Below are 57,671 nucleotides of genomic sequence, written 5' to 3'. Positions count from 1 at the left end.
TCCATCACCCGTTTATGGACATGGGGCATTTGGACAAGCCGGACTATTTCAAGCAGCGATTACTGTCTGAAATCTGGAACAAGAAGGTGGCCGGACCGGTCGAGGTCACGTTCTTTCACCGTTCGCTGCAGGACATCGTGAATGTCACGGCATCGCATTTTATCATTGAGCAGATCATCGAGCCGCAGCCCGTTGCGGCATTCAAGCAGCTTCCAGAGGCGGCCGAATGGTTCTCGAAGTTTTACGAACGTCTATCGACGAATCCGCATTTTCTTATCGCAGATGTGCGAAAAGCCTAAGCGCGATCCTGCCGAATCGTCGACGAGCATGAAAAAGGCTGTCGAGACAACGGCTCGACAGCCCTGGTACGTACCTATGCGTTCTTGTTTCCATGTGACGCTAACATTGCGCTCGACACGTTGTCGCTCACGACACTTGCGACGGTCACTTGTTACGATTACCTGTTACGCTTTCGTGTGAATCAGGTTGTGCCCGGTACACTATATTCGCGGAAATCCGAACAATTCTCGGAGATCCGACCAATTCGGGTAATCTACTGTATCCAGTACACTACATTCGCTGAAAACCAGCTAATTCGAGTCATGTACTGTACCCAGTACACTACATTAGCAGAAATCCGACCCATTCGAGCAATGTACTGCACCCAGTACACTACATTCACGGAAATCCAGCTAATTCGAGTCATGTACTGCACCCAGTACATTACATCCACGGATACTCAAGCACCCTCGCTTCGTACGCTCACCCGTCTCGATACTAAACCAGTTCTTCCAGTGCCCGCAGGAAAATCTCGTTCTCCTCGCGCGTCCCCACCGAAATACGGAAATGGTTCGGGAAGCCCCAGCTCTTGGCGTAGCGGACAATAATGCCGCGTTCCAGCAGCTGCTGGTAAATGCGCTCGGCCTTCTCGCCGATCTCGACCAGCACGAAGTTGGACATGCTCTCCGTATAAGACATGGACAGTTTGCGGAAGCCTTGGTACAACTGCTCGCGGCCCTCTTCGTTCATCCGGCGCGATGCATCAATATGCGCATGATCATGCAGTGCCGCCGTTGCCGCCGCTTCTGCGAGCGCGTTGACGTTGAACGGCTCCTTCACTTTCAGGAGCGTGTTGACGACTGCCAACGGAGCGACGCCGAAGCCGACGCGGATGCCGGCAAGCCCGTATATCTTGGAAAACGTGTGCAGCGCGATGACCGGATACCCTTCCCGAATGAATTCGAGGCCGTCGCAATAGTCTTCAGCCGTCACGTAATGCCTGTACGCCACATCGATTACGACAAGCACGCGCTCGGGCAGACGGTCGAGGAACTTTCGCAGCTCGGCTTCCGGTAAATACGTGCCGGTCGGGTTGTTCGGCGAGCACAGGTAAACGATCTTCGTCTTCTCCGTTACGGCAGCCAGCAGATCGTCGGCCGCGTATTGGAAGCCTTCCGCCAGCGGCACTTTCACGATTGTACTCGCCATCAGGTTCGCGCCGAACGCGTACTCGCTGAACGTCGGATCAGGCACGATGATCTCATCTCCCTGCTCCAGGAAAGCTTGCGAGATCAGTACGATCAGCTCGTCCCCGCCATTCGTGACGAGAAAATTCTCGCTTGCAAGACCGAACTCCTCAGCGAGCGCATGCGTAAGCTTCGCCGACAAGCCGTCCGGATAGCGATGCAGCTCCCCCAGCCGCTCTTGAATCGCTTGCAGCGCCTTCGGCGACGGGCCGAGCGAATTCTCGTTCGATGCCAGCTTGACGACGCGGTCCAAGCCGTATTCCTGTTGAACCTCCCAGATCGGTTTTCCGGGCGTGTACGGTTTGATGTTGTCCAGCGCTTGTCTAGCTTTGACTTGCAAGGTTGTGTTTTCCCCAATTTGCGTCATGCTTGTTCCTCTCCATCCATCTTGAAATCTTGAATGCTCTTCCCCGGTGAAGCTTGTCCTGTTTCCGCATGGCCGGCAAGCTAGGAAATGCTTCCCTGCGACATGCCATTCTCCATGTTATAGCGCAAAATGCATGCCGATAGCAAGAGGGCAGGCAAAAAGGCCGACCCGCAAGCAATAGGAATTGCTTTGCAAGTACAGCCTCTATACCTTCGCGGTTCAGCCTCATTCACGCCGCAGCTTCATCCCATGCACTTAAACCAGCTTCATCACGACTTCCGTCAGTTTGTCCAAATTTTGTTCGTTTCCCGGAGCGGCATAGCCTTTGACTTGTTCGAAGACGGCAGCCTCCTCGAATTGTTGTCGGAAGATGATGCCCGTCTTGCCGTCCAACTCCTCGAACAGCGCTGTAAGGGTGAAAACTGGAGCAACAATGTGTTTGATGACGATCCTTTCAGGGCTGACAATCTCAACGAACACATTGCTGTTCGGGTAATCGGTGCCATCCGGGCCATGCATGACGAATGTCCATGCGCCTCCAGGCCTCGGATCGAACTCGTTGAACGTATTCGTGAATCCCCGCGGTCCCCACCATTGCGCCAGCAGCTCCGGATTCGTCCAAGCCCCGAACACCAGCTCTCTCTTCGCATCGATCACGCGAGCGGCTACCAATTCGTTCACTCCAGCCTCCATGTAACTCAGTTGTTGACGTGTCACATTCATCCCTGCTTTCAATCGCTAATTATCAAGCCGCGCATAAATGTTCATAATTTGTGCTAACTCTTATGTAGCCCGTTATTCCGAAAACAATTTCCCAAGCATATCCAGCATGATGCCGGTGCCATGCTCGCGCATCGCCGGCGTGTCATGTCCGTCAAGGAACGCGCCCGACTCCGTAAAAACAAGCTTCGTCCCCTCGTCCGTCGGCTGGAATTCAATCGTCGCAACGGAGACCGATACCCGGTTGCCATTCATGTCGAGCGAGTACGAGTATACGATACGTTCATCGGCTACGATTTCTTGGTAATGCGCTTCGAAGCTGACCGTCGTGCCGTCCGGAAACGTATCCCGGTTGACTTCCCGTCCCCCAGTGCGAAATTCGAATACTTCGGACTTCGCGAACCATTTGGCCTTCGTCTCCGCATTCGACCAAGCGGCGAATACTCGCTCGGGGTTCGCGCCATTATATACGCGTTCGACTGTAAATACGGCATGTTCGACTTTACGCTGCATCGTCATCATTTGTTCCTCCTCTATGTTTTGCATCCTTCATCCTATTCTTCCTGCTCGTCCGAGAGAAACTCGCCGAGCCTGTCGAGACTGCTCTCCCAGCTCTTCTTGCGCTCGAAAAAGAACTTCTCATGGCTTCGCTTCATCGTTTGCAGCAACCCCGTAAAATCATCGACGGACAAGCTTTCCTTCGCCTGCATCAGGCTCGAGACATGCTCCAGTTCGCCAAGCAGTTTCTGCTGCACGCGAATCGTTTCCTTCACCCGCGCCATCTGCTGCGCAACGATATCCGCGGGACTGTATTCGCCGCCTGAGAGCACCGCGCGCACCTCGTCGAGCGACAAATTCAATTCTTTCAACGCCAGAATTTGATGCAACCGGGCAATGTCCCTTTCATCGTACAGCCGGTGCCCCGAATCCGAGAATGCCGACGGCGAGAACAATCCGATATTATCGTAGAAGCGCAGCGTCCGTACCGTAAGTCCGGTCAGCTTCGCAAGCTCGCCTACTTTCCAAGTCCGCTTCATAACCATCTCCTTTCGATTGCGCTCGTATTTACCGGTACCTTTACTATAAAACATGACGTTACGTCAGGATCAAGCATAAATCCCGTTTTGCGCGAAAATTTTTTCGCGCGCAGCCGCGCCAGCTAAAATGCCTCCGGTTGTGCTTCGACATAGCACGCACGGGGGCATTCGCAAGGCAGGCTAATCAACCATTTACAATACCGATCATGAACCCGTCGTATCCTTTGCTCCCGACGGTTTGGATCGCGGTCGCCGAGATGCGTGGCTCCGCGGCGAGCATGTCGTAGAATGTCCGGATGCCTTGAACCCGGGGATCCGTGCTGTGGCGATTGATAATCTCTCCATCGCGAACGACATTGTCACCGACGATGACCGTGCCGGGATGCGAGAAGCGCAGTGCCCATTGCAGGTAGGCGGGATTGCTCGGCTTATCCGCGTCGATGAAGATCAAGTCGAACGGTTCGGTCCCCTCTTCCTCCAGCTTTGCCAATTGCTCGAGCGCCACCCCTACCCGGATCTCGACCAGGCGACTCAATCCGGCAAGCGCAATATTGGCCTGAGCGACCTGCGCATGCTTCGGGTCCAGCTCCAAGGTGACTAGCTTTCCGTCTGCAGGCAGCGCCTTTCCCATCCAGATCGTGCTGTAGCCGCCGAGCGTTCCGATTTCCAGAATCCGCTTAGCGTTCGTCATCCGGGCGAGCAGCTGAAGCAGTTTCCCTTGGCTTGCCGAAACATCGATCGGAGGCAGCTCCTCCCGTTGGTTCGCAGCCATTACCTGCTCCAGAACGTCGTCCCGCGGAATGAGACGCTCCGTCATATAATTGTCGACAAGGCTCCAAGTCGTGTTTGCATGCATGTTTGCCCATCTCCTCGAATTGAATTTGGTCTGGCTTACAATTCAATTGTAGAAGAATTAGAATGATAAATATAATATATCTTTCAGATAAACTCATATACTGAATGTATGATAAGAATGATAAATCATCCTATAAGGAGCACAGCCCCATGAACTTGCATGCCCTCCGTCTCTTTCACGAAATCGCATCCACCGGCAGCGTAACCCGCGCATCCGAGCTGCTGAACATCAGCCAGCCGGCCATCACCGCTCAAATCAAGAAGTTCGAGAAGGAGCTGTCCTTCCCGCTGCTGCAGCCAAGCGGCAGAGGAATCGCGCTGACGGATGCCGGCATTCAACTGGCAGCGCTGGCCAAGCGATTATTCGCGGTGGAACAGCAGATCGAGCAGTTCTGCACGGAATATCGCAGCGGTACGAATGGCCATATCCGCATTGCCGCCACCTATTTGCCAGCGCAGTTTCTCATCCCGGCCTGGATCGCCAAGTTCAAGCAGCGCTTCGAGCTTGTGGAAATGACGATCACGACGACCAACTCGACCGATGCGGTCAAACTGCTGCTCGGCATGGAAGCAGATATCGCCGTATATGGCGGACTATCGGAAGAATATCCGGATACGATTCAATCCGAACAGCTGTTTCAGGACGAGCTATGGTTCGTCGTCGCGCCGAGCCATCCCTTCGCGGGCAAGCAGGTTTCACTGCGCGACATGATGAACGAGCCGTTCGTCATGCGCGAAGAAGGCAGCTCGACGCGCGAGCGGCTGCTCGCATTGTGCCGGACCTATAACGCGCCAATGCCGCGGATCGCCCTGCAATTCAATGGCCTGCACGAAGCGATAACGGCCGTCATCGCGGGATACGGCGCCAATTTCGTCTCGTCGCTGGTCGTACGCGAGCACGTCGAGCGCGGCGAACTGTGCCGCGTGTTCGTGGAAGGGATTCGGCTGCAGAACACGATTGCCATCTGCACCCGCAGGAACGAACCGCTGTCCGCCGCGGCCGCGAACCTCGTCGCGCTCATTCGCCAGGAGCATGAATAGTCATGCTGCGTCTGCGTCATTTTATAGAGACCGTACCAAAAAAGGCTGCCCCACCGCCGACTTCGGCTTTTGGGACAACCCGCTCCATAAAAATATGCGACATTATTATACAAGTGCAGCAGCCTGGATGCGCTGAAGTTCCTGCTCCCGCTCCGCCGGCGACATGCGCGGGCAGGTAAAGCATTTCGTTCCGCCCTCGCGGCGATCGTATTGGCAGCAGCCGGACTTCATGGGCCACTGTTCGCCAGCCTGATACGGATTATCGACGTATCGGGGTTTCCATTGGAACGGATTCCGTTTCCGGTTAAACGCTTCCGCCTCGATCGCCTCGGACAGGAGCTGGAAATGATGATCGAATCGAGCTTTAAATTCGGCCGGAAGCTCCATCTTCCGTACGAAATCCTTAACATACCCCGCATTGCCGCCGAACTGCGCCCAAATGATCTCCGGCTTCATATCCGCCGCCTCGGCGATCGCTTCCACGGCTGGCGTTACATCCTCCACCATGAACCGTTCCCAGTCCGCCTTGACGAATGCGTCGCCCGACTCGGCAGGAATATCCCGTGTCAGCACCTCATTGATTCGATAGCCGAAATGCGGATGACCGTGTCCTTCCTCGTAATCAATCTGGAAGGATAGATTGGTAAGCGGCAGATCGAGCACTTTGCCGTACATGGCCATGAAGATCAGCTTCGTTACGCATAGGTTGCACAGCGACGTCCCGATGAAGGAACCCGCCAGCAGCCTGTCAGTCGCCTGCACGATCGCGCCTGCTTTATCCATCATTTCTTGCAATCTCTCAATCCGATAGAAGTCGACCGCCGGCATTTCGTCCAGCACATGTTCAACGCCTTCCGGCGAAATATGTAAATAGGTTTTCACCAAAGAAAAATCATACGCTGTCGTCACCCGTTATCGCCCCACCCCTATGATAATGATTATCATTTCCGTTTATTCTATCATATGGGGACCGGGTGCACAATTAATCCTTCAAATATTCCGCATATAATTGCTCGAAGGTATCGAACCTTTCTACCTTTCTGCCAACCCTGGCATATTCAGCCGCATATTCGTCCATCATGCCAAGAAACCGGGCTTTGAATACTTGTAAATCGTTCGCTTCAAAGTACTGCATCAAATCAAACTTCTTCGTTCCCTTGTCCGCAGTCATCTCATCAAGGAAGCTTTGAGCACCCATCGCCGCAAAGAAAGTATACGACTTGTCGTTCATCTCTACGCTGTTCAAGACTTTATTCCGACAGTTGCACCATAATTCTTCGTAGGTTCCCCTCAGATTATCATAGGATGGAACGGGTTTCGTAATGAAGCGCTCGCACATGCTGCCGTGCAATTGCGAGACGCTTTTTAATAGCTGCAGCGATGCATTTCGGATGTCTTCCACAGTCTGCGCATGGATGACGGACATATATAAGGATTCCATCTGCTCCGGAACATACTCACATTGGAGGATTTGTTCCAGATATCTCTTGATTCCCCGCTTGATGCACGTGTTATTCATGCTGACCAAGGCATTGATCAGATGATACAGAACGCCGGCAGAAGCATTGCGCACCGAACCGATATCGTCGGCCAGCATTGTGTTGGCGTAATCTTGCTTTGCGAGGTCAATCCATTTTCGAGCGCGATTCAGGCAATCCGCGCCGATGGGCTGCGCAAGCGCATCAAGCGCTTGTTGTCTGTAGGCATTGAACTTCTCCAAATACGCCGGCTTCGCGCAATAGAGAATCTCGAGCTCGGTTAGACTCGATACGCCGGGGCTTTCCAAGCTTGCCTGCGCCTGTATTCGGGTATCCCACGGCGTGCAATACAGGTCATAACCTACGTCATCCAAAATAAAACAATAGGAGATCTCCCACCCCCGGTCGGTATTATTAATGATGATCAGATCGAGATCGCTCTTCTCATGAAAGTCCCCGGTGCGGAAAGAACCCGTAAGCCCTATGATTGCGATATCGTCAGGAAAATCTCGCTTCGCGCGTTCAATCACCATTTGGATCAGACGTTCGTTCTTATCCATCAGCTTGCTCTTCATCTCTGCGTTCATAAGCTGCACCCTTTCGTTGTACCGTTCTAAACACGCCTATGCATCTATCTCTAGTTATAGACGGAAAAGCATCTCGGCTGCTAGGTAAACGTCGATTTAGCTCATCTTATACACAAAAATCCGCTAAACCGTCATTTGACACCGTTTAGCGGATCGGATTAGTCCTTTTTATAAACGATTTTCTTAATGCTTTCATAGGACAAGAAGTATCGCGCGGACAATTCACTCATGCCGGCTCCATTTCGGTACGACGCTTTGATTTCAGCGTTTCGGGCAGCGACTCTGCTTTTGCTGTCCGTGTTTTCGCCCCATTTTCGGTGAACCTCTTTGGGCCTTGGTATATAAACCAATTCGCCTTGCACGTATTGTTGAATGATCTGCAGCAATTCCTCCGGGAAAATATGCTCCGCTTTTGTATATTTCACTTGCTTCACCCCTTATTTAATCGTTCAATAAGGTGCAAAGCCAGGTTGAAGAAAATGATCCATGAATGGCAACGAGTGTCGAGTTACTCCTAGCCTCTATGCAAAGCATCTGCCATTTCTTCCACTGGCTTTGCATAGAGCTGAGCATGTAAGAATCCTACTCCGATTGTTTTCACGAGTCTCACCTCCGATAACCGCATTTTTATAATGACGACTGACGATAGACTAGCCTATATACTACAAGCCATCAGTATATTCCCATCAGGATCTTGAAAGTTTATCGTTTCATCATCTTTGTCCACGATTTCAATGGCGTTCTCTGCAAAAAACCGCTCAGCCTGGTTAAGATCAGGTGTCGGCAGGCTGCATAATACATGACGCGAAGGAGTTACTTCATCGCTTCGAACAAGGAAGATATTCGCGCCATTTTCAAGTTGGAAAATATGAATATCAGATCTCTCGGTTTGCGGTGCAGGTATGCCGAGCAACTTACTATACCATGCAATCGAACGACTTAAGTCCTTCACATGAACGAATACGGCCGGAACGCCGCCGACTACAGGACTTTTGGTTACGGATTGTTGTTCAGACACTGCCAACACTCCCCATCTAATGGAATTTACTTCCTAATCCTTAGGGTACCCGGGCTTGTTTAAAAAGACTAGTATTATTTATCTACGAAGTCCTTATTCCAGACCAAATCCTTCACTGGGCCTGTTTACATAGGGATTATGCGATTCTTCCGTTACAACGTCCCAGAAATCGGAATGTTTGATGACTTCTGGATAGACTTTCTCCATCGTCATGATTTCTTCTCGGTCTTTAAAAGCCACATCCATGATCTTTTGTTCGCTCGCTTGCAATTCCGGATCATGGCCGATTATCGGTTCTTCGTCCGTACGTTCTGCCAGGAAGTAATGGATATATCCGATTTGACCCCGTTCGTTTTTGCTTTCTTCCACCCAAACTAATTTCTTTATCGTAATGTCCAGCCCGGTTTCTTCTTTCACTTCCCGAATGGCGGCATCTCGGCTAAATTCACCTTCTTCGATCCTGCCGCCAGGGACGATCCAGTAGAATCCATCGGATTTCGTATGTCGGGTCTGAATGAGCAATACACGATCCTGTTTATCCATTACAATTACGCGGACAACTGGCATGACGGTCACCTGCCTCTTTGTTTTTAGGGTCCTTGCTTAGGCAGCGTTTCTATTAGCTTTTTGATATACGCATAATCGATTTGCTGTCCTTTCGCGCGATAGAAAAAGCCTTTATATCGAACCGTGTTCGCAGCGTTAATGATTAACTTTTTAATGGCCTTCCCTTTGTTGTTATAGATCGTCGTTTTGTAGCTATAGCCCGTATAGGTAAACGCCCATTTCCCTTTCTGGAAAGTAATCTCGTTCAGATTATGAACGATATGTTGGATCGCTTCTTTATCTGCAATTTCAGTCTGATAACCCGTGTTGCCGTCAAAAACAGTAATTCGGGAGACTTGCCCCGGCTTGATCGTGACGATTTTACGGGGTACATATGTCATTCCATAGATCAAGATGAACACGACAATAATTCCAATACCGATTACGTATGCTTTAGGTCGCTTCATCTCATCCCCCTATTGCGAAAACCAGATTTCCCGCCGCGAACGGTTTACTTCAAATAGTTCTCAATAAATTCAAACGCATGATCCGGCTGTTCGGAGGTGCTGCCAATCCCCGCAATAAATTCGTTGCCGACGACGGGAAGCTGCTTAAGCAGCGGACTTCCAGAGATGTCGACCCCGTAGACATGCTCCTCGAGCCCGTCTTCCGTCTTCGCCTTCAGCTTCAGCTCCGGTTTGAGACCCGGACCTAGTTTAGCGGCATCTGCGCCTTCGAGCGGAATCAAGGCATAGTACCCCGCCATCCTGATGAAGCTCGCTTTATCCATGATATAAACGTCAGACTTGCTCTTTAGCATAACCCCCAAGGTATTCTCAAGATATAGTTCTTCCAAGCCAGTCTTTATTTTCGCAGGCATGTATAAGAAGTTAGCCTTCACGTTCGTCCATTGCGGGAAACTTGACCTGATATCGGCTTCCAGCGGCTTCATGTCGCTGACACTGGGCACCTTTAATGTGAGGATATTGTTCTCGATCGCTTGAACTTTGAATTCGATGTTCGTATAAGTACCTTCTCTGCTCGTATACTCGCCGAAGATGGCCACGCTTAAATCGACAGGCGGCAGCTTCGCGAGCTCGGCCATGTCGTGACGGCGGTCAAAGTAGTTTTTAGTTCCGAAAATAAGGATGCAAATAATGACGATGACGGAAAAGATTGCGCTGATAACAGGAAGTTTATTATTCCGGTTCAATTTGCGGTAAACGGCGGAGCTAAACCTCTTCAACCAATGCTGCCCGTAATACTCCAAAAGCGTGTTGTACGCCGGAGTAATCTCTTCCAAACTAAAGGGCTCCTCGTCTGTGTGCCCCGATTCCTTGCGCTGCCGACTGGCGCGCTCCCGCCGGGTTAATATGTAATACCGATTCTCGACTTCTTTCCTCGATGCGCCTTCCGCCAGGCCGAGTACCTCGTAAGCCTTCTTCAGTTCATCATCCATATCGGATCAACCTTCTTCTTCAGTAGGTTTGATACTATTATTAGCTTTTGAACCTAGTCACCATATCGCTTGGATCTTTGCCAGGACTTGGCTGCCCACCTTATGGGTGCTACTTATAATATCGTCCTTCCCCATACGCGCTGAATTGTTTCCCCATCAGAGATAAATCAAATCTGACCTGTAAAGGAACATTGTTTCTCCATGCTCCGATATGCAAATGCGGATGCCTAGAAAACCCGTTATTGCCTACTTTCGCGACAACTTGTCCGGCTTTCACTTGTTCGCCCTTTTCAACGCATACATCCATAATATGAGCATATAGCACATGCGTTTCATCGCAATTATGGGTAAAATGAATAGCGCTTGCTCTACTTTGTTCGAAATGGCCAGGCTTATTGGTGGTTGGATTGACGTAAATGTCCGCTACAATGCCGTCAAAAGGAGCTAGTACGTCTGCCCCCCATCCGTACCAATCTTCATTCTGGGTGCCATCTCCCTTATAGGCTCTCATCCAGCCATCAACGAATTTATGGATCACGCAATCAACCCCAACAGCATCGCCTAAGGAAGTTAATTGTCCTTCAGGATGTTCGAAGCAATAATACGCATGATCGTATACGGGATGGATGACGATTTCTTTTACCATGATCGGCATCCCTCGCTCATCGGGTCCACGCATACTTAATATCATCCAGCTGCTCTTCGTTCTCATTGCCTCTGGCCACGATCCGGAATCCGTTTCGCTCATAGAATCGCTGCGCTTTCTTGTTCACCTCAAACGTGTACAAAAACAGTTTGCCGTCCGATTGCTGTTTCGCGAGGTCCAGCAGCTTCTTTCCTATTCCCTTCCCTTGATGCTGCGTATGAATGTATAGCTGATTCACCCAATTCTCGTTGCAAGCGAGTATGCCCGCGACTTGCTTCCCTGAACGTTCAATAGCGAGATACACCTTATTGCTGTTGGTCAAAATGTGATTCAGAAAATAAACATGGTCTTCAACAGAATGGATCGCTGGCTGCCCAATCGCTTGTTCCTTGCTCGCTCTCCACATCGTAACCGTTTGCAACGCATAAGATGGGTCGTAGTCGATAATGGCATAGTCCATCTGAACTCAACTCCCTTATAGGTTCGTTATTGAAGTCACCAGCTCCTCGACCAGCCGTTCCTTAGGATGAAGTCCGTCAAGGATTAACTCCGATGTTTCCTTGAGCTTCTCTTGCAGCCATTTAATGGCCATTCCTTCTCCGTCGTGAAAGCCTTTTACATAGTTCAATACATAATCCAGCCTTGATTCGGCGGGTTCAATCCTATAATCGTAGGTAAGATTACGAATCACTCTTCGACAGAGAGCGATTTCAAGCGGAAGATCAATGCAAACAACAGTATGGATTAGTTCATCCATGCCCTCCCTCAATCGGCCGAAAGGCTCTTCAACAAGAATATATTTGGCCGGTTGCAATTTACGGTTCCAAGGATCGATTATTTCATGACCTTGCCGCAGAGCCTTAAGGTCGGCAACGAATTTATCATTCTTAATCTCTTTCCTGACTACATCCATCGGATCAGCGATTTCTCCGGTAACAATCCTTTGGTACACGTCTGCAGGATCGGGAGAAATTAACGTGGATTGATAGGCATCGAAATAAAAACTAACGGAATCGTCGAGCACTTCAACCGTGCGTTCCATTAATGAACTTTTCCCCGCCCCGGAAGGCCCGCAAATACAGATGATCTTGGATAAAGGATTCATGTTGTTCTCATATCTTAACGGACTGCTCAAACTCTTCTTTGAAACCATCCTTCGGATCCCAAATGGACCACGCTGCTTCTAATAAATTCCCCTCATTATCTCGGAAGTAGAAATACTTCGCTTCTCCTGCACCAAGCGTTTGAATATCTTCTACCTCAAGGCCTTTATCTTTCAGTGATCGGTGCGTGCCCTCAATATCGGGACAATTCATAGCCATGATAGGAAAAGGCTTACCGTTTCTTGTGATTTCTAAAGGATGATTATCACTTGTTTCAATGAGCAGTAATGAGATCGCGTTCAGGTGCGGATGTTGCAATACAGCAATGTAAGAACCGCGGTCTTGGAACTTATTGATTAATTTGAACGCCAGGTTATCTGTATACCAAGCTATTGATGCACCCAGCTGCGTTGTAGGAACATACACATAGCCAATGCGTGTAAATGCAAAATCCGGACTCATTGCAAACACTCCTTCGTTTATAATTGCGCTCCGCTCTTGCTTATAGCTTTTGATTTGTAAATTCTTGTGCAGGTCCCTTATTATCTTTTCTTCTTGATTCTATGAAGCTATCATTCGTGTAGCCTTGGATAACTTTTCTCCAGAAGAGCTGTGCAGGTACATTCCAATCGAATTCACTGACTCTCCATTTTCCTTCATACAGGTTGAACGCCATCGTCGCTGCTTCCTTGCCAATACGCTTCCCTCTGAATTTCCGTAAAACAAAAAAATGATTTAAATAATACATGTTCTCGTCATTTAAATATCTAATTACAATACACCCTGCCAATAGCCCTTCAACCCTAATGAAAAACAATCTATAATCCGGGTTTTCATACCAGCTTTTACAATCTAGATCTTGTAGATATTGTCCTCCCTCGCCGATGTTCGCTCCGCTCCATTCAGATAGATCATACGCAGCAAGCTCGAAGAGATTCTTCAACGTATTCAATCCGCCTTCAGTAACTTTCTCTAATGCTACAGCCAAATTTTTCACTTCCTTAAAGTCATCTTGCTCTTAATATAAGCCCCACCCGCTAAATTCTTCAGAGAACCCGATAATAACTTCTAGTTCATCGGGTATATATTCGCGATCTAAATAATAAGCCGTCAACCTCGCATGACCTTCCAATACGACAACTCGCGAATTCTCGTTCATCGATACAAGTATGAGTCTTGGAAATATTTTACCATTCTTGTGCGCAAAGTTGATATCTATAAATCCCTGATTGCTCACCCCGAAGACTTCCATGCCGTTCATGATATTCTCCGCCGCCGCCAGAGGAAGTCTAGTACCGCCTGAAAGTTCGTTCCAATAGCTATAATCGATGTACATGACCTCGTCTAGATCCTGCTTCTCGAAGACCGCTTTGTACCACTTAACTTCTGCAGGAAAATTCTCGAACAAATCTGTATTGCGACCGAACCCTCTTGTCTGGCCCAGCAGATTTCGTCTCTTACGGTTCTCGGCCTGATCATTTAAATTAGGTTTATGCAGCAAAGTGATATCGTGGTCGCCAAGCGCATGCAATATGCCAGCCTTATATCTTTGCGAATCGCATTCTGCGAATAAGAACTCTGCAATGACTTCATCTTCTTGAACTTGGTTACCTATTTTCACTGTTCCATCCCCCCTTATCCATACAATAACACCGAAACCAAAGTTATCCAGGCCTCATTTCATCAAAAGGTTCGTTCCAGGCCCTGAACCTCTCTCCCGCACGTTTCTAAATACAAAAAAAAGAGCGCGTATGCCTATTTCAGCTATACACGCTCTCTGTTGTTCAACCCTTCAACAAGCCTGCAAGGCAGCTTGCTGCTCCATTACTCCGTAATCTCGAAACCCATGCGGATCGCCGGAATCGCCGAGCCCGGATGGTCTGCTCCGTACGTAAGCTGAGGGGCTACGTATACGTCCGGATTCGCTTGCTTGCCCCGATAGAGACCTGGATACAAATCGATGATATGGTAGCCTGGCTGCCCGGAAGCGATGACGGTAAACGTGACTGTTCCTTGGCTATTGAAGCCGCACATATAACCCATATAGGCGTTATCGTAGTCCAGATAGTACGCATTGTCATATTCCGTCCAGCCGACGCCTTTGATCTGAATCGTGATTTCCGTGCCCGCAGGACCCGAAGACGGCGTCATCTTGACAATCGAAGGCGTGATTGCCAATTGCGCTTCCGCGTAGGTTTCGCCGCCGACTTTGATCTCGATCAGATGCGGTACGCCGCCGAGGTCATCGGGAACCGGGAAGTCGTAGCTCAAGCTGCCGTTCTTGTCCGTTTGAGCCGTTCCGAGCGGTTTGATCTTCTCGGCGAAGCCGTTGCCGGATACGCGGCTTCCTTCCATCGTATGCCAGACCAGATCGACCTTCTTGCTTGCAGGCATGCCGCTCGCCTTCAGCGTAACGAGTTCCCCGACTTGGCCCGATGTACGGCTGAGCGATGCAGTTACACCAGTCTTATGCTTAAGGGCCGGCAAAACCACGCCGCCTCCCGCCGCTTTCGGCTGTGCCTCCACTTCGTTCTGCTTCAACGGCGCTTCGTCCGTAACTTTAAACGTAAAGCTCGGAACGGGCAGATACGCCGTCGGCGCTTCCGTGTAGTTCATATACGGCATGCCCAGGTAGCCATGGAAGATCGTAATGGTATGCGTTCCGGCCGGGCCTGCGGCGCGAAGCTTGGCTGTTGCTGTGCCGTTCGTCGACACGGCCGATAGCAGCCCGGTCATCTTGTTGTCATACGTCAACTGCCAGTTGCTCTCCATCGTCGCATAGCTGATGCCTTCGGCTTGAACGGTAATTTCCGTTCCGACCGGGCCGGATTCGGGAGAGAGATGGAACGTTGGCGCAATGAACAAGCTGTTCTGCGCGACGACTTGGTTATTCTGCCTCACGTACACGGTGTGGTCGCCGCCGAAGCCTTTCGGAACCGCGAAGCTTCCGATCCAGTTCCCGGATTGATCGGCCGTGCCGGTCGCCAGTACAGGAATCTCGCGTTTATACTCAGGACCGATGAACGTGTAGACGCCTTCGATCTTGTAACTGCCTTTATACGTTTCCCAGAGCAGCTTCGCGGGAGCGCCGGGTTTCAAACCTTCGACCGTAAAATGAATGGTCGCGCCTATGGTGCCCTGACTCTCCACGAAGTTGATGGATGGCGGCTTTGGAGCCGAAACCTTCTCTTCGGCGGAGGCAGCCGTCAGCATGAAGGAAGATATAAACAGGATGCATAAGCTAAGCAAAATGGCTGGTTTGCGCAAGAAAATATGTTTCGGCTTCAATGTGGATGCCTCTTTCCCCTATGACGGATTGGATTTATTTTGCCGGAGCTGCTTCCGAGGCCGGAGCGCTGTCTGCCGGTTCTGTAGCAGCAGGCGCATTGCTTTCAGGCGCTACGATCGTTACCAACGAAGGCATAACGTTGAATGGCTGGTATTGGCCTTTCATCGTAGCCGTCGACGCCGTGACATAATAATTCAACGTGCCTTTAGGCGTTTTGTCGGTAACCGTGTACTTCGCGGTCCAGAACTGTTCCGCATTCGGTGCGCCTGGCGGATGCGTGCCAAGCGTCATGTCCAGCACATCGCCCGTGGACAGATGCAATTGGAGCTTCGCGTCCGCGGCAATTTGCCCCGTAATCGGATTGATCGCTTTCATCCGGAATACGATCGCATCGCCTACGGTAAAGCGGTTTTGCAGTACGCAGCCCGCGTTGGACGATACCGTATCGCCGTACACGAGAAGCTTGGAAGCGAAATTCACTTGGGCCGTATGCGTCTTGCCGTCCCATGTCAGGCTGTTTGCGCCGGAAACGCTAACCAGATCCTTGATGTACGCGGCCGGAACGCCGCCGGTAACGACGACTTTGATGTCTTTGCCGTTCACAGTCGCCTTTTGTGTTTTACTATCGTAGGTGTAGGAAATGCCCGTCGCTGTGCTAAAGCTCTTGAGGTCGACGTAAATTTTGCCCCCGTTGTAATGTACGGCTGTCGCGGACAATGCCGCGCCGTTCACTTTCACCGTTACGTCCGCACTGTTAGCCGATACGACGGCCGGTACGGAGACGATGACTGCCGCAGCCAATAATAATGAAGCTGCGCTTTTTTTAAATCCTTTTCTCAATGTAATACCCTCCCGATTTATAGTAATAAGTACCCGGAACCTAAGCCCATGGAACCAGGCCCCATTTCAAAATAATGGTATCACAAGGTTTTTTTACTATCCATACATATTTTGGAGATTTTTAAAGAAATAATTTAAGCCGCAAAGGTCTTCTCCCCTCCAGGCGAATAACACTTCCCGCCCCTAGGTGAATATCTTGAATCAGTTCATGAAACTGGAGGCTCGAACATGATTCCTGGATATCCGTACTACAGTCAAGAAACGAAGTGCAAACAGGTGCCGGTCACCTTTCCGCCGCAGCATCAAGACAGGCAGCCCGGCCTGGAATATCTCATGGTTCCCGTACCGATCTCGGATAATCCGGCCTATAAGGGAAGCGGCAAACTATCCGGCAAAATCGCGGTCATAACAGGCGGCGACAGCGGAATCGGCCGCGCCGTCTCGATCGCATTCGCCAAAGAAGGCGCGGATGTCGCCATCGTCTACCTGTACGAGCGCGAGGATGCGACTGCGACCAAGCACATGGTCGAGAAGTATGGACGCCGATGCCTCTTGATCGAGGGCGACCTGCGGCAGCCGGCATTTTCCGCCGAAATCGTCCAGCGAACGGTGGATTTCTACGGCAAGCTCGATACGCTGGTGCTGAATCAAGGCGTTCAATTCCCGCAGAAGAGCATCCTGGACATTACCGATGAACAGCTGGAGGATACGTACCGCACGAACATTTTCCCTCATTTCTATCTGACGAAAGCCGCACTGCCCCATCTGAAGCCGGGGAGCACGATTATTAGCACCGCTTCCGTTACCGCCTACGCGGGAGCCCCGCTGCTCGTCGACTATTCATCCACGAAAGGCGCCATCGTTTCCTTCACCCGCTCCTTGTCGCTGCAATTGGTTGACTGCGGCATTCGCGTGAACGCCGTGGCGCCCGGTCCGACCTGGACCCCGCTCATCGTATCCAGCTATTCGGCCGAGTACGTGAAAACGTTCGGGCTGGAAACGCCCATGAAGCGGGCGGGCCAGCCGTTCGAGCTGGCTCCTACCTATGTCTACTTGGCTTCCGACGATTCGTCGTTCGTGACGGGCCAAGTGCTGCACGTCAACGGCGGTGTCATGACGGAAACTTGATCTCAACAGCGCTGGAAACGGAGCAGCTCCCTGATCGGCGTTCGATTCAGGGAGCTGCTGTTGTTTACTGGATTAAAGGCCGATTCATCAAGCGGCATGCTTGGCTATTCGTTCAAATAAGTATCGATCCGGTTAGCCGCAGCCTTGGCGACCGCTTCCGACGACTTGCTGCCAGCGAAGTAAGCGGCAGCTTCTTCCTTGATCATGCCGATTACCTTATCGTCCTTGCGCTGATATTTGCCTACAGTTGGAAGGAGCTGCAGCACGGAGTCAATCTGTTCCGGCGTAATCGTCAGCGAACGCTCGGGGCCGTTCTTGTCCTTGATCATCATTTTCACTTTGCCGCTCTTCTGCATCTCGACGAATTGCTCCAATTTCTCCTTTGCCGCAGCCTGATTCACAGGGAACGCCATCATGGACGGCGCAGCCTGAATCTCCTTGGAAAGCAGGAATTTTACGAACTCCCATGCAGCGGGCTTTACTTTGGAACGGGCATTCAAGGCGAAGGCGAGGTCGGAGGTAAACGGAAGCCCTTCGTCTTCCCCGGTTCCCGGCGGATTCAGAACGACAGCTTCGCCGTTCTCCTGCGCGGACGGCAGCGAGGCCAGCTCCATCGGCTGCGACATGCTCATCTTCGAGAAGACCTGCTGCATTCTCCCGAGATCATCGGCCGATACGGCCCCGCTGTCGTACAGCTTCTTCACCTGCTCCAAATAGACGCGGAATGCTTCTTCGTCGAACGACGATTGATTGCCATCCTTCGAGACAAGCTTGCCGTAGACGGTCTCCGTCAAAAAGCCCATCAAGTCTTCTGGCTTCTGCCCTCCCAATACGAGCGGACTCTCGCCGTTCGCGCTGGCCTGCTTCGAGATTTTCTCGCAGAGCGCGATGAATTGCTCCCAGTTCCACGTTTTATCGTCAACGCCGCCTGCATCTTGAATGGCGGACTTATTCCCCATTAATACTTCGAGCGTATACCCCACCGGAATCGCGTACCAGCCCGTGCTCCCCGTCATGCCCTTCAGAACCTTTTCGTAGTAATCCGCGCTGTTAAAGCTCTTGTCCTTGCCCGCCAGCTCGCTCCAATCCGCAAACATCCCTTTATCCAAGTAGCGGTCCACAGGAAGGTAGCCGACCGAGATCAGATCCGAGCCTTTCCCGGACATCAGCGCGGCACCGACGGCGTTGACGTATTTATCGACGTCGCCTGCAGGCGGGCCGTCGTCGCCCGGACCGGCTCTTCGTATCATTTGTTTCCCGCTCGTATCCGTTGGTACTGTCTCTTGAACTTCGATGTCGATATTCGGGTGAGACTGCTCGAACCGGGATACCGCATCCTCCAGGAAGCGGTCTTCGGTGAATACCGATACCGTGACGGTTTGCTTGGCGTCCGCGTCTTGCTGCGCAGAATTCGACGTATCCGATGGATTGGCCGTATTCGCCGTATCCGTAGCTGTATTCGTATTGTTGTCGCCCGAGCTGCAGGCAGTCAACAGGGAACCGAGCAGCAGCGCGGAAGCTGCCGCCGACTGCCATCGAACCGATTTGTTTTCCATTCTAATCATGCCTCCCATAGTCTACTTATTCTAATCGGACACGGTCGCCGTCACTGAGCGGCTCGCTCGTATCCGTAACGATCCGTTCTTCGGGCATGAGCCCACTTTGGATGACGACGGTATCGTCGCTTGCATCCCCCGTCTCCACATACGTCTTCTTCACAAAATAAGACGAGCCGAGCGGGCCTTCCTTAACGGTCACCGTAAACACGTATGCCCCGCTGTCGTCGGCTTTCAACGCGGTTACCGGTATTTTGAAACCTGGCTTGCCGCTCTCTTGCTCGATATAGACCGTTGCCTTCAAACCGGGCGACAATCCGGTACCGACGATGTCGATCGTAATCGTCTTGGCATCCGAGCCGGCCTCATCCCCCGAAGCTGCCCCCTGCTCCGACGCGCTCTCGATACCCGAGATCTTCCCCGTCAGCGGATCGAATCCTTCGCCGTCGATGACCACTTCGGCTTCACGGCCAATTTGCAAGGCGGATGCAGCATCGCCCGATGCCGGAATCTCCACCTGGTAACCCGAAGTATCGCTGGCTAATACGCACACCTGCTGACCAGGGGACACCGTGATGCCTGCTTCGGCGGATAGTGTCGTAACCACGCCATCGAACGGCGCGCGAAGCACCCGTCCATCGTGAATTTGCTTCTCCAGATCATTGATTTGCCGGCTGGCGATTTCCATTTCCAGCTGTTGCGCTTCGATGTCCTTCTTCTGTTTCCCGATCGTATCCGAGTCGGCACCTTCACGGAGCAGCGGCTTCAGGCCGATGAGCAGCTGTGACAACTTGATCTGCTGCTGCTTGTAACGGGTCTTGTCGTCCTCCAGCGTCCGTTCTGTTTCGGCCGGATCGAAAGTAAGAAGCGGATCGCCTTTCTTGACGCGCTCTCCTTTCTTCACATGGACATCGGTTACTTTCCAATTGCCGAGCGGCGTCAGCGGCGCTGAATACGCGGGCTCCAAGTAAGCCTCCTCGGTGATGCTCAGGTCCAGACTGCCCATCGACGGCTCCTCCACCGCTACTTTCGGGAGTGCCATCGTTTGAATTGTCGTGGACAAATAGGTCAACAGCAGCAAGGCTAGGACAAAAAGGCCGATTGCCCAGCGAAGCATTCTTTTGCGCCGTTCCATCTCGTTCTTCCTCCTCTCCGCTGCGAATGTCGATGTTGCAGCTAATCTAGCCTTTGACCCCGGAACGCTGAATGCCGGCGACCAGCTGATCTTCGCCGTATAGAAACAGCAGTACCATCGGAGCCATGTACAGCGCCGATGACGCGAACGCCACACCGCGCTCGCCTTCGGCGATCCGGGCCAAATAAACGGATAACGGTTGACGGAACGGCTCGGACAGGAAGAGCAGCGGCTGCTCGACCATGTTCCAGTTGTCGGCGAAGACGAGCAGTATCAGCGCGGTCATGCCCGGCTTGACGATGGGCAGCACGATATGGATAAAAGCGCGGAAATGTCCAGCACCGTCGATACGCGCCGCTTCCAAGTACGCATCTGGTATGCCTGTCGTAAATTGACGCATTAAGAATACGCCGAATGCGGCGAACACCCCGGGCCAGATGATGGCTCCGTATGAATTCAGCAGCCCCAGCTTGTCAGCCACGAGATAATTAGGCACCAGCGTCACTTGAAACGGCATGAGCATCGTTAACAAATAGAAGAAGAACAGCTTGTCCCTGCCCGGAAAGACCAGCTTCGCAAATGCATAGCCCGCCAACGTTCCGACCGCCGTCTGGCCGAGAAGGATGGGAACCGTCAACTTAACGGAATTCCAGAACAGCATCAGAAACTTCGAGCTGAAAATCAGCACGTTGGCGAACGGCTTCAGCGTTACCTGTTCCGGTATCCAGCGAATCGTCACGTGAATCGTCGGCATCGCCGCGGCATCCTCTCCCGTCTCCTTATCGTCCAGAACGCCATAATGATGCGTGATTTCCCTCTCTGACATAAATGCATTGGACAGGGTCAACGCGATCGGAAACAGGACCAATGCGGCGAACATGAACAGGAGCAGCAGCTTGACGGAAACGGCAGCGTTATTCGCAGCAGCCTTATTCGTTCCTGCGCTCATCCCTGCACCTCCCCGAATCGGCGCTCGGCCCGGAACAGCCCATATACGACAGTGCCGATGACGAATGCCAGCAATACGGCGGCAGAAGTCAGTTTCGGATAGTCCAGACTTTGAAATTGGTTGTTCATGAAATGCTGCAGCGTATAAATCGCATCATTCGGATAGGCGCCGGCAACCAGGTACGTCTCCCGGAACACTTTGAAGGAACTGACGACCGACATGACAACGACGAAGAACGATACGGGCACCAGGCCCGGCCAGACGATCGACCGAAACTGCCGCCAGCGCCCGGCGCCGTCAATCGATGCCGCTTCCCGCAGCTCTGCCGGAATATTGGCGAGTCCGGCCAAGAATAGAACCAGGTTGTAACCGATGTTCTTCCATACATATACGACTAGCATCACGTCGAACGACCAACGGCTGTTCATCCAATCGACGGGCTGCATTCCCCATCTGGCCGCAAGTCCGTTGATTGCCCCGTCCCAGTGAAACATCGCTTGCCAGACGAGCGCGATCGACGCGACGGGTACGACGAGCGGCAGAAGAAACAACGTACGAAAGGTCCGTCGCAACGGCACCGCTCCGTTCAACAGCAAGCCGAGTGCGAGCGACGCCGCGAATAAGAGCGGAACGCTGACGCTTGCGAAGACGAGCGAATTGCCGAATGCTTTGCGAAACGATGCGCTTGCCCATAGCTGCCGGTAATTGTCCAATCCGACGAAATGGCCTTGCACCGGCGTGTCGACGAGCGAGTAATACGCTGCCGCCCCGAACGGGATGACGTAGAACAGCATGAAGCCCGCGAAGCTTGGCCCCAGGAAAGCCAGCACGGCAACCGCCTCCCGAAAGCACGAGCGAAGCCTGGGCATGGTAAAAACCTCCTTTCGGTTAGCGAACGCCACTCATCATAGCCCGTCAATGTGACAACCGTGTGACAGTCCGCTGCGTGACAAGAAGCCGATTGTCCCGCTACAATGAAACTTATGAAGACATGGATTTCGGAAGGAAGATGAACGTGAATAAAACGGTGCTGATCGTCGAGGACGAGAAGAAACTGCGGGAGTTGATCGCCGATTATTTGGAAGCCGAGGGGCTGGCATGGCGGGAGGCCGGCAACGGAGACGAGGCGGTCGCCTTATTCCGCGAATGCTCGCCGGATCTCGTCATCCTCGATATTCTGATGCCTGGCCTGGACGGCTATGATGTATGCGAGGAAATCCGCAAGCAATCGGATGTGCCGGTGCTGTTTCTGACCGCCAAGAGTGAAGAAGAAGACAAGCTGCTCGGTTACGATCTCGGCGCCGACGATTATATGACCAAGCCATTCAGCCCGAAAGTACTTGCGGCGAAAGTAAAAGCGCTGCTGCGGCGGACGGAGATTACCAAATCCGGGCGATCAGCAGCCGAGGCGGAGGGTAACCTTGTCGATATGAGCGGCATGCATATCGATATCTCCGGAAGGGATGTTTCGCTTGATGGCGTTCAGCTCGCAATGACGCCCAAAGAATTTGATTTACTCCTTTATTTCACCAGCCACCGTAACATCGTGCTCAGCCGGGATCAGATTTTGCAGCATGTGTGGGGCTACGATTACGAGGGCGATGTGCGGACGGTCGATACGCACGTCAAGCGGCTGCGGCAGAAGCTTGGCACTCGCGCGGATTGGATCGCAACGCTGCGCGGCAACGGTTACCGGTTCAAGGTGACGCCATGATCCGCATTCGCATGCGCAATTCCATCGCATTCCGGCTGTTCGCTGTCACCTTCGTCGTCATTATGCTATTCGTCGGCCTCTTGCTGACGCTGCTCGCGGCCGGCTTCTCCTCGTTCTACGAACAGCGGCAGAAGAGCGATCTTAAGAACGAGTTGCGGCAGATCGGCAGGGAATACGCCATGACCCGGCAGCAAGAAGGCCATCCGGGGATGCCGCCATATATCGCGCAATTCGAAAGCGATTATTTTGCCAAAGCTGCCGTGCTGACGGTGAGAGATAGCGCCGTTACGACCGTGCTCATGGGAGGAAGCCAGCCGCGACAGCAGATCATCCTGCGCAGCGGCAACGGAAACGTAAGGATCCCGAGCGATTCAGAGATGATCCTCGTCCCTAATCCCCCTCAGCAATCGGAGCTCGAGGGCATGATGCTCGCTGCGCAGGAATGGGTCAAGAACGGGGCCGCGCTCAGCGAAGTCATGGCGGAAGACAAGACGATCGTTTACAGATCGTTGCCTGATTCCCTATCGGCGCAGGACGCCGCCGTCCACCAATTGATTGCTGTCACGCGCGTCTCCGGCAGCGACGAGCGCAATGGCGTCGTGCTGTTCGCCGTCTCTTCGCTGCAGCCCGTCTCCCACGCAGCCAGCGTGTTCAAGGTCCTCTCCATTTACGTGCTCGGCGGGGCGCTCGTCCTCGTGCTGCTGCTCGCCTTCGGTTACGCGCGCATGGTGACGAAGCCGTTGATCCGTCTCAACGCGCTTGCCGGCAGGTTGGCGAATCCGGCCATCCAAGAACGCGCCGGATGGAAACGGAATGACGAGATCGGAGAGCTTGCGCGCACGCTTGATTTTCTGGCTGACAACTGGCACGGGACGTTGTTGGAGCTGGAAACCGCGAACGAGAAGCTGCGGAAAGATATCGAGCGAGAGAAGAAGCTGGAACAGATGAGGCGCCAGTTTATTGCCGGCGTTTCCCATGAGCTGAAGACGCCTTTGAGTCTGATCGGGGGCTATGCCGAAGGATTAAGGGACAATATCGGAAGCGGAGCCAAGCGCGAAATGTATGCCGAGGTCATCTTGGAAGAAGCTCGGCGGATGGCGGCCATCGTGGGCGACATGCTGGATTTGTCTCACTTGGAATCGGGGCAGTACTCGCTTAAGCTGGAATCGTTCCATGTTCCGGAGCTGTTGAACGAAGCGGCGGAACGGGCGGCGGCGCTCGGCGCAGCAAAATCCATCGACGTGGTCGTGAATCTGACTTTCGACGAGGAGGAGCGGATGGCGGCTGTCGCCGACCGGTTTCGCATCGACCAAGTGCTGACGAATTTGCTGACGAACGCAGTCCGGCATACCCCGGAAGGCGCTAAGATCGCCTTGACGGCGGCGGCGGAAGGCGATGACTGGCATATCGCCGTTTATAATGATGGTGAGCCGATTCCGGAAGAGGAGCTGTCTCGCATTTGGGGGCAGTTTTATCGCGTCGACAAGGGTCGAAGCCGAGAGAGCGGCGGCACGGGGATCGGCCTTGCGATCGTGCGTCAGATTCTCGAGCTGCACGGCAGCCGTTACGACGCGCGCAACGAACGCAAAGGCGTTGCGTTCGCGTTTACGCTCCGCAGGGCGTAGCGCTTTGCTGCCGGCTACATAGACTTTGGCCGCATCCCAAGCGGCCGGTCGGTTGCATCGGCATATGGAGCAAAGAACGATTTATCCACACGTTTTGCCTAACCCAAACTTCGACCTTATGGCCAAGTGGGTCTATCGGGAGCGCTGCCAACTGGAGGCGAGGTGCCTTTTTCAACGATTGATGGTAAAATGCTTGATTAGAACTAGTAAAATCAACACATGGAGGTGCGTCAGACAATGGCGACGACAATAGCCTTTATCGGCTCTTACGCGGATGCGGACGGACCCGGCGTTTATGCCTGCGCTTATGACGAACATACGGGCGTTTTGACGCAGATCGGCCAAACGAACGGCTTGCAAAATCCGACATTCCTCGTACCCGACGGGGAGAACCGCATGCTCTATACCATCATGGAGAGCAAAGACGCCGAAGGGCGCAAATACGGCGCGGCTGCCGCGTACCGTTTCGATCCCGCGAACGGAAGCCTGCTGCGTTTGAACGAAGAAATGACGCTTCCTGCGACGACATGCCACATTTCGCTCGACCGGACGCGTAAATTCGCGATGACCGCGAGCTATCATGGCGGGATGGTCAGCCTCTCGCCGATTCTAAGCGACGGCCGCATCGGTCCGACAGCCGACATTCACCGGCATGAAGGATCCAGCGTTCATCCTGCCCAAACGCAGGCGCGGGCGCATTCGGTCATCGCCGATCGCGCGGGCCGTTATGCCGTCGTGTCCGACCTCGGGCTCGACAAACTGTTCGTGTATGAGCTGGAGCTGGAGCCGCAGCAGCCGCGCATGACGCTGCGCAGCGAGACAAGCATCGCTCCAGGATCGGGCCCCCGTCATTTCGTCTTCCATCCAGAGCTTCCTTACGGATATGGCATTAATGAATTGAACAGTACGGTTACGGTTTATGCGTACGATGCGGAGGCAGGGCAGCTCGAAGTCCTTCAAACGATTTCCACGCTGCCGGAATCGTTCGAAGGAGAGAATGGCTGCGCGGACATTCACCTGTCGCCGGACGGCAAATTCCTGTACGGCTCCAACCGCGGGCATGACAGCTTGGTCGTCTATCGCGTCGACCCGGCGAGCGGCCGCATCGAAACGGTCGAATATGCGCCAACGCTGGGCGGTCACCCGCGCAATTTCGCGCTGTCGCCGGACGGACGCTTCGCGCTTGTCGCCAACCGCGACGGCAACAACATCGTGACGTTCAGCCGCGACGCCGAGACCGGCAAGCTGCAGCCGACGGGAAGCGAGCTTCGCGTGTCCAAGCCTGTCTGCATTCGTTTTGCCGAAATCGACGGTTAACGGAAGAACGCCATAATAAAGGCCGCCTCTGCGCACCAAGCGCCGGGGCGGCCTTTACTTATGCAGGCGAAGAAGCCGCCGAGCGCGATGCTCGGCGGCTTGCAGAAGAACTGCTTGCGTGTTACGTCAATCGAACCGAATCGCGATTATGCGCGCAAATCCAAATGGCCGCCCAGATGGGGCTGTACGCTTTGCGCCATCATTTGCGTCAGCTGCTGCGCCTGCTGAGTCGACTGATCCGCGGCCATTTTGAGTACGCTGATTCCAACCGCTTGCATCAGACTGCTCTGCGACATGGAAACGGAAGCTGCCGATATGTCCATGAGTATCCTCCTTCGCATGCGAATCGTGTCCTACGAAGTTTTTATCGGATGCTCGCCGCACAATCGTTAATGCTTCCTTCAACTGCCGATTCGCAATACGATCCGTCCTCTTCCATGCCCGCAGCTGACTGCTCCTCCCGAAACTGCCGGCAAATCGTACGAAAAAGCCGCTTGCGAACGACCCCGGGGTCGCGCAAGCGGCTTATTCGTTCATGTATGTCTCCAGTCCCGCCGGTTGGACTCGTCAAGCCACGCGTTTCCCCCACGAGCGGAACAGACTCTCCAGCTCATCGCTTTGAAACCGATACGCCCTGTCTCCTCCCGACCTCGGGTGCAGCTCGATGCCGCCGGAAGGACCCCACAACAACAACTCATCCGTCGTTCCGTCGGCATAGACGATGGTTGCTTCTCCACCCGCCCCATACATCGCGTCGAGCTTGAAGCTTTCCATCGGCGCATGCGCCATCAGATCGACGGCATGCGCTACTTCGTCCTCGGTTAGTACCGAAGGCGCAGCGGCCGACATGCCCATCTTGATATCTTGCACTTCGCCGGCGATCAGCCGTTTCTGAAAAACATCCGCATATCCAGAACTGCTTCCGCCGCCAACCGAGCAGCTCGAGAACATAATGATAAGTCCGACAAGGGCTGCAATTACGCCAACCGCCCGGTTCATAAAGAGCGCCGCTTCGGTCGGCTCCGCGTCCTTGATTCGCCAGCCGATCGACATGTACCATGCCGGATACGGGAATGCGGCATTGAATATCCCCAGCAGCATAAGCAGAAAACCGCCCATCATGGACGCCTCCTCTCGTTAATGCTAGGTTATACGCGGCGTTGCCAATTACGGCAAAAAACCGATCCGCAAGGCAAAAGCCCCTGCAGATCGGCACGCCGAGCAGCCCGATCACTACGGTTCTCTACTGTCCACTACTATCCTCTACTGTCCTCCACTGTCCTCTACTGTCCTCTACTGTTCCATGGCGACGACGATTTTCCCTCTGACATGGCGTTCCGACAACCGCGTCAGCTCCCGCGGTACTTCCGCAAGCGGGATGCGCTTGCTAATCATCGGATCGATTTCCCCCGTCGCCAACCTAGCCATGAATTCATCCGCCATCAGGGCTAAATCGCGCTCCGCTCTTGGATCCCCGGACAAATACGCGCCTGACAGCATCATTTTGTGCACCGTGAACGTTCTATGGGACGGTTGAAAATCCGCCACCGTCTCCGGTGCGCCCGCGATGCACGCCAGTTGGCCGCCGAACGACAGCATCGACAGGTCCGCTTGCGCCGTCTGGCGATTGACCGTATTCAATATATAATCGGCGCCAAGCCCGTCTGTCAGCTCCAGCACGCGCTCGCGGACATTCTCGGCATTATAATCGATAACCGCGTCGGCCCCGAGCGACTTCACGTAATCGAAATTGGCCGCGGACGCCGTCGCTAGAATCGGAGACAAACCGCACGCTTTCGCGAGCTGCACGGCATAGCCGCCAACGCCGCCCGCACCGGCATGAATCAGGATGGAATGACCGGCTTGAACGTTCATTTTCCGGTTCAACGCTTGATAGGCCGTTAAGCCCGCGCAAGGGAATGCTGCCGCTGCTTCGAACGACAAACCTTCCGGAATACGGGCTGCCGCCGCCGCTTGCGCGATGGCATATTCCGCGAACGAGCCAGGTTTCGTGAAATTGCCATGGTAGGCGACGCGATCTCCGATCGCCCACGCCGTGACGCCTACGCCGACCTTATCTACGACGCCGGCTCCATCCAAGCCAGGGACGAACGGATAGGACCACGCGGGATTCCCGTTCTTGGTCATTTTATAATCTGCGGGATTCAAGCTTGCCGCCATGATGCGCACTCGGATTTCGCCGGCTCCCGGCTCGGGAATCGGCAGCTCCTGCAAGTCGAATGTATGCGGCTCGCCAGGCGCATGAAGTACAATTGCTTTCATTTCGTCATCTCCTTCTATCATCGGTTTCTTCCAGCATAGCATAGATGACGGCTATAGCTCCATCCAAGCTTCCATCGACGCGTCGAGCCGCGCCTGCAGCGCTTCGCGCCGGAGCCATCCTTCTTCGAGCAACGCCGAGTCAACGATTCCGTGCAGCGCCGCGTCCTCGCGGGCAAGCTCCGTTTCAAGTGCGGCGATCTCCAGCTCCAGCTGATCCCTCCTGCGCGCGTTCGATCTCGCATCTATGCCCCGCTCGCCCGCTCTCGTACCCGTGCCTTGCCCTGTCCCCGGCATCGGCTTCGATTCTATCTGTTTCGTTTCCGCCTTCTTATCCGCGAATGCCGAATCCAATCGCTCTCCGGCAAACGCTGACCGTTGTTCCCCCGCCTTTGCCTTGTAATCGTCGTAGTTGCCGAGGTAGGCCGCAACCTTGCCGTCTCCGAGCGCCCACACCCGCATCGCCAGGCGATTGATGAAGTAGCGGTCATGCGAAATCGCGAGCACCGTCCCCGGATAGTCCTCCAGCGCCTCTTCCAATGCTTCGCGAGAAGCCGCATCGAGATGGTTCGTCGGCTCGTCAAGCAGGAGCAGATTCGGCTTGCGCCTTACGAGCAACGCCAGCCGCAGCCGCGTCCATTCGCCCCCCGAGAGCTGCCCCAGGGGCTTGAACACGTCGGCCCCGTAGAACAAATAATGCGCCAGCGCGTTTCGCGCCGCTCCTTCTTCCAGCGCGCCCACCGTGCGGAAATAGTCCAGCACCGTCAGCTTCGCATCCCGGATCGGCTCCTGCTGCGCCAAATAACCGACATCCACCCGGGCGCCGAGCTCGATCTTCCCGCCATCCGCTTCGCATTCGCCGAGCAGCAGCTTGAACAGCGTCGTTTTGCCCGAGCCGTTGTCCCCGAGCAGCACGACCTTCTCGCCATACAGAAGGCTTCCGTCCGCGCCGTTCAAGATCGCACGCGCGCCGAACTGTTTCTTCACGCCTTCGAAGACGACGACTTTGCGTCCGGAACGATCAAGCGGGGACAGCGCGAACTCCGCCGTTTTCTGTTCCAGCACCGGCCGCTTGACCTTCTCCATCCGCTCCAGCGCTTTGCGGATCGAAGCGGCGCGTTTGAAGAACTTCTCGTTGCCGGCAATCCGTCCCCATTCTTCCAGCTGGCGGATCGTGTCTTTCATCTTCTTGATCGCCTTCTGCTGTTCCTGGTATAGCGCGAACTGCTGCAGGAGACGGGCTTCCTTCTCTTTCACGTATCCGCTGTAATCGGTCAGGTAAGTCTGGGCTTCTCCGTCTTCGAGCTCGATCATTTTGGTGCCGACGGCATCGAGGAAATACCGGTCATGCGAAACGATCACGCAGGCGCCCTCGTAGCGCTGAATAAAGCCCTCGAGCCACTCGATCCCCTGAAGGTCGAGGTGGTTCGTCGGCTCGTCGAGCAGCAGCAAGCCAGGCCGGACGACCAGCTGCGACGCCAGCGCAATCCGCGTCTTCTCGCCGCCGGACAAGCTGCCGAACCTCCGCTCGTCGCGGGAACGATCGATCCGCAGCCCGCTTGCCGCCTGGTCGATCGCCGTATCCATCTCGTAGCCGCCGCCGCTCTCGAACCGCTCTTGCAGCTTGGCATAGGTCTGAAGCAGCCCTTCCATCATCACAGGGTCAGCGGCGGCTTCGGGACTGGACATCCGCTCCTCCAGCAGCGACATCTCCCGCTTCGCGGCCCGCAGCTCCCGAAACCCGTAGGCCAGCGCTTCATAGACGGTCAAATCCTCGAACTCGGCGGGGATCTGCGGCAAATAGCCGACCTGCAGCTCCTTCTTGACCGTAAGCATGCCTTCGTCCACCTGCTCATGGCCCGACAGCAGCCGCAGCAGCGTGGATTTGCCGCTTCCGTTGCGGCCGATCAGGCCGATCTTCTCCCCTTCCTGAAGCTGAAAGGTCACCCCGTCCAAAACAAGGTTCGCCGCGTGGTATTTCTTTATCTCTTGTACATTTACAATAATCATCGTAAGAGCCTCCTGTTGGATGAAGACCCTGGAACCCTAACCGCACATATAAACAAAAAGAGCCGCGGCAACAAGCCCGCGACCCTTAGGATTTCGTAAAGCGATCCGTAGTGGTTAAGGTAGGCGTCTTCTCGCGAATGGTTGAAACGTATGATCGGAATTGGACAGACGGATCCCGTTCGCGGAAAATGCATGCATGATGCCAGCCATAGCAATCGGCAGCTGGCTAATACGGTTGTTAACCCATTCGTGATTCACCTACCTCACCCCCTTCGCATTAGATGACCTCAGCTTACCATAGTTTATCAAGATCTTGCAATGCGCAGACGCCCTGAAGGTACCGTTAATATTTGAACATCTCTACGGAGTCATTCAATTTCTCTGCCAATGCGGATAATTCCTGCGAGGCTGCAGCCGTCTGTTCGGCAGCTGCCGCCGCTTGCTCGCTGATCGAAGCAACGGATTCGATCTCGCCCATCATCCCGTAGGCCTTCGACGTTTGATCCTCGCTCGATCTCGTGATCTCTCCGACCATCTCGTACGTATCGTTGACTTTCATCAAGATGCCATCGAACGATTGGCGGGTATGCGCGATTTGCGAAACGCCCTCGACGACAGCCTGTACGCTTCTCACCGCATTATCCTGCATGCCTTTAATAATCGTGCCGATTTGCTTGGTCGCTTCGCCGCTTCGTTCGGCAAGCTTGCGCACCTCGTCGGCTACGACCGCAAAGCCCCGTCCTTGATCCCCGGCGCGCGCCGCTTCGATCGCGGCATTCAGTGCCAACAGATTCGTCTGCTCCGCGATTTCGTTAATGACTTCGATAATATCGCCGATTTTCTTGGAGTCCCGCTCCAGCAGTTCCATTTGGGAATTCGCCTGTTCCATCTTCTCGATGGAGACATTGATGAACGAATTGCCTTCATTGGCGATATCGACCGCCTCTTGCGAGAGCCCCTTCGCATGGGTCGCGTTCGAAGCAACCTGGTCCATCGATGACTCCAGGCTGTCGAACAGTTGCGACATCGTCCGTGCACGGTCGGCTTGATCCACGCTTCCCTTGGCGACTTCGTCCGTGCTGGCCGAAATTTGCAAAGCCGCGTTCGCTACGCTCCCCGAAGCGATCGAAACCTGCTCGATCGTCGCGGATAACGAGTGCAGCATTTCATTCATATGGTCGGCCAGTATCCCCAGCTCGTCTTTCGTCTTCACCTGCAATCGCGGTCTTAAATCCCCTTTGGCAAGCAGCTTCACCGTATCGGTAATGTACAGAATCGGTTTCACCATACGTTTCGCCGAGAAGTAAACCATGAGGAGCGCAGCCAGCATGACGATCACCGCCGTGACGATCGTCGTCGTCATCATTTGGTAGATGGGGCCGAGCAATTCTTTTTCCGGCACGGCCATTTGAACGATGAAGCCGCCTTCTGCCATGCTGGCGTAGCCGATTTTCTTGACGCCGTTGAAGGTATAGCTGTAGCTGGTATCGATTCCCTGTTTCGCCGACTCGAATGCGGCCGTAACTTCAGGAATGTTCAGATCGTAGATCGTTTTCTTCATCGATAGCGCCGGGTCCGGATGATAGGCCATCTTGCCGCGGCTATCCAGCAGGACGGCATAGCCGGTTTTACCGATTTTGGCTTCGCTGACATATTTAGTCGCTTGATCCAGCTGGTAGCCCGTTGCGTAGAAGCCGTATGCCTTGCCGTCTTTCATCAAGGGATAGGCCATCGGTACGACGAGCTTCGAAGGATCGGTCTTTGCGGGAACGGGCTCGGAGACGCCGGGCTTTCCATCCGCGACGGCTTGTATATAATCCCGGTCGGACAAGTCGATCGGTTTACCCTCGTTGGACAGACCGTCCTTTCCCGTGACGTTCAGCACGACGGCTGCGCCGAGAAGATCGGGATTTTGGCTGCTGAAATTCCGAATCAGCTCTTGATGCTTGTTCATATCAAGACCGTTCTTCTGACCGATGCTGGCAAGCGACTCCATCTTGGCGACTTTCATTTGGATATCTTCATTGAATTTCACGGTAATGTTCTCGGTTTGAAGCTTCAGTTGTTCGGCGATTTGTTTGCGGAATAAGGCAGAGTTCGGAATGAAGAGCGCGAAAGACATGGCGGCTACGATCAAAATCGAAATCACGAGCGTTGAAGCGATGAGCTTCGTTGCTAACTTCTGTGTGTTAAACCGGTGAGCTATTCGGGATGTCCAAGCTTGCATGACTGATATCGCTCCTTCTGTAAATATCGCGGTTAAGAACTTAGAGGCAGGGTTCTCATATGAACGATGCCTGTTTTCACATTCATTTCTAACGTGCGGCTAATAGAACCGCCAACCTCGGCAATCTTCGGGACCAGGTTTAATTTCCGAAGCTCCGCTTGCGCTTGCTCCAGATTCCGGCTGCCGACCTCGAAAATTTCATGGCGTTTCCCTGACGATGCCCCGCCATATAGCCGGACTTCCAACGATGACTTGCGGCATCCGTAAATCTCCGTCATTTCACGAATGAGAAGCGGGATCCCCGTAGTCGCGAAGCGGCCCGGCTGCTTCTCGGCTTCCTCTTCTTTTCTCGGTGTCGGCAGCAGAATATGCAGCATGCCGGAAACTTTACGATACGGACAATAGACCGTCACCCCGACGCAGGTCGAGAGCGAGAAAGTCGTTATCGTTTCAGATTCAATGTTAGAGCAGCGCCATTCTCCGATACCGACAACCTGTTGCTTTCTCATGCGCTCACCTCTTTAGGTTCAAGTTTGGAACTGCCGATTGGACCGAAGATCCGAATACTACTATAAAGAAGACATGTTAGGACTTTTTGCGTGTAGTCATTTGATTTGTGTTAAGAAACCAAGAAAAGGCTATGACCGGCAGCTCTTGCAGCTTCCGTCATAACCTGGGTATAAATCAAAATAACCGCCCTTTAAAGGGGCGGTTATACGGGGGCTGTTAATCAACATTGCGCGTTAACATAGCAAAGGCCTTCTTACGTGGCCGGACGTGCCAGCAGCTTATCGTACCGCCAATAGCTCTGCCATACTTCATAGCCCAATTTGCCATAGAAGTCGACGTAAGGCGTCGTATCGATGACGATATGGCGGACTCCGCGCTCCAGCAGCGCATGAATGCCCGCTTGCACGATCGCGAGCCCGTAACCGAAGCCCCGGTACGCTTCATCGATGCCGAGCGGTCCGGCGCCTCCGAGCGGTTCAGCGAAGAGCCCCGACCAATAAATATTTTGCGTGAGTATCGGCGATTCCGGATCGTTGATGCGGCAAAATCCGATGATCGCTCCGTCTCTCGCGAGTACGACGAACTCCCGCCCCGTTCCGCCCCGCGCAAAATAATCCTCCGTCTGCCAGGCCCAATATGGAAAGCAGCGCCGCATGAAGCCAATCAGCTCCGCCTGCTCGCCTGGAGCCAGCAGCCGAAATTCGGCGCCGGCGACTTCCGGAGTCGCTGGTCGATGATCGCGCCCGTAGGACATCAACAGATCATACGAAGCCTCCCGCTTCTCATAGCCTCTTCGTTCGAACCAGCCGGCGGCCTCGTTCAACCGCTCCGGGATGCCGGGGAAGTAACGGTAATGCAGGTCATTGCCCAAGTATACGCGTTCGATGCCCGCGCTCCGGAAGCCGGTTTCCGCCAGCTCCAGCAGCCGCGAACCGATGCCGCTCCCGCGATGCTCGCCGGCAACGAGCAGGATCTGGATCCAGCCTCGCTTCTCGTCCGGCGGCGCAACCGCATCGGCGTGCTGCGGCGCTTTGGCCACGATGAAACCCGCAGCTTCGTTCGATCGTTCATCCACGGCGATCCACGATCCCGCTTGGAATAATTGCGGATCATGCAAGCTGTTCTGCCTCATCAATCGTTCGGTCATCGGGAAGCTGCTTCCGATCACCTCATTCCACAAGAGGCATAACGCTTCGAGCCGGGCCTCACTCAGCGGGATGTATTGCATGGCCATCGCTCCTTACCGTCCACTCCGTCTTGTTCGCATGCGATGCATAGATCGCGTCGACAGCCGCAACGATGCTTCGCGAATATTCCATTGAGCAGGCGAGCGGTTTGCCGGTCTCGATATGGTCGATTAAATCCTCGAATTGCAGGATGAAAGGATCCGTCTGATCCTCTACGGGTACCTGAACGTAGGTTTCGCCCTCGCTGATCCAGAGGCTCTGTCCCGACAACACCTTCAGCATCCCTTTCGTGAAGACAAGCTCCGTTTCGTTGCGCGGCACGACGGCGTAACCGGATTGCGAGATGGTGGCAGGCAGCCCGTTCTCGTTCTCGAGATAGACGAGACCGCTGCCCTCCACGTCCCCGCGCGGTCCGAAATAACTGACCGATGCGCGCACTTTAGCGATCGGGGCTCCGCCGAACCATTGGATTTTGTCAAGCGAATGCGAGCCGAGATTCGTCAGTATGCCTCCGCCTGCTTTCGCTTGCTCCAGAAACCAATCCGGGCGGGAGTCCCGGTAATAATGCATATGCCGCGTGTCGTTGATCATCAGCAATTCGCCGAGATCGCCTTGACGAATGAGCTGAGCCGCCTTCCGGTTCTCGGGCAAGTAATGCTGGGTGTGACCCACCAGCAGCCGGACCTGGGATGCTTTCACCGCGGCGATGATTTCGTCGCATTCCGCCGCATTCAGCGCCATCGGCTTCTCCAGCAGGATATGGCATCCCGCTTCCGCGCACCAAACGGCGGCCTCCTTGTGCAGGAAGTGAGGCAGCGTGATGACCGCGACATCCGGCTTCTCCTGCTCGATCATCGCCCGGTAGTCGGCGTACGCATGAATGCCGTATTCGTCCGCCAGCTTACTCGCCCGCTGCTCCTGCACGTCGGCCACGGCGACCGCTTCCAGCCGCGTCATCTTGCGCAGCGCCTCCAGGTGGGACACCGCAATGTTGCCCGCTCCAATTATAACGACTCTATGTCTCATCGTAAGCTCCTTATCTCCGAAACGATTATTGCGCGGCTTGCATCGCACGCTCGTAGGCTTGTTTATAGATCGACGCCACATGATCGACGCCGAGTGCTTTCAAATCTTCCGCGTATTTATCCCACTCGCCGAAGCTGCGGGTGCCCAAAATGAACTTCGACACGTTCTCGTCGCGGAACTTCTGGATCGACGTCATCTCCACGCTCGTATCATCCAGCTCCGCTTGCGTCAGGGATGGCATCGGCTGTTGGACGGAATCGTACTTCCTTGCCTCTTCGTAGGCCGATGCGAGCTCCTTGGACGAGAGCGACAAATGAGCGTCGTAATCGAACCAGGTGTATACGCCGTCAGTAGACAAGCCCGTCTTCTTCCGCAAATCGGCGACCGTCGTGTAATCCGGATTGAAGACGTTCTTGCCGTCCTTGACCGTGTACGTCTTGCCTTCTTCGCCCCAGCTGAGCATGTTTTTCCCTTCCTCCGAATAGAGGAAATCGAAATATTTCATGATGTCCTTCACGTTCTTGGACGAGGAAGCCACCATCATGCCCGCTTGGTCGAACTGCGTGAACGCGTTCTTCTGCGAACCCGGCACGCCTTCCGGCGGCGGCATGAACAGCAGGTTGTAATCCGGATTGTCCTGACGCAGCGGCGTGTTGTAGAAGTCGATCCGGCCGATGTAATCGAGCGTGATGAACGCTTTGTCCGTCGACATGAGATCCTGCCACTGCTTCGTGTCGATCGAGAGGAAGTCTGGCGGAATAAGCCCTTCTTTATAGAACTTGTTCAAGTACTGAATCATCGTCTTGTAATTGTCGTCAAGCGGCGCGTATTTCCAGGTTTGCGTATCGAAATCGTAATAGAAATCGCGCGAGGTATTGAACGAAGCCCCGAAATTAAGCAAATAAGCCAGCCCGTCCCGCCAGCTGAGCGGATAGCTGTCCGGGTAGGCCTTCTTGAGCGCCTGCAGCACCGTATACAATTCATCCCAGTTCTGCGGCGGGGACAAATTCAGCTTCTTGAACACGTCTTCGCGATACATCCAGATCATGCGGTTCGTTTCGCCGATGCCTTGATTCGGGAACTCGTACATTTTGCCGTCGGCGGCGATCGCGTTGCGAGTATCGTTCGGATAGGTCTCCATCCATTGCTTGAAATTCGGCATGATGTCTGTATAGTCCAAGATGTTAGCGAGCGCGCCCATCTGGCCGTACTTGTCCGCAAGGCTCTTGTCTTCGGTGTACATCACGTCGGGCAAGTCGCCCGAAGCGATCGCGAAGCTTAACGCATCGGCCATTAGGCCGGAAGGGACTTCGACTTTGAAGGAGACGCCCGTCTTCTCCTTCAACAGCTTCCAGACGAGCCAGTTCTGGTCGTACGGCCAGCTGGGATGCGAAATATCTAGGAACGAGAAGGTTTTGTCCGGCAATGCCGGCGTATTAGCCGTAGTATTAGTCGACGCAGGATCATCGGTTTTCGCTGGAGCCGGCGTGGAAACATTGCCCGATTCATTATCGTCAGAAGCAGATCCGCCGCCATTATTATTCCCGGAACAGGCAGTCAGCAAGGAAATCACCAAGATGGGTGCGGCAAGCAATGAGAAGCCTTTTCCCATATACATTTCTCCTCTTGTCAATGTTATCCTTTAACAGATCCGATCATGGCGCCTTTGACGAAATACTTCTGCAGGAAAGGGTACACGAGGAGAATCGGCAGCGTCGATACCATAATGACGGCGTATTTCAAAGATTCTTCGACGACGAGCTGATCCCCTCCTACGCTGGTTACGTTGGAGCTTCGCACCTGGCCTGCCAGGATGATGTTCCGCAGCACGACCTGAAGCGGAAAATGTTCCTGACTGCGCAAATAGAGCAGCGCCGAGTAGAAATTGTTCCAGATGCCGACCGCGTAGAACAAGCCGATGGTGGCAAATATCGCCTTCGTCACGGGCATGACCAGATAATAAAAAACTTGAAAGTCGTTCAAGCCGTCGATCTTGCCCGACTCCTCAAGCTCGGATGGAAATCCGGCGAAGAAGGTGCGCATGATGATCAGATTCCATGTGCTGATCGCGGTCGGAAGGACCATGCCCCAGATCGAATCCACGAGGCCGAGCCCCCGCACGACGAGAAACGTCGGAATCATGCCCCCGCCGAAAAACATCGTGAACACGATGAGGTACGTGAATGCCGTGTGGAACAGCATGTTCTTCTTCGACAGCGCGTATGCCCCGAGCGACGTCGCGGCCAGCGATATCGCAGTGCCGACGAAGACGTACAGAATCGTGTTGCGGTAGGCCGTGAATATCCGCGGGTCGTCCAGCACGATGCGGTATACTTTGGTATTGAGTCCTTTCGGTATGAGGGTCACGGCACCCTTGATGACATACTTGTCGCCGCTCAAGGAGACCGCAAGCATATACAGGAACGGATAGATCATGCTGGCCGCCAGCAGGAGCAGGACGAGCCCGATCGCGAGCGACATGAACGAGAATTGCGGCTTCTTCATTCCGATGCTCATCCTCCTACCATATACTGTGCTCGCTGAATTTGCGGGCCAGGAAATTCGCCGTGAACACGAAGATCAGACTGATGATCGCGGTGAACAGATCGATGGAAGCGGCATAGCTGTAATTGCCTTGGCTGAGGCCGACGCGATACACGTACGTGCTGATAATATCGGCGGTGCTGTAGATCGCAGGACTCGCCAGCAGGAACACCTTCTCGAAGCCGATGTCCAGAACGTCGCCGACATTGAAAATGAACAAAATAATAATGGTCGGCGCCATGCAGGGCAGCGTGATGTTCAGCGTCTGTCTCCACCTGTTCGCGCCATCGATGCGCGCCGCCTCGTACAGCTGCGGATCGATGGCCGTCAGCGCGGCCAAATAGATGATCGTTTCCCAGCCGACATGCTGCCAAATTTCCGACAGGACGTACACCGGCCTGAACCAGCCGGGCTCGGACATGAAGTTGACCGGGTGAAATCCGAGTACCTTCAAATAGTGGTTCACCACGCCCGTGGAAGGCGATAAGAACGTGAGCACCATGCTCGCCACGACCACGTTGGAGATGAAGTGGGGCAAGTAGCTCACCGTCTGCACGAAGCGCTTCAAGAACGTGGCCGTCACTTCGTTCAGGAGCAAGGCCAGTATGATCGGGGCCGGGAAGGCGAACGCCAGCTTCGTCACGCCGAGCAGCACCGTGTTGCTCAGCAGTTCGAAGAAATCCGGGCTGTTCAGAAACGTCCGGTAATATTTCAACCCTACCCATGGACTCGCCCATACCCCTTTGAACAAATTGTAATTCTTGAAGGATATGACCAGCCCGAACATCGGCGCATAGCGGAAAACCAAATAATAGATCAGACATGGCAGCTGCATGAGGAGCAAATATTTGTCTTTGTTCAGCTTCCGCATCAAACGATTCGATCTTCCTTCCGGCATCATTCCGTTTCTTTCCCTCCTCTCTATCAGGCGCGCAGCCCTAGTAAACGGGGTTGATTTTCCGTAAGCCGCTGATATATCTTAGATGCAAGCCCCGGAGCTTGAGACGATTATACGGCCCGTGCCGCACCAGGCGATATCGTCGCAATTCCATATTTCCTCCCCGGTTGCAGCCTTTCGCAAATCAGTGATAAAGATGAAAATCAGACCGATTGACGGAAAGGAAGTGAGCGATGCGCACGATCTTTCGTTTCAAACTCGGCACTAATTCGCTGTTCACCCAACTGTTCATTTCGTTCCTGGCCGTTATCCTGCTGCTGCTTTCGTTCAACTACTTCTCCTTCTCTTTCTACCAGAACAACATCCGCGACGAGATCATCAAGTACAACGACGTCAACTTGGACCATACGACCGAAAACTATGAAAGCTATTTCGAGCTGCTCTATAAGCTGTCACTCGGTTTCTATTTCCGGGACAGCGTTCAGACGCTCGCCAAAAACCACGAAGACTACGCCGCTTCCAACTATATCGTGCGCAACGAGATCAACAGCGTGCTGTCGATTCCGAAATTATATTTGGACAACTTCATGCTGTACATCAACGACAATTCGCTCGTCTTGGAGCAGGGCGGGACGGCCCGGGCCCAGACGATGTTTACGAAGTTCTATCACAGTACGAATTATCCGTATGCCTTCTGGAAGGGACAATTCGATTCCCCGTACGGTTTTCGGTTGTTTCCTGCCGCGAATTTCGAGGAAATCGGCCTCAACAAGGAAATCACCTCTTCGAAGCAATTGTTCTCCTTCATCGTGAAAAACAAGCTGTACCCCGATTTCTACCTGATTGCCTTCATCGACGCGAATAAGCTGTTCCAAACGTTCCATCAGTCCATTAACAAGCAATTCTATATCGCCGATTCCGACGGCCAGCCGGTTTATGCTTCGCAGCTAACGGCTTCCGAGCAGCTACCCGCATTTACAGGAGCGCAGGGCGCCATTCGCCAAGGGTCCTATTATTACTTTTACAAGAAGGGAACCGTTACAGGGTTTACCTATGTAAACACGGTGCCGCTGGAAGAGATTACGTCCCAAATCTCCCGGCTCCGATTGACGCTATGGTCGGTCCTGCTGGCAGCGCTGGCAATCGGTCTCATTACGTCGATCTTGTTCACGATCCGCTTCCACAGCCCGGTCAAGAAAATCATCAGTTCCATTCAAAGCATCGGCGGACATGCCGCTCAGCCTAGCCGAATCAAAGAGTTTGCGCTTATCGGCGAGAACATTCGCAGCATGCTGGAAGCGAACCGGAATATCCATCAATCGATGAACGACAGCAAAGCGCTGCTGCAATATTACGCGCTTACGAACCGAATTAAGAAGATTACGATGAACTTGCCCGATCTTCAGGAATTGATCGTCAATCCGAATCCCTACCTGCTCGTCCTGTACGAATTGAAATTCAAGCGCCGTTACAAAGACGAGATCGGCATCGACCGGGAGCAGGCCGTCTTCTACCTGAAAGAATGCATAGATCTCTGCATCGCCGGGCGTCATCGCGACTCGCTCACTTTCCCGATTGAATCCGACCAGCTCTTGTCCATCGTGTTCCTTCCGCCGGAAAACCCGCCTATCCTGGACACGCTGCAGCGGATCGTCAGCATGATGGAAGTTGACCGGGACTACTATTTCGCCGCGATCGCAGTCAGCGGTACGCATCATCAGCCCGCGGAATTCACGGACGCCTACGAGCAGGCGCTGACGCTGCTGAACAACCGCCCGATTCATGACAGCACGGAAATCCTGTCCGCTCCGGGACGCAAGAACCCGCCGGAATTCGTCATCACGGTCGAGCAAGAATATGAGCTCAACTTGCATTTGTACGCCGGCAATTGCGAGAACACGCTGCAGTTGATCAGAAGGACGCTGGGCGCGATGCAGCGCAAACAAGCGACAGCGCTCCGCTGCGCCCAGTTCGCCAACGATGTATTGAGCCGCATTCTCAACGTGCTGCGCGCATTGAGTTTAGAAAGTCCGTTTATCCAGCGGCTGCCGTCCCCTCAGCAGCAATTGCAAGAATGCTACACAATTCAGGATTACGAGCGCTTCTTCACGAACGCGGTGACCGAAGCGACGTTGTTAATCCGCGATCACAAAGAAGCGGCGGATCCGATCGTAGACTTTGTCGTTCAATACCTCGAGCGCCATTACGCGCAAGACATTACGCTCGATATCGTCGCGGACAAGCTCGGCATCTCCAGCGGATATCTCTCGACGTATTTCAAAGAGAAAACGCAAAAGAACTTCATCGACTACGTCAATGAAGTTCGCGTTGCGAATGCCAAGACGCTGCTGCGGGAATCCGGCGCGCGCATTCAAGAGATTGCCGCCGGCGTCGGTTATCAGAACATGAATTCCTTCAATCGGATGTTCAAGAAATTTACGAGCATGACGCCAAGTGAGTTCAGGATGAAGCATAAACAATAATGCGGTTTGGCAATAGCCATCATGATTATTACAGCATGCTGCTTACGCCAGCCATTTCGCGAGATGCGCGCGCACGAATTCGTCATCGTTCAGCTCCGGGTAATCCCGGTAAACGCGATCGATCTCTTCCTTCTGTCCGGGAGACAGCTCCTCATGCGGGTTCAGGCACCACGTTCCCCGCATCAAGCCTTGCCTCCGGAGCACTTCATGAATGCCGGGAATGCAGCCGGCGAAGCCGTGGGCGGGATCGAAGAACGCCGCGTTCGCTTCCGTCGCAGCGATATTGCGCGTCAGCCATTCCGGCGAGATCTGCCCTTCCTGCCGGACGCGCTTGATCTCCTCCAGCAGCTCGACCGCCTTCTGCGTCCATACCGCCCAGTGACCGAGCAAACCGCCGACGATTCGTTTCTCGACCGATTGCCCGTTGACCTGGAAGCGATACGTCGTCAGCAAATCGTTCACGATATTATCATCGTTGCCGGTGTACAACGCGATCTGATCCCGCCGCTCGGAGGAGCAGACGGCGCGGACCACATCGATCGTCTGATAGCGGTTGAACGGCGCCATCTTGATCGCGACGACGCCGGGAATATCGGCGAATGCCCGCCAGAAATCAAAGCTGAACACCCTGCCGCCGACCGAAGGCTGCAAATAAAATCCGATGACCGGCATGACGGCAGCGACGCGCTCCGTCCGGTTCAACAGCTCCTGTTCCGACAAGCCCTGCAAGCCGCCCATGCTGAGCAGTCCCGCATCGTAGCCGAGTGCGGCGGCAAGCTTCGCTTCGCCAAGCGCCTGCCCGAGAGGTCCGCATATTCCTGCGACCCGAATGAACGGGCGCCGCAGCGCGACGCGCTCGACTTCTTCGGAAGCAAGGCGCAGCACGGTCTCGTATAAATTGTGCTGCGGGTCGCGGATCTCGAATTGCGTGGAATGGACCCCGACGGCGATGCCGCCTGCGCCGGCAGCCATGTAATAGCGGGTCAATGCCCGTTGGGACGCGGCATCGAGCTGCCGTTGTTCATCCAGCGCGAGCGGATGCGCGGGAATGACGAGCCCTTCATGAAGCGCGCGGCTTTGTTCAGGGGAAAGCGACGGTACGGCTTGCATCGTTAAAATTTCCCCTTTCGCTCTTGGAAATGGGTCGGCTTATTGAGCGTCGCTCCGCCGGCTTCCACCCATTCCGCCACCCAGTCGATCATTTGCAGCAGCGAAACGCGCGGATAACCGAAGCGTTTCATGCATTTCGAGGCATTGTTCAGGAGAGCGTCGCTCGCTTCCACGCCTTCGAAGACCGGCGCGGTGCCGAGCCGTTTGCCGAATTCCTCCGCCGCCCAGCGGATCGATACCGTCTCCGGTCCCGTCACGTTCAGGAAATTCACCGGCGTCTCGCAGGCGAGCAAAGAACGGATCGCGATCTCGTTCGCGTCCCCCTGCCAGATCACGTTGGCATGGCCCATGGCCAGCTGGATCGGCTTGCCCGCTTTGACCGACTTGGCAAGCTCCAGCAGGACGCCGTAACGCATATCGATCGCATAGTTCAACCGATAGATGACCATCGGAATCTCATACTTCTTGGCAAAATGCTCGAAAATACGCTCGCGTCCCAAACAGGACTGCCCATATTCGCCGACCGGCGACGGGGATACCGCTTCGTTCGCGCCGCCGTATCCGACCGGCGTGAACGGATACACGTTACCCGAGGAGAAGACGACGATGCGCGAGTTTCTGTACTTCTCGGCCACCCGGCCGGGCAGATAGGCATTCATCGCCCACGTGAACGATTCGTTCCCGGTCGTGCCGAATTTGTTGCCGGCCATGTAGATGACATTCGGAACATCCGGCAGCGCTTGGAGCGCTTCGTCGTTCAACAGATCGCAGGCGATCGTCTCGACGCCGTCCGCTTCCAGCTGCTCCCGCAATCCAGGCTCGGAGAATCGGGATACGCCGATCACTCGTTTGCTCACGCCTGCCTGACGGATCCCGTTCAACAATAATCGGGCCAAGCTCGGTCCCATCTTGCCCCCGACGCCGAGCAGCATAATGTCCCCTTCGATATTTCGTATGTCTTGAATGAGTGCGTCCGATGGCTCGGCAAGCTTCGCTTCCAGTTCTTCAATCGTCTTCAACGGTTCAGGACTCCCTTCGATATTGGAGGATGTAGCTTCATCTTAGTCGCCCGTTCACTAAAAGACAAATCTATTAATCGTCTTTAAATAAGCAGAAAACGCCTGCCGTAAACAGCCTGCGTTCTCCCCTTGTCGTCTCCGTTCTGATCCTTGCCGCAGACGGCTAACCGCCTGTCTGGTCTTGGAGAAACACGAGCCGGAAGATTTGGCGCGGCCTTCCTTTGGGCACCTTCTCCACGCCCGAAATCGTCACGAGCCGGTGATCAAGCCACTGCTGCAGCAAGCGATGCGTACTTCGCACCGTTATGTCCATGATCGCCGCCAATTCATGCACCATATAATCCGTCTGGCCGGTTCGCGCCACTTGCGCCATCAGTTTGCTCAGATAGGCCGATGTCATGCCCGCATCCTCCGCTCGCTTGATCAGGTCTGCATCCGTTAAAGACAATGCGGCCTCGAGCGGGTCCGACATCGCCAGCGGTCCGATCAGCATGCGGTCTTCGCCGACGATAAAGCATGTATCGCCGCCCGCTTCCTTGGACTTGCGCAGCGCAGCTCTGGCATGCGTGCCGGCTTCGTTGGCAGATCGGCCGAAACCCATGCCGATGCTGAGCGACAAGCCGAATTTCTGATACACGCTCCTGCCGAGCGGGATCGACTTGTAGCCGCCCGTCACGCGCTCGAAGATGCCGCGCGTCGTGAAGAACAAATATTCATCTCCGCCGAGATGGGTCAAATAGCCGTCCAGCGAAGCCACGTAATCGAGCAGCATCCGGTGGATTTCCAGCTTGAATTTCTGAATCTCGTGCTCGGACGCATGCGTCTGAATGCGCCGTTCGAAATGATCCAGATTCATGAGCCCGACGACGATTTGAGCTTCCTTGCTCTGCCTTGTTTCCGTGGAGAGCAGCGCCCGTTCGAGGGCGACCGTGATGTTGCCGTCCGTCGGAATGACCCATTCGTTCGGAATGCCGCGTTCCGACAGCGCCGCGGCAACGGACGCTTCGGCCGTCAGCACGGCGTCGCACGCTCCCGCATCGAACAGCGCTGCGTGATGCGCCACGAGCGCTTCCTTCGAAGCGTTCGAAGGGCCGTCATAGAGCACCGGCACGATCCGCGTCTCGTTAATCTCGGCCAGCGACTGGCTGATCATCGGCTTGCCGAGCGTATCGATCGAAACGCGCAGCAGGCTGTCGGGTCCTAACGCGTTCTTCAAACGGGACAGCGCGCGGTAGAAGCCCGTATCCGTGAGCGGCACGTAATGCAGCGCGAGGCTGAGGCTCGTTTGCTCGCGGATTTTGTTATACGGCACGGGACCCGACACGAGGAGCACTTCCACTTCATCCGCGATCGCTTCCGCCAGCCGCGGGGCTTCGTCTACGTTCGCGTACGTCTGCGCAACCGGAGAAAAAGACGGGAACGCCTTCAGGACGTGCAGAATCCGCTTCACGAGCTCGTCGGGACCGATGATTCCGATCGATATGCCTTTCGGGGAGCCAGGCTCGTCCGGGCGCGGTTTATGTTTTCCGGTGGTTTCGGTGGTTCCGGAGGTTCCGGAGGTTCCGGAGGTTCCGGTGGTTTCGGTGGTTTCGGTGGTTTCGCTATGCTCGCTCATGCTCTTCTTCATCGTGCTCGACCTCCGCCGATTAATAGACATCATCTTTAATATGACTTTAATCAGCTTAGCATTGCGTTGGAAGCTGGCGCAACCGAAACAAGAGAGCTGTCAGCTGCTTCAACATCGCTGCAGGCATCAAAAAACCTCCATCTCCGCGGGTAACGTCCCGTGGAAATGAAGGTTTTGATCCATGCTTTATGCGTAAGCTTCGGAAACAAGAGATGTTATTCGTTCGCCATCCATTGGAAGTGGAAGCTGCCCTCGCGGTCCAAACGCTGGAACGTATGCGCACCGAAGTAATCCCGCTGCGCTTGCAGCAGGTTCGCCGGAAGCCGCTCGGAGCGGTAGCTGTCGTAATAAGCCAGCGCGGAAGCGAATGCCGGAACCGGGATGCCGCGTTCGACGGCAACGGAGACGACGCGTCTCCAAGCGCCTTGATAATTGTCGACGACGCCGCGGAAGTACTCGTCCAGGAACAGGTTTTTCAGCTCCGGATCGCGATCGTAGGCGTCTTTGATATTTTGCAGGAAACGGGCGCGAATAATGCATCCGCCGCGGAAAATCATCGCGATGCCGCCATAGTTCAAATTCCAGTCATACGCCTCGGATGCCGCACGCATCTGTGCGAATCCTTGCGCGTACGAAGCGATCTTGCTGGCGTACAGCGCTTGGCGCACAGCTTCGATGAACGCGCCGCGGTCGCCTTCGTAGCCGGAAGCGGCTGGACCTTGAAGCAGCTTGCTTGCCGCAACGCGCTCGTCTTTCATCGCGGAGATGAAACGGGCGAATACGGATTCGGTGATGATGGACAGCGGCACGCCCAGATCAAGCGCGCTTTGGCTCGTCCATTTGCCTGTTCCCTTCTGGCCGGCGGAATCCAGAATGACGTCCACCATCGGTTTGCCCGTTTCCGGATCCGTCTTACCGAAGATATCGGCGGTGATTTCAATCAGATAGCTGTCCAGCTCGCCATTGTTCCATTCCGTGAAGATGTCATGCAGCTCGTTCGTGTCGAGGTTCAAGACATCCTTCAGCAAGTGGTACGCTTCGCCGATCAGCTGCATGTCGCCGTATTCGATGCCGTTGTGAACCATTTTGACATAGTGGCCTGCGCCGTCCGCCCCGATGTAAGTGGAGCAAGGATCGCCGTTCACTTTCGCCGAGATGGCGGTCAAGATCGGCTCGACCAGCTCGTATGCATCCCGCTGTCCGCCCGGCATGATTGCCGGTCCGAGCAGCGCGCCTTCCTCGCCGCCGGAAACGCCTGCGCCGATGAAGCGGAAGCCCTGCGCTTGCAAGTCTTTGTTCCTGCGCTGCGTATCCGGGAAGAACGCGTTGCCGCCGTCGATCAGAATATCGCCTTGGCTCAAGTAAGGAACGAGCTGGTTGATCGTATCGTCCGTCGGCTGTCCGGCTTTGACCATGATCAGAATTTTGCGCGGCGTTTCGAGCGCGTTGACGAATTCCTCGACGCTGTAGGCGCCAACGAAGTTTTTACCTTGCGCTTCTGCCAGCAGTTCGTTCGTTTTCTCCGCGGAACGGTTGTACACGGCTACCGAGAAACCTTTGCTTTCGATATTCAACGCGAGGTTCTTGCCCATGACGGCCAAGCCGACCACGCCGATTTGTTGTTTTGCCAATTGAAACAGCCTCCTTAGCTTTCCTCGTACTCTGCTTGTTTATGATGACTTTACATGATGACCGTGACTTCAAGATGATGGTTTCTAATTTTACGGCCGCTGCGATACGCAGCGGCCGCAACGATTATTGAACGGATTTCTTCCAATCTGCAGCGAATTTATCCATGCCTTGATCCGTCAGCGGATGCTTCGAGATCTGCTCGATGACCGAGAACGGGATCGTCGCGATATGCGCGCCTGCCATGGCTACCCGCGTTACGTGATCCGGGTGGCGGACGGAAGCGGCGATGATTTGCGCGCTCAGGTTATGCGTGCGGAACAGTTCAGCCACTTTCGCTACCAGCTGCACGCCGTCTTCCGAGATGTCGTCCAAGCGGCCGAGGAACGGAGAAACGTACGTTGCGCCCGCACGAGCGGCCAAGAGCGCCTGATTCACGGTGAAGATCAGCGTAACGTTCGTCTTCACGCCTTTATTGGCCAGGTAACGGCAAGCTTCCAAGCCGGCAAGCGTCATCGGCAGTTTAATCGTGATGTTCTTATCGTAATCGTTGATTTTGATCAATTCGTTCGCTTGCGCGATCATCTCTTCAGCCGTCACGGCATCAGGCGTCACTTCTGCGGAAACGGACTCCACTTCAGGCACTTCGCGCAAAATCTCGGCGATGCGATCCTCGAACTTCACGCCTTCTTTGGCTACCAAGGACGGATTCGTCGTGACGCCGGACAAGACGCCAACTTTGTACGCTTTCTTGATATCTGTCAGGTTTGCGGTATCGATGAAGAATTTCATGATCATTACCTCCGATAATTGTATTTTTTAAACTATTTAACTCAGCAGTGCTTTCGTCAAACGAACGACATTGCTTACCGAGAAGCCGAAAGACTCCATTACTTCTGGTCCTGGGCCCGATGCGCCGAACGTATCGATCGACAGGATGCTGCCGCTTGGTCCCGTGTAACGCTCCCAGCCGAGCGAAATTCCCGCTTCGATGGCCAGACGCTTCGTCACCGAATCCGGAAGCACCGACTGTTTGTAGGCGTCCGATTGACGATTGAACAACTCTCTGCTCGGCATCGCCACGACGCGTACGGACACCTTATCCTGCTCGAGCTCGGCCTTCGCGTTCACCGCGAGCGATACTTCGGAGCCTGTCGCGATTAGTATGACATCCGGCTGCGCGTTCGTTTCCGTCAGCACGTATGCGCCTTTTGCCACGTCGGCAACGTTCGCTCTCGTCGATTCGTACACCGGCAGATTCTGACGGCTCAGGATCAGCGCGACCGGACCTTCGTTCTGCTGCAGCGCGTACGCCCAAGCGCTCGAAGTTTCGTTGGCGTCGCTCGGACGAATAACGGTCAGTCCCGGGATCGTCCGCAGCGCGGCCAAATGCTCGACGGGCTCGTGCGTCGGTCCGTCTTCGCCGACTGCGATCGAGTCATGGGTGAACACGTACGTCACCGGCAATTTCTGCAGCGCCGCCAAACGGATGGATGGCCGCAAGTAATCGCTGAATACGAAGAACGTGCTGACGAACGGTTTCACGCCGCCATGCAGTGCCAAGCCGTTACCGGCCGCGCCCATCGCATGCTCGCGGACGCCGAAGTAAATGTTACGGCCCGCATAGGAATCCACGGCAAACGTCTGCTCGCCTTCGATATCCGTCATCGTCGAGTGCGACAAGTCCGCGCTGCCGCCGAAGATCGATGGAACCAGCTTCACGTAATGATTGATGGCATTCCCGCTCGCCACGCGTGTCGAGACGGTTTTGGATGCGTCGAACGTCAGAATGTCTGCGGCATCGATCGCGAACTTGCCGTCGATGACTTGCTTGAGCTCCGTTCCGAGCGATGGATGCTGAGCTTGGTAAGCTTCCACCAACGCGTTCCATTTCGCTTCTTTGGCCGCTCCGTTCTGCTTCAGCTCTTCGAAATGCGTACGTACTTCGGCCGGAACTGTGAACTCTTCCTCGTACTCCCAGCCGTACACTTTCTTCGTTGCCGCTGCTTCTTCCTTGCCAAGCGGAACGCCATGCACTTTGTTCGTGCCGGCCGATTTGCTGCCGTAGCCGATAATCGTCCGCACTTCGATCAACGTCGGCTGCGTTTCGTTCTGCTTCGCTGCCGCGATCGCCGCGGTGATTTGGGCGATATCGTTGCCCTCCTCGATCCGCAAGTATTGCCATTGCGCCGATTCCGCGCGCTTCTGCATCTGTTCCCCGAAGGACAGGTTGAGATCGCCGTCGAGCGAAATATCGTTGGAATCGTACAACACGACCAGTTTGCCCAGCTTCATATGACCCGCCATCGACATCGCTTCGTACGAAATACCTTCCATCAAGCAGCCGTCGCCGACGAGCGCATACGTATAATGGTCAACGACCGGGAATCCATCCTGGTTAAATTTTGCGGCGAGATGCGCTTCGGCCATCGCCATGCCGACTGCCATAGCCAAGCCTTGTCCCAGCGGGCCTGTCGTAGCATCCACGCCGTCGGTGTGGCCGAATTCAGGATGCCCCGGCGTCAAGCTGTTCAGTTTGCGGAACTGCTTGAGATCGTCAATCGATACTTGATAGCCCGACAGATGCAGCAGGCTGTAGAGCAGCGCCGAGCCGTGGCCCGCGGATAAGACGAAACGGTCGCGGTTGAACCATTTGGCATTCGCCGGGTTATGATTCAGCTGCTTGCCCCAGAGCGCATACGCCATGGGCGCTGCGCCCATCGGCAGTCCGGGATGGCCGGAATTCGCGCTGTTGATGGCGTCGATGGACAGTGTACGGATCGTATCGACGGCGAGTTGATCAATGGTTTGCGTGATAGGCATAATTTACTCCTTCTTTCGTTTCGATTTCTTGCTCGGGTTCGGTATCAAACCGCCAGCGATAGCCGTCTTTGGCCAACAGTTCGTCTGAAGCGGCAGGACCGTAAGAACCTGCTGGATAAGAATGAAGCGGCACGAGATCGTCCGCGAATGCATCCAGAACCGGCTGCACCCATTTCCAAGCCAATTCGACTTCGTCCCAGTGCGCGAAGAACGTCGGATCGCCGTTCAGCGCATCGCCGATCAAATTCTCGTACGCTTCGGGCACGTCCTGCTCGCTCGTATGGAAGTTGACGTGCATCGGTTTGAATTCGCCTTTATGCTGCGGATCTCTCGTATTCAGCTGCAGCGTGATGCCTTCGTTCGGGCTGATTTCGAACACGAGGAGATTCGGCGTCTTGCTGTCTTCGTTCGAGAGCGAAGGCTGCTTCAGCGGTTCTTTGAACTCGATCACGATTCGCGTCGATTTCTCCTTCATTCGTTTGCCCGTACGAATATAAAACGGTACGCCGCGCCAAAAATAATCATCGATCTCCAATTTCGCGGCAATGAACGTGTCGTTCATCGACGTCTCGGCAATGCCCGGTTCGGATTTGTAGCCGACGACCGGCTTCCCTTGAATCGTTCCCGCCGCGTATTGTCCGCGGATGATCTGGGCAGCGACGTTCTCTTTTGGAAGCGGGACGACGTTCTCCATGACTTTTTTCTTGCGCAAGCGAACGTCGTCCGACGTGCTGTTGTTCGGCAAATGGATCGCGAGCATCATGAGCAATTGCAGCATATGGTTCTGGAACATGTCTCTGACGGCGCCCACATGATCGTAGTAGCCCGCCCGTTCCTCGACGCCGACCGTTTCGTTGGCCGTGATTTGCACGTTAGCGATGTGGCGATTCGTCCATAATGCCTGCAAGACCGGGTTGGCCTGCTGCAAAATTTCAAGCTTCTGCACCATCGGTTTGCCGAGATAATGGTCAATGCGGAAAACTTCATGCTCTTCGAACGACTGGCTCAGCTTCTCGTTCAGATCGCGGGCGGACTGCAAATCGTGGCCGAAAGGCTTCTCGATCACGAGGCGTTTCCAGCCATCCGCCGAACCGAGCCCGCTCGACTTGACGTTGGCGGCGATCGTTTCGAAGAATTCCGGACCGACGGATAAATAGAACAAGCGATTCGGCGCCGCGCCAAGAGCGGCTTCCCGCTGCTCGACCAATTGCAGCAGTTTGATGTAATCCTCAACTTGGTCAATATGAAGTACGCTATAGCTGAATGCGTTCAAGAAGCGGTTCACAAGCTTGGGATCGTTCGCTTCTCTTCTGGAGAAGCTGCGAAGCGCTTGCCCGACATTCGAGCGGAACGTCTCGTCGTTCAACTCGCGGCGTCCGAGTCCGAACACGGAGAAAGCTTGCGGCAGTTTGCCGTCGATGAATAAATTAAACAAGGCAGGGTAGATTTTGCGTTTGGCCAAGTCACCCGTCGCCCCGAACAATATAAATGTAGTGGCCTCCATAATTACATGACTCCTTCCGGCATCGCATCGCTTGCGGCACTGGTTTCTCTTCCTTGGTTCAACTATAATACGAATAGCATCCATACAAGTAATACATATATTTCACAGGAGCTATAGACCACGTCTATGACCAACAATTACGAGCTGTACAAGGTTTTCTACTGGGCCGCGAAGACGGGAAGCTTGACCCAGGCAGCCAAGGCGCTGTATATCACTCAGCCGAGCGTCAGCCACGCCATCAAGCAGCTGGAAGACAGCTTCGGCCTCACTTTGTTTTACCGGACGTCCAAAGGCGTCTCGCTGACGCAGGAAGGCGCGGTGCTCTATTCCTACATCGAGAAGTCTCAAATCTTGATTTCGGTGGCAGAGGAGAAAATGACCGCGCTCAAAAACCTCGGCAGCGGCGAGCTTCGGATCGGCGGCAGCGATTCGCTGTTCAAGCATTACTTGCTTCCTTATTTAGAAGACTACCATCGGAAGTATCCGGGCATTAAGCTGCATTTGAATCACGGAACGACGCCGGAAACGATCTCTTTCTTAAAAGAAGGCCGCATCGACGTGGGCGTCGTACGGATGCCGATCGTCGACGATCAGCTCGAAGTGATGCGGGGCATTCAGCTGCAGGATTGTTTCGTGGCGGGCGAACGATACGCCGAGCTCAAAGGCGTGGAGCTGTCCATGGAGCTCCTGCTCCACTATCCAATCATCCTCTTCTCGCGCAACAGCCGGGTACGGATGGCCATCACGGAGCTGTTCCAAAGCTACGGCTATGAAATCAAACCGGAAATCGAGGTCGGAAGCGTCGATTTGCTTATCGAGTTCGCCCGCAAAGGCCTCGGCATCTCTTACGTGACCCGGGAATTCGTGGCCAAGGAGCTGGAGGCGGGCTCGCTCTTCGAAATCCAACTGGACGTGAAGCTGCCCCCGTCGCAGGTCGGATTCATGATCATGCGCAACATGCCGCTCTCCAGCGCGGCGAGCAAGTTTATCGAGCTTGTGAAGTAATCATGCGAAACAGCCATCGAGTCCTCGAAGTGAGGCTTGGTGGCTGTTTTATTAGTAGGTGTGCGAGAGCGAAGGGGCGGGCGGCGTGGATGGAATCGCGGATGCTAAGCAGGGCGGACGGCGTGGATGGCATGCTGAGACGGAGGCCCGCGCAAAGACGCGGATGGCATAGGTGTGATAGCGGACGCAGCAAATGAATGCGTGGCGAAAGTACCCGTGCTGCTAATGGACGTTGGGTTCAGTGCTGTGTAGTGGCTGTGGACCTTTCAAACCCGCACGCGCCTGGCTACTAGCACGAACGCCTGCCGCAAAACTCTAACGAACCGTATAAACCTTATTCATGGTTTTTGAGGCCCGCTGGAATTCTAACGAACCCCACATTCGCTATTCAAAGCCGTCGTACCTATTTCTCCCGATTTTCGCTAGATATCGCTTCAATAAGGTTTCCTAGATTCGTTAGAATTCGAAAGGACGCTAAAACCATCAAATAACGCTTGCTCGGTTCGTTATATTGATGTGATCCCCCTGTGATAGCCCCCTCGCAACCGTCCTCCGAATTTATTTTAACTCTACGTAAGTACCAAGACCCATACCCTGTCTGACATGCGGAATCTCGTAACTGCGCGCGCAACGACATTCGATAAAATCGGACGTCGGATATGACGGATCCCCGACCTGAGACGGGGGCGCCTCCTTGGCGGAGGACGGTTTTTCCAAGGGACGACTTCGGGTATAGTTCAACAAGAGAACAAATCCAGGAGGTTTATAACCATGTCAGACCCTGTGTTGCAGCTTCGCAACCTGACCAAAACAATCGGCAGACGAAATATCGTCGATGATCTTACATTCGATATTCCCGCTGGAGAAGTGTTCGGCTTCCTCGGTCCGAACGGCGCGGGCAAAACGACGACCATTCGCATGATCGTCGGCTTGATCTCCATGTCGAAAGGGGAAGCGTTCATCAAGGGCATCTCCGTCCGCAATCACTTCGAGCTCGCGATGACCCATGTCGGAGCGATCGTCGAAAATCCCGAAATGTATAAATTTCTGACCGGCTATCAGAACCTGGTTCACTTCGCGCGCAGGCACGAAGGCGTTACGAAGGCGCGAATCAATGAAGTCGTCGAACTGCTCGGCCTCCAGAACCGGATCCACGAGAAGGTCAAACGCTATTCCCTCGGCATGCGCCAGCGGCTCGGCGTCGCTCAGGCGATACTGCACCGGCCTTCGCTGCTCATCCTTGACGAGCCGACGAACGGACTGGATCCCGCGGGCATCCGCGAGCTGCGGGATTACTTGCGCAAGCTGACGAAGGAAGAAGGCATCTCCGTCATCGTCTCTTCCCATCTGCTGTCCGAGATGGAGTTGATGTGCGACCGGGTCGCCATCATTCAATCCGGCAAGCTCGTCGATGTACGGTCCATTAATGAAATTCAGGATGCGGCCCAGTCGAAAATCGTCATCGAAGCCGGCGATTTGCCGGCGGCCCAGCGCCTGCTTGCCGCGGCGTTCGACCCGGCCCTCATGTCCGTGTCCGGCAGCCAGCTTGAGCTGACGGCGGATAAATCCGTCATTCCGCATATTGCGAGGCTGCTCGTTAACGCGGAGATCGACGTGCACGGCATCCATGCCGTACAGAAATCGCTGGAGGAACAATTCCTCGAAATGACCGGAGGTGAGATGGTTGTCTAGCATGACGAAGCTTATTCGCAACGAGAATATGAAGATTTACCGCCGCCCTCGCACTTGGGCGATGATCGGCATTCTGATGCTCGCCATCGGGCTCATGAGCTGGGCACTGAAACATGACGAGAACAAGAGCGATCCTAATTGGCAGCAGCAGCTGACGCAACAGAACGCCCATATGCAGCAGAATCTGCAGGAAGGCAAAAATCTCGACGCCAGCGACAAAGAACAGATCCAAAACGCGATCAAGCTGAACGAATATTATATCGCACATGATATTAACCCGCACAAGCTGTCGCTCTGGAGCTACGTGAATACCTCTGCGTCCCTGATCATACTGGTCACGCTCTTGACGGTCATCATCGCCGCGGACATGATCGCCGCCGAGTTCTCCTGGGGTACGATCAAGCTGCTGCTCGTCGGTCCCGCTTCGCGAACGAAAGTGATGATGAGCAAATATATTGCCGTCATGGGCTTCGCCTTACTGCTGCTCTTGCTCGCCTTCGCCGCCGCTTTCACAGCTGGAGGCATACTGTCGGGCTTCTCCGGGCTGAGCCTGCCGAATGTCACGATCTTGAACGGCGTCATCCACGAAGGCTCGATGATCGTGAACGCGCTGCAGAAATACGGCTTCGCCGTCGTCTCGCTGCTCATGTACGTCACGATGGCGTTCATGATCTCATCGGCGTTCCGCAGCTCCTCGATGGCCATCGCCTTCTCGCTGCTGTTCATGCTGCTCGGCAATTCGCTGTCGGAATTCTTTCACGCGTACGATTGGGTGAAATACCTGCTCTTCTCCAATGTCGATCTGACGCAGTACTTGGCAGGCAGCGCGCCGCTCCGGCCGGAGATGACCATGTCGTTCTCCATCCTGATGCTCGTCGCTTATTATGTAGTCTTCCAATTCATCGCCTGGCTGCTGTTCACCAAGCGCGACGTGGCCGCTTAATAAGTTAATGGCTGCGCAATAGAAAGAACGAAAGGCCGCTCCTCCGCATATCGCGGGAGAGCGGCCTTTTGCTAATTAGTTCCATGTCATTTCAGTCGATCCGGCAGCTTTCTCGGCGAGTACCGGGAAGTTATCCTTCACTTTGCCGATCTCTTCAATGCGCAGTTCGATAGGCTGCAATACTTTCGATGCATCCTTCTCGTTCGTGAACGTCGTCGCATTCTCCAGATAAGCATCGACAATTTGCTTCAATTGTTCCGGCTTAATCAGCTTATCATCCACGCCAATGCCGATTTGAATGACGTTGGTACTCGGATCGCTCGCAAAGCCCGTCAGCGTCACGCCCGCTTCGTCATCCAGCTGACCGATGTTCTTGGCCAATCCGTTGCTGATTTCCACGAATTCATCCGTATCTCCACGATCGACACAGCCCGTGACAAGCGCGAGCACGCCTGAAATCGCGATAATCGCCACAAGCTTTCGCAAATTCAACTTCATCTCGCTGGCTGTCCTCCTTTGCTTTTTTCACTCTCTATTACAACACTGTTCCTACAGAAAAGTTTCGATAATCACTTCCACCATTGCAATAATGACTGCCGCCCTGATGGTCTGCCTCGCCTCATTGCGCGATCATAACGGTCAAATAAACCGCCGTCCCCCACATAACGAGCGCGGAGAACTTATTGAGTCCCGCAAGCAGCCGCCCCGACCGGTCTTTCGCTCCGACGATTCTTCCCGCCAACGCCAAGCCGAGATACCATAGCCAGGAGACGACGATACAACTGATCGCAAACGCGGCCTTGGCGTGCCCGCTATAATTCAGCGAGCTCGTGCCGATTACCCCGATCGTATCCATAATCGCATGGGGATTGAGCAGCGATACGGAAAACGCGAAAGCGATCTGCTTCCTCGTTCCCATCGGTTCCGGCGGCTTCTCCGACGAACTTGAATCCGAATCCTTGCCTCCGGTACTGCTGCGCCATGTCACCCAGCCCATATAGAGCAGGAACACGATGCCCGCTGCCATGAGGCTCATCTTCAACCATCCGATCCCGAAGGCGGCCGTCGATACGCCGAGCACCGCAAGCAGAATGAGCATCGAATCGCAGAACGAAGCGACGAGAATGACCGGCAGCGTCCGGAGGTACCGGGATTGAACCGCTCCCTGGTTGAACACGAACATATTTTGCACGCCTAACGGCAAGATGAGGCCGAAGGCAAGGATGAAGCCTTGCAGGATAGCACTAACCATGAACGATTTCCTCCGCATGCAGCCGATGATGTGACTGACTCTATTTCCTAGGTAATATTCCGCACCAAAAAAAAGACGACTTCCGAAAGTCGGAAGTCATCTATTATACATGACTATTTGGTTGAACGCCATCATTATTCGCAGCGATGTCAGGGCTCCGACACCCCTTACAACTCGACCATCGCCTTTATCACTTTCGATGCCGGGTTCAGCCAATCCTCGAATCGTTCGATCATTTCATCAAACGAGGCGTGATGGGTGACGTATCGCTCCACGTCAATCGCGCCGCTCCGCAGCACCTCCAGCACATGCAGAAAATCCTCCTTCGTCGCGTTCCGGCTGCCCATCAGCGTCGTCTCGCGTTTATGGAATTCCGAATCGTCGAATGAAATATCGCCCTTCACGAGCCCGACGTAGACCAGCGTTCCGCCATTCGCCACGAACCGGACGGCGTCCGACATCGATTTGGCGTTTCCGGTGGCATCGAAGACGACGATCGGGAAATCCCCGTCCGTAATCGCCTTCACCCGCGAAACCGGATCCTTCAGCGCGTTGACTGTATGATCGACAGATGCCCACTGCTGGCAAAAGGCGAGCCGCTCGTCGTTAATATCCATCGCGATGACGTTAGCGCCCAGTTGTTTGGCGAAGGTCATGACGCCAAGGCCGATGGGTCCTGCCCCGATGACGAGCGCCGTATCTCCCGCCGTAAGCCCCGAGCGCCGAACGGCATGCGCGCCGATGCTGAGCGGCTCCACCACGGCCGCTTGCTCAAGCGTCAGTCCGTTCGTGCCGAGCAGATGCGTGACCGGCACGGAAATCCGCTCGCGCATGCCGCCGTCCGTATGCACGCCGAGTACCCGCATCGACGCGCAGCAGTTGGTTTTTCCTTTGCGGCAGGCAATGCAAGCGCCGCAATGCAGGTAAGGGATGATGCTCACTTGATCGCCGATTTGCAGGCCGGCTTCATTGTCGCCGATACGCTCGATGATGCCGGACAGCTCGTGACCGAGTATCCGCGGATAAGCGAAGAAAGGCTGATTGCCCTTAAAAGCATGCAGATCGGTGCCGCAGATGCCGATCCGCTTAATGCGCACGATCGCTTCTCCTTCCGCGAATGCGGGCTCCTCCAGCTCCGTCATTTCGAACCGCTCGACTTCTTTGCATACAATTCCTCTCATGCGTCTCTCCTTCCCTGCGTTGCCGAATTCTCAACATGGCCGCGCGGCGATAATCGAATCCCATTGTTCATGCGTTCAGCCGCTCCAATTCGTTCCAGTAGTGAAGAACCCGCTCCGTAAAGCCCGGCCAACCGGACAAGTCCCGTCCCCACAATGCCGTATCCGCGAGCAGCGTCGACAGCGTTTTTTCCACTGGTTGCCGCTCGCTCCAAGCTGCTGCAAGAACGGCAAGCAGTCCCGCATCGTCTCTTAGCTCATATTCGCTGCCCGCAAGCGTCCGGCCGACAAACTTGCCGTCCCGCTCTTCGGCGCGATAATACCGGAGCAAGCCCGCGAATCCTTTAACCAGCCCATCAGGCACCTGCACGCCGCGCTCGGCGTAATGCGCCATCGAGGGAAGCAGCCGTGCCCGGACTTTGCTGAGGCTGTTCATGGCGATATCGTACAGCCGATGGCGAATGAACGGATTCAAGTACCGCTCGTACACCGCCTCCGCATAAGCGCGCATGTCCGGCTCGGGGTACGGGAGCGACGGAATGATTTCCTCTTCCACCGTGCGCCTGACGAATTCGCTCCATGCCGGTTGCTCCATCAGCTCGCGTACATGCTCCAGCCCATGAAGCAGTCCCAGGGGCGTCATCAACGTATGCGCGCCGTTCAAAAGCCGGACTTTGCGCAGCTGAAACGGTGTCAGATCGTCGACCCAATGCACGTTCAATCCTGCCGCGCGCAGCGGAAGGAGGCGTTCCAGCTCAGGCTCCGCTTCGATCGCCCACAAATGATAA

56 protein-coding genes (2 of these 56 running past the window's edge) are annotated in these 57,671 nt (G+C 54.5%); 10 read left to right on the top strand and 46 right to left on the bottom strand.

The window, feature by feature from the left end:
- Positions 1-299: the 3' portion of a class I SAM-dependent methyltransferase gene (locus tag GZH47_RS26745; protein ID WP_162644033.1), read on the top strand. It extends 430 nt beyond the left edge of the window; 299 of the gene's 729 nt are visible here — the last part of the coding sequence; its start codon lies off the left edge, out of view; the stop codon is at positions 297-299.
- 478 nt (positions 300-777) lie between these two features.
- On the opposite strand, the gene hisC is transcribed toward GZH47_RS26745, so the two are convergent.
- The 5 genes from hisC to GZH47_RS26720 form a co-directional block, all read right to left on the bottom strand.
- Positions 778-1,893 carry a histidinol-phosphate transaminase gene (gene hisC / locus GZH47_RS26740; protein ID WP_162644032.1) on the bottom strand — a complete coding sequence of 372 codons (1,116 nt, stop codon included), beginning with the start codon at positions 1,891-1,893 and terminating at the stop codon, positions 778-780.
- A gap of 255 nt (positions 1,894-2,148) precedes the next feature.
- A complete protein-coding gene (locus GZH47_RS26735; RefSeq protein ID WP_162645459.1) occupies positions 2,149-2,586 on the bottom strand; it encodes an SRPBCC family protein in 438 nt (145 codons plus the stop codon).
- 102 nt (positions 2,587-2,688) lie between these two features.
- Entirely contained in the window at positions 2,689-3,135 is a 447-nt protein-coding gene (locus GZH47_RS26730; RefSeq protein WP_318653386.1) for an SRPBCC family protein, read from the bottom strand.
- A 32-nt stretch (positions 3,136-3,167) separates the two neighbouring features.
- The gene (locus tag GZH47_RS26725) at positions 3,168-3,650 is read right to left on the bottom strand and encodes a MerR family transcriptional regulator (RefSeq protein WP_162644031.1); all 483 of its coding nucleotides are present in this window, start codon (positions 3,648-3,650) and stop codon (positions 3,168-3,170) included.
- Between the two features lie 184 nt (positions 3,651-3,834).
- Entirely contained in the window at positions 3,835-4,506 is a 672-nt protein-coding gene (locus GZH47_RS26720; protein ID WP_162644030.1) for an O-methyltransferase, read from the bottom strand.
- Between the two features lie 149 nt (positions 4,507-4,655).
- On the opposite strand from GZH47_RS26720, the gene GZH47_RS26715 reads away from it, so the two are divergent.
- The gene (locus GZH47_RS26715) at positions 4,656-5,546 is read left to right on the top strand and encodes a LysR family transcriptional regulator (protein ID WP_162644029.1); all 891 of its coding nucleotides are present in this window, start codon (positions 4,656-4,658) and stop codon (positions 5,544-5,546) included.
- Between the two features lie 105 nt (positions 5,547-5,651).
- Here GZH47_RS26715 and GZH47_RS26710 read toward each other — a convergent pair whose 3' ends face one another.
- The 15 genes from GZH47_RS26710 to GZH47_RS26640 all read right to left on the bottom strand — a co-directional run bounded on the left by GZH47_RS26710 (position 5,652) and on the right by GZH47_RS26640 (position 16,512).
- Positions 5,652-6,455: a hypothetical protein gene (locus tag GZH47_RS26710; protein ID WP_162644028.1), complete on the bottom strand. Its 804-nt coding sequence runs from the start codon at positions 6,453-6,455 to the stop codon at positions 5,652-5,654.
- A 73-nt stretch (positions 6,456-6,528) separates the two neighbouring features.
- Complete coding sequence (locus GZH47_RS26705; RefSeq protein ID WP_162644027.1) at positions 6,529-7,611, bottom strand: nucleotidyltransferase domain-containing protein; 1,083 nt, start codon at positions 7,609-7,611, stop codon at positions 6,529-6,531.
- Between the two features lie 158 nt (positions 7,612-7,769).
- Positions 7,770-8,036 (bottom strand): CD3324 family protein, encoded by a 267-nt coding sequence (locus GZH47_RS26700; RefSeq protein ID WP_162644026.1) that lies wholly within the window; start codon positions 8,034-8,036, stop codon positions 7,770-7,772.
- A 230-nt stretch (positions 8,037-8,266) separates the two neighbouring features.
- On the bottom strand, positions 8,267-8,629 hold the full coding sequence (locus GZH47_RS26695; protein WP_162644025.1) for a VOC family protein: 363 nt from the start codon (positions 8,627-8,629) through the stop codon (positions 8,267-8,269).
- 93 nt (positions 8,630-8,722) lie between these two features.
- Complete coding sequence (locus GZH47_RS26690; protein ID WP_162644024.1) at positions 8,723-9,196, bottom strand: NUDIX domain-containing protein; 474 nt, start codon at positions 9,194-9,196, stop codon at positions 8,723-8,725.
- Between the two features lie 23 nt (positions 9,197-9,219).
- Positions 9,220-9,642, bottom strand: coding sequence for a hypothetical protein (locus GZH47_RS26685; RefSeq protein ID WP_162644023.1), 423 nt, complete (start codon positions 9,640-9,642; stop codon positions 9,220-9,222).
- Positions 9,643-9,686: 44 nt separating this feature from the next.
- Positions 9,687-10,634 (bottom strand): hypothetical protein, encoded by a 948-nt coding sequence (locus GZH47_RS26680; RefSeq protein WP_162644022.1) that lies wholly within the window; start codon positions 10,632-10,634, stop codon positions 9,687-9,689.
- Positions 10,635-10,743: 109 nt separating this feature from the next.
- Complete coding sequence (locus GZH47_RS26675) at positions 10,744-11,280, bottom strand: M23 family metallopeptidase (protein WP_162644021.1); 537 nt, start codon at positions 11,278-11,280, stop codon at positions 10,744-10,746.
- Positions 11,281-11,296: 16 nt separating this feature from the next.
- Entirely contained in the window at positions 11,297-11,740 is a 444-nt protein-coding gene (locus GZH47_RS26670; RefSeq protein ID WP_162644020.1) for a GNAT family N-acetyltransferase, read from the bottom strand.
- A 15-nt stretch (positions 11,741-11,755) separates the two neighbouring features.
- Positions 11,756-12,385, bottom strand: coding sequence for a nucleoside/nucleotide kinase family protein (locus GZH47_RS26665; protein WP_162644019.1), 630 nt, complete (start codon positions 12,383-12,385; stop codon positions 11,756-11,758).
- 7 nt (positions 12,386-12,392) lie between these two features.
- Positions 12,393-12,845, bottom strand: a complete 453-nt coding sequence (locus GZH47_RS26660; protein ID WP_162644018.1) for a VOC family protein — start codon at positions 12,843-12,845, stop codon at positions 12,393-12,395.
- A gap of 40 nt (positions 12,846-12,885) precedes the next feature.
- Positions 12,886-13,371, bottom strand: coding sequence for a GNAT family N-acetyltransferase (locus GZH47_RS26655; RefSeq protein WP_162644017.1), 486 nt, complete (start codon positions 13,369-13,371; stop codon positions 12,886-12,888).
- A 30-nt stretch (positions 13,372-13,401) separates the two neighbouring features.
- On the bottom strand, positions 13,402-14,004 hold the full coding sequence (locus tag GZH47_RS26650) for a hypothetical protein (protein WP_162644016.1): 603 nt from the start codon (positions 14,002-14,004) through the stop codon (positions 13,402-13,404).
- A gap of 203 nt (positions 14,005-14,207) precedes the next feature.
- Positions 14,208-15,671, bottom strand: coding sequence for a hypothetical protein (locus GZH47_RS26645; RefSeq protein ID WP_162644015.1), 1,464 nt, complete (start codon positions 15,669-15,671; stop codon positions 14,208-14,210).
- 34 nt (positions 15,672-15,705) lie between these two features.
- Positions 15,706-16,512 carry a hypothetical protein gene (locus tag GZH47_RS26640; RefSeq protein ID WP_162644014.1) on the bottom strand — a complete coding sequence of 269 codons (807 nt, stop codon included), beginning with the start codon at positions 16,510-16,512 and terminating at the stop codon, positions 15,706-15,708.
- Between the two features lie 228 nt (positions 16,513-16,740).
- On the opposite strand from GZH47_RS26640, the gene GZH47_RS26635 reads away from it, so the two are divergent.
- The gene (locus GZH47_RS26635; RefSeq protein WP_162644013.1) at positions 16,741-17,640 is read left to right on the top strand and encodes an SDR family oxidoreductase; all 900 of its coding nucleotides are present in this window, start codon (positions 16,741-16,743) and stop codon (positions 17,638-17,640) included.
- A gap of 104 nt (positions 17,641-17,744) precedes the next feature.
- Here GZH47_RS26635 and GZH47_RS26630 read toward each other — a convergent pair whose 3' ends face one another.
- The 4 genes from GZH47_RS26630 to GZH47_RS26615 are packed head-to-tail and all read right to left on the bottom strand — an operon-like array spanning position 17,745 to position 22,149.
- A complete protein-coding gene (locus tag GZH47_RS26630; RefSeq protein ID WP_162644012.1) occupies positions 17,745-19,196 on the bottom strand; it encodes an ABC transporter substrate-binding protein in 1,452 nt (483 codons plus the stop codon).
- Positions 19,197-19,221: 25 nt separating this feature from the next.
- Positions 19,222-20,331, bottom strand: coding sequence for an efflux RND transporter periplasmic adaptor subunit (locus GZH47_RS26625; RefSeq protein ID WP_162644011.1), 1,110 nt, complete (start codon positions 20,329-20,331; stop codon positions 19,222-19,224).
- Between the two features lie 46 nt (positions 20,332-20,377).
- A complete protein-coding gene (locus tag GZH47_RS26620; RefSeq protein WP_162644010.1) occupies positions 20,378-21,280 on the bottom strand; it encodes a carbohydrate ABC transporter permease in 903 nt (300 codons plus the stop codon).
- Positions 21,277-22,149 (bottom strand): carbohydrate ABC transporter permease, encoded by an 873-nt coding sequence (locus GZH47_RS26615; protein WP_162644009.1) that lies wholly within the window; start codon positions 22,147-22,149, stop codon positions 21,277-21,279. Before GZH47_RS26615 ends, GZH47_RS26620 begins: the two co-directional genes overlap by 4 nt.
- 146 nt (positions 22,150-22,295) lie before the next feature.
- Here GZH47_RS26615 and GZH47_RS26610 point away from each other — a divergent pair, with 146 nt between their 5' ends.
- From GZH47_RS26610 to GZH47_RS26600, 3 genes are all read left to right on the top strand, one after another.
- Positions 22,296-22,994 (top strand): response regulator transcription factor, encoded by a 699-nt coding sequence (locus GZH47_RS26610; RefSeq protein ID WP_162644008.1) that lies wholly within the window; start codon positions 22,296-22,298, stop codon positions 22,992-22,994.
- Entirely contained in the window at positions 22,991-24,619 is a 1,629-nt protein-coding gene (locus GZH47_RS26605; RefSeq protein WP_162644007.1) for a sensor histidine kinase, read from the top strand. The genes GZH47_RS26610 and GZH47_RS26605 overlap by 4 nt, the downstream gene beginning before the upstream one ends.
- Before the next feature lie 237 nt (positions 24,620-24,856).
- Positions 24,857-25,936 carry a lactonase family protein gene (locus GZH47_RS26600; protein ID WP_162644006.1) on the top strand — a complete coding sequence of 360 codons (1,080 nt, stop codon included), beginning with the start codon at positions 24,857-24,859 and terminating at the stop codon, positions 25,934-25,936.
- Positions 25,937-26,082: 146 nt separating this feature from the next.
- On the opposite strand, the gene GZH47_RS26595 is transcribed toward GZH47_RS26600, so the two are convergent.
- The 11 genes from GZH47_RS26595 to GZH47_RS26545 form a co-directional block, all read right to left on the bottom strand.
- Positions 26,083-26,259, bottom strand: a complete 177-nt coding sequence (locus GZH47_RS26595; protein ID WP_162644005.1) for a YjfB family protein — start codon at positions 26,257-26,259, stop codon at positions 26,083-26,085.
- A gap of 244 nt (positions 26,260-26,503) precedes the next feature.
- Positions 26,504-27,058 carry a DUF6199 family natural product biosynthesis protein gene (locus GZH47_RS26590; RefSeq protein WP_162644004.1) on the bottom strand — a complete coding sequence of 185 codons (555 nt, stop codon included), beginning with the start codon at positions 27,056-27,058 and terminating at the stop codon, positions 26,504-26,506.
- Positions 27,059-27,229: 171 nt separating this feature from the next.
- A complete protein-coding gene (locus GZH47_RS26585; protein WP_162644003.1) occupies positions 27,230-28,219 on the bottom strand; it encodes a zinc-binding dehydrogenase in 990 nt (329 codons plus the stop codon).
- A 51-nt stretch (positions 28,220-28,270) separates the two neighbouring features.
- Complete coding sequence (gene abc-f / locus GZH47_RS26580; protein WP_162644002.1) at positions 28,271-30,226, bottom strand: ribosomal protection-like ABC-F family protein; 1,956 nt, start codon at positions 30,224-30,226, stop codon at positions 28,271-28,273.
- Between the two features lie 343 nt (positions 30,227-30,569).
- Positions 30,570-32,453, bottom strand: a complete 1,884-nt coding sequence (locus tag GZH47_RS26575) for a methyl-accepting chemotaxis protein (RefSeq protein ID WP_162644001.1) — start codon at positions 32,451-32,453, stop codon at positions 30,570-30,572.
- 32 nt (positions 32,454-32,485) lie between these two features.
- On the bottom strand, positions 32,486-32,962 hold the full coding sequence (locus GZH47_RS26570) for a chemotaxis protein CheD (protein ID WP_162644000.1): 477 nt from the start codon (positions 32,960-32,962) through the stop codon (positions 32,486-32,488).
- Between the two features lie 254 nt (positions 32,963-33,216).
- Positions 33,217-34,191, bottom strand: coding sequence for a GNAT family N-acetyltransferase (locus tag GZH47_RS26565; RefSeq protein ID WP_162643999.1), 975 nt, complete (start codon positions 34,189-34,191; stop codon positions 33,217-33,219).
- Positions 34,169-35,176: a Gfo/Idh/MocA family protein gene (locus GZH47_RS26560; protein WP_162643998.1), complete on the bottom strand. Its 1,008-nt coding sequence runs from the start codon at positions 35,174-35,176 to the stop codon at positions 34,169-34,171. Before GZH47_RS26560 ends, GZH47_RS26565 begins: the two co-directional genes overlap by 23 nt.
- 25 nt (positions 35,177-35,201) lie before the next feature.
- On the bottom strand, positions 35,202-36,788 hold the full coding sequence (locus GZH47_RS26555) for an extracellular solute-binding protein (RefSeq protein WP_162643997.1): 1,587 nt from the start codon (positions 36,786-36,788) through the stop codon (positions 35,202-35,204).
- Between the two features lie 23 nt (positions 36,789-36,811).
- Entirely contained in the window at positions 36,812-37,681 is an 870-nt protein-coding gene (locus tag GZH47_RS26550; RefSeq protein ID WP_162643996.1) for a carbohydrate ABC transporter permease, read from the bottom strand.
- A gap of 16 nt (positions 37,682-37,697) precedes the next feature.
- Positions 37,698-38,621, bottom strand: coding sequence for an ABC transporter permease (locus tag GZH47_RS26545; protein ID WP_225446230.1), 924 nt, complete (start codon positions 38,619-38,621; stop codon positions 37,698-37,700).
- Between the two features lie 230 nt (positions 38,622-38,851).
- On the opposite strand from GZH47_RS26545, the gene GZH47_RS26540 reads away from it, so the two are divergent.
- Positions 38,852-41,101, top strand: a complete 2,250-nt coding sequence (locus GZH47_RS26540) for a helix-turn-helix domain-containing protein (protein ID WP_162643995.1) — start codon at positions 38,852-38,854, stop codon at positions 41,099-41,101.
- Between the two features lie 42 nt (positions 41,102-41,143).
- On the opposite strand, the gene GZH47_RS26535 is transcribed toward GZH47_RS26540, so the two are convergent.
- The 7 genes from GZH47_RS26535 to zwf all read right to left on the bottom strand — a co-directional run bounded on the left by GZH47_RS26535 (position 41,144) and on the right by zwf (position 50,813).
- A complete protein-coding gene (locus GZH47_RS26535; protein ID WP_162643994.1) occupies positions 41,144-42,211 on the bottom strand; it encodes a dihydrodipicolinate synthase family protein in 1,068 nt (355 codons plus the stop codon).
- 2 nt (positions 42,212-42,213) lie between these two features.
- Positions 42,214-43,230 (bottom strand): NAD-dependent epimerase/dehydratase family protein, encoded by a 1,017-nt coding sequence (locus GZH47_RS26530; RefSeq protein WP_162643993.1) that lies wholly within the window; start codon positions 43,228-43,230, stop codon positions 42,214-42,216.
- A 163-nt stretch (positions 43,231-43,393) separates the two neighbouring features.
- Positions 43,394-44,857, bottom strand: coding sequence for a GGDEF domain-containing protein (locus GZH47_RS26525; RefSeq protein ID WP_225446229.1), 1,464 nt, complete (start codon positions 44,855-44,857; stop codon positions 43,394-43,396).
- A gap of 215 nt (positions 44,858-45,072) precedes the next feature.
- Positions 45,073-46,488: an NADP-dependent phosphogluconate dehydrogenase gene (gene gndA, locus GZH47_RS26520; protein ID WP_162643992.1), complete on the bottom strand. Its 1,416-nt coding sequence runs from the start codon at positions 46,486-46,488 to the stop codon at positions 45,073-45,075.
- 124 nt (positions 46,489-46,612) lie between these two features.
- Positions 46,613-47,278, bottom strand: a complete 666-nt coding sequence (fsa, locus tag GZH47_RS26515; RefSeq protein WP_162643991.1) for a fructose-6-phosphate aldolase — start codon at positions 47,276-47,278, stop codon at positions 46,613-46,615.
- A gap of 36 nt (positions 47,279-47,314) precedes the next feature.
- Positions 47,315-49,303, bottom strand: coding sequence for a transketolase (tkt, locus tag GZH47_RS26510; protein WP_162645455.1), 1,989 nt, complete (start codon positions 49,301-49,303; stop codon positions 47,315-47,317).
- A complete protein-coding gene (gene zwf, locus GZH47_RS26505; RefSeq protein WP_162643990.1) occupies positions 49,287-50,813 on the bottom strand; it encodes a glucose-6-phosphate dehydrogenase in 1,527 nt (508 codons plus the stop codon). Before zwf ends, tkt begins: the two co-directional genes overlap by 17 nt.
- Before the next feature lie 126 nt (positions 50,814-50,939).
- Here zwf and GZH47_RS26500 point away from each other — a divergent pair, with 126 nt between their 5' ends.
- From GZH47_RS26500 to GZH47_RS26490, 3 genes are all read left to right on the top strand, one after another.
- Entirely contained in the window at positions 50,940-51,818 is an 879-nt protein-coding gene (locus GZH47_RS26500; RefSeq protein WP_162643989.1) for a LysR family transcriptional regulator, read from the top strand.
- 771 nt (positions 51,819-52,589) lie between these two features.
- Positions 52,590-53,510, top strand: coding sequence for an ABC transporter ATP-binding protein (locus GZH47_RS26495; protein ID WP_162643988.1), 921 nt, complete (start codon positions 52,590-52,592; stop codon positions 53,508-53,510).
- 1 nt (position 53,511) lies between these two features.
- Positions 53,512-54,453, top strand: coding sequence for an ABC transporter permease (locus GZH47_RS26490; protein ID WP_225446228.1), 942 nt, complete (start codon positions 53,512-53,514; stop codon positions 54,451-54,453).
- Positions 54,454-54,528: 75 nt separating this feature from the next.
- Here the strand turns inward: GZH47_RS26490 and GZH47_RS26485 are convergent, their stop codons facing one another.
- The 4 genes from GZH47_RS26485 to GZH47_RS26470 all read right to left on the bottom strand — a co-directional run.
- A complete protein-coding gene (locus GZH47_RS26485; RefSeq protein ID WP_162643986.1) occupies positions 54,529-54,951 on the bottom strand; it encodes a hypothetical protein in 423 nt (140 codons plus the stop codon).
- A 121-nt stretch (positions 54,952-55,072) separates the two neighbouring features.
- On the bottom strand, positions 55,073-55,705 hold the full coding sequence (locus GZH47_RS26480; RefSeq protein WP_162643985.1) for a LysE/ArgO family amino acid transporter: 633 nt from the start codon (positions 55,703-55,705) through the stop codon (positions 55,073-55,075).
- Positions 55,706-55,872: 167 nt separating this feature from the next.
- On the bottom strand, positions 55,873-56,886 hold the full coding sequence (locus tag GZH47_RS26475) for a zinc-binding alcohol dehydrogenase family protein (protein WP_162643984.1): 1,014 nt from the start codon (positions 56,884-56,886) through the stop codon (positions 55,873-55,875).
- A 67-nt stretch (positions 56,887-56,953) separates the two neighbouring features.
- Positions 56,954-57,671: the 3' portion of a tagaturonate reductase gene (locus tag GZH47_RS26470; protein ID WP_225446227.1), read on the bottom strand. It continues 764 nt past the right edge of the window; the window shows 718 of its 1,482 coding nt (coding positions 765-1,482); its start codon lies off the right edge, out of view; its stop codon occupies positions 56,954-56,956.

Source organism: Paenibacillus rhizovicinus, from assembly GCF_010365285.1.
In the GTDB taxonomy this organism is placed as follows: domain Bacteria; phylum Bacillota; class Bacilli; order Paenibacillales; family Paenibacillaceae; genus Paenibacillus_Z; species Paenibacillus_Z rhizovicinus.
The sequence above is the reverse complement of the archived record's forward strand: the minus strand, read 5'-3'. Positions and strand labels throughout refer to the sequence as shown.

What these genes read in the sequence shown, in the direction of transcription:
- hisC (WP_162644032.1), bottom strand. Translation starts at nt 1,893, where the DNA reads ATGACGCAAATTGGGGAAAACACAACCTTGCAAGTCAAAGCTAGACAA.
- GZH47_RS26735 (WP_162645459.1), bottom strand. Translation starts at nt 2,586, where the DNA reads ATGGAGGCTGGAGTGAACGAATTGGTAGCCGCTCGCGTGATCGATGCG.
- GZH47_RS26730 (WP_318653386.1), bottom strand. Translation starts at nt 3,135, where the DNA reads ATGATGACGATGCAGCGTAAAGTCGAACATGCCGTATTTACAGTCGAA.
- GZH47_RS26725 (WP_162644031.1), bottom strand. Translation starts at nt 3,650, where the DNA reads ATGAAGCGGACTTGGAAAGTAGGCGAGCTTGCGAAGCTGACCGGACTT.
- GZH47_RS26720 (WP_162644030.1), bottom strand. Translation starts at nt 4,506, where the DNA reads ATGCATGCAAACACGACTTGGAGCCTTGTCGACAATTATATGACGGAG.
- GZH47_RS26715 (WP_162644029.1), top strand. Translation starts at nt 4,656, where the DNA reads ATGAACTTGCATGCCCTCCGTCTCTTTCACGAAATCGCATCCACCGGC.
- GZH47_RS26705 (WP_162644027.1), bottom strand. Translation starts at nt 7,611, where the DNA reads ATGAACGCAGAGATGAAGAGCAAGCTGATGGATAAGAACGAACGTCTG.
- GZH47_RS26690 (WP_162644024.1), bottom strand. Translation starts at nt 9,196, where the DNA reads ATGCCAGTTGTCCGCGTAATTGTAATGGATAAACAGGATCGTGTATTG.
- GZH47_RS26685 (WP_162644023.1), bottom strand. Translation starts at nt 9,642, where the DNA reads ATGAAGCGACCTAAAGCATACGTAATCGGTATTGGAATTATTGTCGTG.
- GZH47_RS26680 (WP_162644022.1), bottom strand. Translation starts at nt 10,634, where the DNA reads ATGGATGATGAACTGAAGAAGGCTTACGAGGTACTCGGCCTGGCGGAA.
- GZH47_RS26675 (WP_162644021.1), bottom strand. Translation starts at nt 11,280, where the DNA reads ATGGTAAAAGAAATCGTCATCCATCCCGTATACGATCATGCGTATTAT.
- GZH47_RS26670 (WP_162644020.1), bottom strand. Translation starts at nt 11,740, where the DNA reads ATGGACTATGCCATTATCGACTACGACCCATCTTATGCGTTGCAAACG.
- GZH47_RS26665 (WP_162644019.1), bottom strand. Translation starts at nt 12,385, where the DNA reads ATGAATCCTTTATCCAAGATCATCTGTATTTGCGGGCCTTCCGGGGCG.
- GZH47_RS26660 (WP_162644018.1), bottom strand. Translation starts at nt 12,845, where the DNA reads ATGAGTCCGGATTTTGCATTTACACGCATTGGCTATGTGTATGTTCCT.
- GZH47_RS26635 (WP_162644013.1), top strand. Translation starts at nt 16,741, where the DNA reads ATGATTCCTGGATATCCGTACTACAGTCAAGAAACGAAGTGCAAACAG.
- GZH47_RS26630 (WP_162644012.1), bottom strand. Translation starts at nt 19,196, where the DNA reads ATGGAAAACAAATCGGTTCGATGGCAGTCGGCGGCAGCTTCCGCGCTG.
- GZH47_RS26625 (WP_162644011.1), bottom strand. Translation starts at nt 20,331, where the DNA reads ATGGAACGGCGCAAAAGAATGCTTCGCTGGGCAATCGGCCTTTTTGTC.
- GZH47_RS26620 (WP_162644010.1), bottom strand. Translation starts at nt 21,280, where the DNA reads ATGAGCGCAGGAACGAATAAGGCTGCTGCGAATAACGCTGCCGTTTCC.
- GZH47_RS26615 (WP_162644009.1), bottom strand. Translation starts at nt 22,149, where the DNA reads ATGCCCAGGCTTCGCTCGTGCTTTCGGGAGGCGGTTGCCGTGCTGGCT.
- GZH47_RS26605 (WP_162644007.1), top strand. Translation starts at nt 22,991, where the DNA reads ATGATCCGCATTCGCATGCGCAATTCCATCGCATTCCGGCTGTTCGCT.
- GZH47_RS26600 (WP_162644006.1), top strand. Translation starts at nt 24,857, where the DNA reads ATGGCGACGACAATAGCCTTTATCGGCTCTTACGCGGATGCGGACGGA.
- GZH47_RS26595 (WP_162644005.1), bottom strand. Translation starts at nt 26,259, where the DNA reads ATGGACATATCGGCAGCTTCCGTTTCCATGTCGCAGAGCAGTCTGATG.
- GZH47_RS26590 (WP_162644004.1), bottom strand. Translation starts at nt 27,058, where the DNA reads ATGATGGGCGGTTTTCTGCTTATGCTGCTGGGGATATTCAATGCCGCA.
- GZH47_RS26585 (WP_162644003.1), bottom strand. Translation starts at nt 28,219, where the DNA reads ATGAAAGCAATTGTACTTCATGCGCCTGGCGAGCCGCATACATTCGAC.
- abc-f (WP_162644002.1), bottom strand. Translation starts at nt 30,226, where the DNA reads ATGATTATTGTAAATGTACAAGAGATAAAGAAATACCACGCGGCGAAC.
- GZH47_RS26575 (WP_162644001.1), bottom strand. Translation starts at nt 32,453, where the DNA reads ATGCAAGCTTGGACATCCCGAATAGCTCACCGGTTTAACACACAGAAG.
- GZH47_RS26570 (WP_162644000.1), bottom strand. Translation starts at nt 32,962, where the DNA reads ATGAGAAAGCAACAGGTTGTCGGTATCGGAGAATGGCGCTGCTCTAAC.
- GZH47_RS26565 (WP_162643999.1), bottom strand. Translation starts at nt 34,191, where the DNA reads ATGCAATACATCCCGCTGAGTGAGGCCCGGCTCGAAGCGTTATGCCTC.
- GZH47_RS26560 (WP_162643998.1), bottom strand. Translation starts at nt 35,176, where the DNA reads ATGAGACATAGAGTCGTTATAATTGGAGCGGGCAACATTGCGGTGTCC.
- GZH47_RS26555 (WP_162643997.1), bottom strand. Translation starts at nt 36,788, where the DNA reads ATGGGAAAAGGCTTCTCATTGCTTGCCGCACCCATCTTGGTGATTTCC.
- GZH47_RS26550 (WP_162643996.1), bottom strand. Translation starts at nt 37,681, where the DNA reads ATGAAGAAGCCGCAATTCTCGTTCATGTCGCTCGCGATCGGGCTCGTC.
- GZH47_RS26545 (WP_225446230.1), bottom strand. Translation starts at nt 38,621, where the DNA reads ATGATGCCGGAAGGAAGATCGAATCGTTTGATGCGGAAGCTGAACAAA.
- GZH47_RS26540 (WP_162643995.1), top strand. Translation starts at nt 38,852, where the DNA reads ATGCGCACGATCTTTCGTTTCAAACTCGGCACTAATTCGCTGTTCACC.
- GZH47_RS26535 (WP_162643994.1), bottom strand. Translation starts at nt 42,211, where the DNA reads ATGCAAGCCGTACCGTCGCTTTCCCCTGAACAAAGCCGCGCGCTTCAT.
- GZH47_RS26525 (WP_225446229.1), bottom strand. Translation starts at nt 44,857, where the DNA reads ATGAAGAAGAGCATGAGCGAGCATAGCGAAACCACCGAAACCACCGAA.
- fsa (WP_162643991.1), bottom strand. Translation starts at nt 47,278, where the DNA reads ATGAAATTCTTCATCGATACCGCAAACCTGACAGATATCAAGAAAGCG.
- zwf (WP_162643990.1), bottom strand. Translation starts at nt 50,813, where the DNA reads ATGGAGGCCACTACATTTATATTGTTCGGGGCGACGGGTGACTTGGCC.
- GZH47_RS26500 (WP_162643989.1), top strand. Translation starts at nt 50,940, where the DNA reads ATGACCAACAATTACGAGCTGTACAAGGTTTTCTACTGGGCCGCGAAG.
- GZH47_RS26495 (WP_162643988.1), top strand. Translation starts at nt 52,590, where the DNA reads ATGTCAGACCCTGTGTTGCAGCTTCGCAACCTGACCAAAACAATCGGC.
- GZH47_RS26490 (WP_225446228.1), top strand. Translation starts at nt 53,512, where the DNA reads ATGACGAAGCTTATTCGCAACGAGAATATGAAGATTTACCGCCGCCCT.
- GZH47_RS26485 (WP_162643986.1), bottom strand. Translation starts at nt 54,951, where the DNA reads ATGAAGTTGAATTTGCGAAAGCTTGTGGCGATTATCGCGATTTCAGGC.
- GZH47_RS26480 (WP_162643985.1), bottom strand. Translation starts at nt 55,705, where the DNA reads ATGGTTAGTGCTATCCTGCAAGGCTTCATCCTTGCCTTCGGCCTCATC.
- GZH47_RS26475 (WP_162643984.1), bottom strand. Translation starts at nt 56,886, where the DNA reads ATGAGAGGAATTGTATGCAAAGAAGTCGAGCGGTTCGAAATGACGGAG.